Below are 57,671 nucleotides of genomic sequence, written 5' to 3'. Positions count from 1 at the left end.
CCAGTCAAAAGGTGAAGACTTTCAAAATGGGGTAGTGCTCTGTCGAGAGCACCTAGACTTTCAAGAGAATAGGCTGCAATCTCTAGCGCTACTAGGTTTTGATCATTGTTTTCTAAAATATCAATAGCCACCAAAGCAGCTGAGCTGGACTGACCTAACTCGAAATACATACTGGAAAGAAGTTCAGCATACTGTAAGTTATTCGGGTTTCTGGTAATTAGCTCATACAATTTTGACTTGGCAATAACCAGGTCATTGTATCGAAGGGACAGTTGGTAGATTTCAAGATCAGAAGCATTCAATGCATCAAGTGTTCTTTTATCAAGTTTTGGCACATTTGCCAAAGAATCGGCCTCCTGGGCCTTTAGCATGAAAGATGCCCCCATCAGGAGGACAAGGATGAATAGTCTTTTCATAATGAGTTGGAATTTAGGGCTTAGAATCACTTTTTGGGTGTGATACCTTTTTGCTCGGCAATAATAAACATTAATTCTTTAGCCTGCGCGTGATCATTCTCAATTTTGCCTTCAAGGATAGCTTCTTTTAGCTCTTCTTTAATATCTCCGACCATTTTTGAGGGGCTGAGGCCCAAAACTTCCATGATTTCTTCACCACTTACCGGAGGCTGAAAATTCCGAAGCTGATCCCTTTCTTCTACCTCTGCAAGCTTTCTTTCCACCTTATCAAAATTATCGAGGTAGCGTTTGACCTTTCTATTGTTTTTCGAAGTGACATCTGCTCTGCAAAGTTGCATCAGGTCCTCAATGTCATCACCAGCATCCATAAGTAGTCTTCGCAGAGCCGAGTCCGTAACTTCATCCTTCACCAGAGCAATGGGTCGTAGATGAAGCCTCACTAATTTTTGAACGTACTTCATTCGTTCATCAAGCGGCAATTTCAATCGCTTAAAAATACCGGGGGTCATCCTTGCCCCTTTATCTTCGTGTCCGTGGAAGGTCCAACCTACTTTTTTATTAAATCTTTTGGTGGGTGGCTTTGCGATATCGTGCATGATCGCTGCCCAGCGCAACCAGAGGTTATCACTCTTAGCAGAAACATTGTCCAGTACTTTCAGAGTGTGGTAGAAATTATCCTTATGGGATTTGTCATCAACAGATTCCACGCCTTGCAAAGCGACTAATTCAGGAAAAAACTCATGTAAAAGCTTACTGGCAAAAAGCAATTTGAAGCCATAAGAAGGCTGCTCACTTAGAATAATATTATTCAATTCCACAATGATGCGCTCCATGGAAATAATTTTCAAACGGTGAGCATTTTTGGTGATCGCATAAAAGGTGTCAGCATCAATATCAAATTTCAATTGTGCAGCAAAACGAATAGCCCGCATCATGCGAAGTGGATCATCAGAGAAGGTTATCTCAGGATCCATTGGCGTTTTGATCATCTTTTTCGAAATATCTATCAAACCACCAAATGGATCGATGACTTCACCAAAATCTTCCGAATTAAGAGAAATTGCCAGAGCATTTATGGTGAAATCCCTCCGCTCCATATCTTCTAAAAATGTCCCTGTTTCAACCAACGGCTTTCTCGAGTCCGAACGGTAAGACTCCTTTCTGGCACCGACGAATTCAACCTCGCCCTCCTCTAATTTCAACATAGCCGTTCCAAAATTTCTGAACACAGAAAGTGGGACGTGCTTCGGATAGAGGCGTTTGACCTCTTCTGCAAGTTCAATCCCACTTCCCACACACATGAAGTCAATATCTTTACTTCCTCTTTCCATCACCAAATCACGCACATAGCCACCGACCACATAGGCTTTAACTCCAATGTTTTCAGCAGCCTTTGCCACTTTCATAAAGATTTCTTGACTTCTTAGATGATCTGAGAAATTCAATTTTTCAGGATTTTAATTTCACCCTCGGGACCGAGGAAAATTTCTTTAAGATTGGTTGAATACAAAGGAAAAAAAATATCAAGGCTAAAATCTATATCCTTATCTGAATCGAGCTTTGCCAAAACAGGTTGAGAAATTTTAAAAAGTAAAGATTCCCATTCGGGTGCGCGGATCAAAGCGAACTTAATGAGGTCATTTTCAACCGGCCCTTTTTCTGCGAGGAAATTTGGTGCGGTATGATAAATCGTAGGTTTGCTGGCATATTCGACAAGATCGAGCGTGACTTCCGAAAATTGCGTTGCAATAGTCCGAATTTGAAATAGATCGAAAAGCAGGTAAATCCAATCAGTTCCCATCTCTTTTGACCATTTGGAAGGGTTTAAAAGAGTGATTTTCTTTTTATTGGAATCTTTAAGGGTCACTGAACCCTGACTTTTATAAAATTTCAGAATTTTTGATTGGTCCAAAACTGCGGATTTTCAGACAAAAGTAAGGAGTTTTTTTCACCTTAGTTTGATTTAAACAAAAAAGCCCCGAATGAAAATCCGGGGCAAATAACGGTGACTTAAATTTTATTAGTCCTTCTCTGGAACGAGTTTTTTGGCTGCAAAAAAGCTCAATAAGAAACCAATACCTCCGAAAATAAAAATGCATGAAGTATAGGCCACTTCTTCTACCACGCCCATTGCTTCAAACAAATAACCCATTAATACACCGACTCCAATTCCTATGGCGAGTAGTGAAAAACTTAAAATGGTCCTTCCAAAGGTTTGGCTACCTGATTTGAAGATTTTTGCATCTATACCTTTTTCAATTAGAGCCAATCGCTCTCTATTTCTTGTGGTGTAGTAGACATATAAGATTCCAAATAAGGCTGCGAAGAAGAAAAACGGGATTAAAATACCTTCCATAATATTCTGATTTAGTTTGTTTTTCTCATTGGATGCAGAGACCAGGAATTAGGTTACAACTTTTATTAAAAAAATGTAACTTATTTTCACTGTGCTGCATCTAAAGGTTAGCAATGCAATTTGAGGAAGATTCCTTCTACGTAGAGAAAACAAAAAATGGTGATTTGAAGGCTTTTGGGAAGCTAGTCCAGAAGCATCAGGGCTATGCCTTTACCCTAGCGCAAAGAATCCTCAATAACCATCATGAATCCGAGGAGGCAGTTCAGGATGCTTTCGTAAAAGCATTTCAGGCGATCAATAGCTTTGAGGGCAAAGCAAAATTCACAACCTGGCTATATACTATAATATATAATGAGGCCATACAAAGGTTTAGAAAGAGAAAGAACCATTCAGATATTGAAGATTTTCGCGAGGATTGTGAGTTTCATTCAAACCAATTAGATGGTTTTAGTCTCCTTAATTCAAATGAACGTAAGGAGATTTTAAAGGAGGGCTTATCAAAAATGAAACCTGCGGAATCGGCTGTATTGACTCTATTTTACCTAAATCAGTTTAGTATTAAAGAAATAGAAAAAATAACTTACCAGAGTAACTCACAGGTCAAAATCCTACTACACCGAGGAAGGAAGAATTTATATGACATTCTGCAAAGGCAGACCAAAAACGAATTAAGTCAATTGTTATGACAAAAGATAAATTAAATAAAGACCCTCTTTTCGAGTATTTCAGAGAGTTAGGTATGGATGATCCAAAAATCGATTTGGAAGATCGTATCTTCCAAAAGATCAGTGAGAAAAAGGTAATGTCCTATACCCCTGTCATTCCTAAAAAAATTATGAAGTGGCTATTAGGGGGATTTCTTTTGGTGGTATTTGGGGTTATATTCTTTATTCCGAAGACTGGGGGAGAGAGTTTATTTAATAGTTTAACGCCATTACTTGAGACTATGTCCCTCCCTAAAATATCCCTTCCATCCATACCAATGGAATTTACCCAAGCTCTTATCGGTTTTGGATTTTTTGCTCTGGTATGGATACTAACCGAATTCCGAAGGAGCAAGAGCTGGATATAAAAAAAAGCGATCAGTTGATCGCTTTTTTTATATTGGTTTATCCTCGAAGCCAGTTGATAAAGGTTTGGTAGCCTACTCCAATTTCCCTTGCGAAGGCTGCTTTGGTTTTCTTTCCCTTCGCTTCTACCTTCTTCCATTCGGCAATAATTTTCTCTTTTTCTGAATTTGAAAAAGTTCTTCTTTTTCTGGATCCTTTAGAAGATCCTGAAGTAATTAATCCAATCAGTTCATTCAGTTCATTAACAAATTTTCCATCTGCTAAATCCAAACCAGCGTCAGAAAGTTTTTTTAGAACCGATTCTTTTGGGTCTTTTGGGGTAACTGCAATTCCTTTCTTAGCAGCTTCCTGTAAGTCGATAAGTTTTCCGTCTTCGGTTTCATAAACAAAACCTTCGTTTTTTTTAAGTTCTGCGATTGAGGCTTTAATAAGGTCTCTCATAAATTAAGTTATTTTGTTAAATGGGTCACTAATATATAAAATAACTTAAGATGATAAATTCTTTTTAATTATAATTAAGACTTCTCTTCCAGAAAGGAATGAAATTATATGAGTATTTATTTTTTAGTAAATACTTGTAAAACAACTTCTCATACTTTCTATCATGAAAATCACTTACATAATCATATAAGTGGAAATCCTTAGCGACTCTTGAAAGTAAATCTTCAAAGGAATTAAAAAAATCTAATTCTGTAAGTAGTTCTTCCCTATCAAAGTCTCCTTTTTCACCAAGAAAGTAACAATATGAAGTTCCTCCACTTTGATGAGTCGAGAAAATTCTGATTTGATTTTTTTGGCTTGAAAGAGTCATTACTTCTTCAAGGTCCTGATTAAGTTGGATATCTTCCGCTATGGATTGAACCAGTGTCAGGATAAATTCCTTCCAATTCAAAAGCTCCTCATAAGAAAGTCTTCCATCTATAGGAGTATAGTTCTTTCTAAAAAAAGTTATCTCCACTTCAAATTCCTCCTGAACCTTAGCCAAATCAAAACTTTCGGAAGGACTAAACGAAAACTCGGGCCAGTAACAAACCAACTGTTTACCCTTAATCACAACTTCCTCGAATACCTGACCATAGATATCATTTAAAACGTCTAGATTTTCAGAAGCTCTCTGCCATTGACCTTTACAAAAGGATTGGTACGGATCGATAAAAAATAGTCCGTTTGAAGGCAATCCCATACTTACATTTTCTATGCTTGGGAGCCAGTCGATGAGCGAAATTTGGTTATGTAATTTGTTCATATTTAAATAGTTTATTTTCCTTTCTATGGGGTCTTAGATTTCTGAGACCTTACGATACCAAAAGTGAGAAATCAATTTGATTCTGAAAAATAATTGACACAAATTGACAAATTTGGCTTTCATCATGCTTTGAGCTCATTAAAAAATAAAGAAGTTGATGACTGTATGTGCCTGCCAATTCTATCAGGAAAATTTATACCTTTGTATCCCATAAGAATCAATCTAAACAGCAGTCCTTCTCCTTTCTTATGGCCTCATCAACCAAATACATTTTCATCACAGGCGGCGTTACGTCTTCCCTTGGAAAAGGTATCATCGCAGCTTCCTTAGGCAAACTTTTGCAATCCAGAGGATTCAGCGTAACCATCCAAAAATTCGACCCCTATTTAAATATCGATCCGGGAACCCTTAATCCATACGAACATGGAGAGTGTTATGTGACTGATGATGGGGCGGAAACAGATTTGGACTTAGGACACTATGAGCGGTTTCTGAATGTATCCACATCCCAGAGTAATAACATCACAACTGGAAGAATTTACAATAATGTAATCACCAAGGAGCGCCGAGGTGATTTTCTAGGTAAAACGGTTCAGGTTATTCCTCACATCACGGATGAGATTAAGACCAATTTCTATAAACTTGGCGAAGATGGAAAGTATGATGTGGTGATTACAGAAATTGGTGGATGTGTAGGTGATATCGAGTCCCTTCCTTTTATAGAAGCTGTCAGGCAAGCACGTTGGGATTTAGGTCCAAACAACTTTATGGTTATTCACTTAACGCTGATTCCTTATCTGAGCGCGGCAAAAGAATTAAAAACTAAACCTACACAGCACTCTGTAAAACAACTTCTTGAAGCTGGTATCCAACCTGACATTCTTGTCTGTAGAACTGAGCACCACCTGCCAAATGAAGTAAAGAAAAAGCTTGCTCTTTTTTGTAATGTTCAGCTAAATAACGTCATAGAAGCCATGGATGCTGAATCCATTTATGATGTACCTCTTTTAATGAAGAAGGAAAAACTGGATGAAAGAGTATTGACTACTTTAAAACTGAGTTCAAAAAATAATACTGAACTTGAAAACTGGAAAGACTTTCTTGGGAGATTAAAGAATCCTACTGAAGAGGTAACAATAGGTTTAGTGGGAAAATATGTTTCTCTTCCTGATTCATATAAGTCTATAATCGAATCTTTCACCCATGCCGGAGCGGCAATAGAATGTGAAGTAAATCTTAAACTTATCTCCTCTGAGGAGATAAATGGGAAAAATATAAAGTATAAACTCAAAGATCTGGATGGTATCGTCGTGGCGCCAGGATTTGGAGAAAGAGGATTTGAGGGTAAAATTGAAACCGTGAAATACGCTCGTGAAAACGAAATTCCATTCTTTGGAATTTGTCTTGGAATGCAGGTAGCGGTGATTGAGTTTGCGCGAAACGTGCTAAACCTTCCTGGGGCAAATAGTACTGAAATGAATCCCTCAACCGCGGCACCGGTCATCAGTTTAATGGAAGAGCAAAAGCAGATCATTAATATGGGAGGAACCATGAGACTGGGTGCCTACTCATGTGATTTAAAGAGTGGAAGTAAGGCTTACAAAGCCTACGGGAAAAAACAAATCCACGAGAGACATCGTCATAGGTATGAATTTAACAATGAGTACCTGAAGGAGTTTGAATCAAAAGGAATGATCGCCACAGGTAAAAATCCAGATACCGGGCTAGTTGAAATCGTGGAATTAAAGAACCATCCATATTTCGTTGGGGTACAGTTCCATCCGGAGTATAAAAGCACAGTATTAAATCCTCAGCCATTGTTTGTAAACTTTATTCAAGCGGCTTTGGACAATCAAAACAAAAAATCAAAGTAACTTTGCCCTCTTAAAATTGAGAGCAAACCAACAATCATGGATAGAAATCAAGCAACGGGTCTAATCCTTTTTGCGGCTGTCATTCTGATTTATTCGATCTTCTTTGCTGAAAGCCAGCCTGTTACAGAAGAGGTGACGCCAGAGCAAACCGAGGTAATGGAAGCCTCCCCTGAAGCCGAAATCAGGGCTATGCAGGAACCTGAGCTTCCGCAATCGGATAGTTTAGACAGTGACAAAATTGAAAAATATGGGGTTTTGGCAGCTTTTACTCTTGGAGAGGAAAAGCTGAGCACCCTTGAAAATGATAAAATCAAGGTCACCATTTCCTCCAGGGGTGGAGAAATCAAAGAGGTGATTCTTAAGGAGTACACTGGACTCAATGATGAGCCACTTAGCCTCCTGTCTACTGAAAGGTCAGAAATGATCTTCACAGCCCAGACCGCCTCTGGGGAGATCAATTTAAATGACTTGAACCTAAGTCCATCTCTTTCCACATCAGAATCTGAGGATGGCGAGGCACAAATTCTGACCCTGAGTGGAGCAACGGAAAGCGGAGCAATTTCAGTCGTTTATTCTCTGGAGCCAGGCAAATATGAGCTACGCAAAGAATTCTCCATTGATCGATATCAGGGAATTTTCACAGGAAGTACCGTCAAGCTTAGCTGGGCTGATCAAGTTAAAAGGCAGGAAAAAGATCTGGCTGAATCACGAAGAAAGACACAAATCAATTATTACACTTCTTCAGGTGATTATGATAACCTGGGTGTTTCTGATGATACAGAAACAGATGCCCCAGAGGAAAGTTTGAAATGGATCGGATTTAGCCAAAGATTCTTTACCGCCGGTATCATCGCTGACGAATCTTTCCAAAATGCTTCATTTACTCAAAGCACTCCGGTACAAGACAGCAGTACCGTTAGAATGATGCAAGCTGAGTTTGAAATTCCTTTTGAGAATGGAAATTATGGTCTTAAGTATTACTTCGGACCAGATAGCTACAATGGTCTCAAAAAGGTAACAGAGGGCTTTGAGAATAACGTAGACATGGGTTATTTCTTCGTTAGTTGGGTGAATAAGTACATCATTGTAAACTTATTCGCTTTTCTGGAGAAGTACTTTAGCAACTACGGAATCATCATTGTCCTAATCGTATTGATCATTAAGCTTGCTTTGTCACCGCTTACCTATAAGTCCTACATAGGCATGGCCAAAATGCGTGTGATTAAACCTGAAATCGACGAACTCAAGGAGCAATACGGAGATGATCAAACCAAAATGCAGCAAGAGCAAATGAAGCTTTTCTCAAAACTGGGAGTAAGCCCAATCTCCGGATGTTTACCCTTGCTGTTACAGATGCCCTTCCTCTTTGCCATGTTCTTCTTCTTTCCGAATGCCATTGAACTAAGAGGAGAATCCTTCCTTTGGGCGGATGACCTTTCTACCTACGATACTTTTATCAACTTACCTTTCACCATTCCATTTTATGGGTCACATGTGAGTTTGTTCACCTTACTGATGACGGTATCGCAAATAGCTTACACTCACTTTAACAATCAACTTACTACGGCTACTGGCCCGATGAAGAATATTGGATACATCATGCCGGTGATGTTTATGTTTGTTTTGAACAGCTACCCAGCAGGATTAAGCTTTTACTACTTCGTGTCAAACATGGTAACCTTTGGACAGCAGGCGGTGATCAAACTGGCTGTAGATGATGATAAAATCAGAAAGAAGGTAGAGGAAAGCAAAATCAAAAATGCCAACAAGAAAAAATCAAAATTCCAGCAAAGACTGGAAGATGCGATGAAAGCCGCCGACGCAAACAAGAAAAAATAAATTACTGAGCCCCATTTGGGGCTCATTTTTTGCGAGGTCAGATTCTTGCTCATTTTAGCATGACTACAATGAGGGTGCTAAAGTGTCTTAAAAAATCAAGAAAAGAGCATCGGAAAAGTTTCGGATTTGATTAATATTGAATAACTGTTTGGAGTAAAAATTACCATGGGAAAGATTATCGCTATAGCAAATCAAAAAGGGGGAGTGGGAAAAACCACCACTGCTATGAATCTGGCTGCCAGTCTGGCCGTTCTGGAATTCAAAACCCTGGTAATAGACGCTGACCCACAGGCAAATACAACTTCTGGAGTAGGTCATGACCCTAAATCCATAGAAAATAGCATTTATGAATGCATGGTTGAGGAGGCAAATGTTCGTGAAAGCATTATCGCGACAGAAATTCCCAACCTAGACCTGATCCCTTCTCACATTGACCTGGTAGGTGCAGAGGTAGAGATGATCAATCTTGAGAGCCGAGAAGAAAAAATGAAGCAAGTGGCAGATCAGGTGAAAGATGATTACGATTTTATTATTATAGATTGCTCACCATCTCTTGGTTTGATTACTATCAATGCACTGACGGCTGCAGACTCGGTTATTATACCGGTTCAGTGCGAATATTTCGCATTGGAAGGTTTGGGTAAGCTTTTAAATACTATAAAAATAATTCAGACCCGCCTGAATCCAAAGTTGGCAATTGAAGGAATTCTCTTGACTATGTATGATGTCAGATTAAGACTATCCAATCAGGTGGTAGAAGAGGTAAGAGTTCATTTCAAAAACATGGTATTTGAAACGATTATTCCAAGAAATGTTAAATTGAGTGAGGCACCAAGCTACGGATTACCAGCCATTGCTTTTGATGCCACCAGCAAAGGTGCCGTAGCCTACCTTAACTTGGCAAATGAGATAGCTGAGAAAAACGGCATAGCCAAAGTCGCAGAATAAGTATGGCAGATCAAAAACCAAGTCGTAAGAAAAGTGCTCTGGGCAGAGGCCTAGGAGCATTGTTAGAGGACAGCCCTGCCAAGAATCCGAAAAAAGATTCTCTCCTAGATTCGTCTAAGACTGGAATTGCTGAAATTCCTTTAGAAAATATCAGTGTAAACCCATTTCAGCCTAGAACTCATTTTGACAAAGAATCTCTAGAAGAGCTGGCGGAATCCATCAGGATTCAGGGAATTATTCAGCCGATTACCGTGCGGAAACTAGATCATGATGAATATCAATTGATCTCTGGTGAGAGACGATTTCAGGCTTCGAAACTAGCCGGGCTCAAAGGAATACCAGCTTATGTAAGGACGGCAAATGATCAGCAAATGCTGGAGATGGCCCTGATCGAAAACATTCAGCGGGAAAATCTAAATGCACTCGAAATCGCTCATTCTTATCAGCGGCTTTTAAGCGAGTGTAATCTTAAGCAGGAAGAGTTGGGTGATCGGGTTGGGAAAAATCGATCCACGGTGAATAATTACCTAAGACTTCTGAAACTCCCTCCCACTATCCAAGCTGCAATTAAAGATCAAAAACTTAGCATGGGCCATGCTCGGGCACTCATCAATGTAGAAGAGGTCCAGGATCAATTGGCAATCTTCAAAAAAGCTATCGAAGAAGAGCTAAGTGTCCGGAAAGTAGAGGCTCTTGTGAAAGCTTTGAGTGAACCAAGCCCAGCTAAAACCACAGCACCTGGCCTGAGCCCTATGCAGAAATATGAGATCGGCAAACTTCAGGAAAGACTAGCGAGCCATTTTGGGACTAAAGTCAATTTGAAGTCCAATCATAAAAATAAGGGTGAAATAAAAATCCCATTCAATTCCTCCAACGATTTAAATCGGATTTTAGAAATTCTGGACCTGATTTAGGTGTGCTTTCAAAAAACCATAAGGTTAATTAATCCTAAAGCCCCATGCCTTTTCATGGGCCTTTTGTTTTTTTGCTTGTTGCCAAGCTGGGATAGCTTTGCTCAAAGTGAACGTATCGAGGGAGATAGTTTGACGGTTGTGGAAGGAGCTTTACCCAAAAACCCCAAGAAGGCCACAATTTTATCGGCTATTTTACCGGGGGCGGGTCAGGTTTACAATGGAAAGGCGTGGAAGGTTCCCATTCTTTACGGAGGGATTATCTCGGATGCCTATTTTATTGGTTTTAATAATAGACGCTATCAATCCTTCAGGGATGCTTTGGAAGCCTTTGACGAAGGGGAACCAAATGACTTCCCTAATCTGAATAGAGATGGATTGGTAAGAAATGTGAATTTCTGGCGTCGAAATCGTGACATCTGTATCTTACTTATGGGAGCGATTTATGCCCTTAATATTATAGATGCTAATGTGGATGCACACCTCTCAGGCTTTGAAATCTCGGATGATCTGGCCATGAAGGTGGAACCACAGTTTGAAAGATTCTCTGCAAATGCGACCACTTATGGGGTTTCAGTAAAATTGAATTTTAGATGAAAATACTTCTTCTCGGTTATGGCAAAATGGGCAAGCTCATTAGTGAACTGGCGGAAAAGCGAGGACATGAAATCATTGCCAAAATATCCATTGAGAATGTAGAAGACTTGGATAATTTAGATCCGGAGGAGATTGATGTAGCCATTGAATTTAGCCAACCAGAATCTGCCGTTTCGAATATAACTTGGGCCATTGAGAGGCATATTCCCGTGGTAGCAGGAACTACGGGTTGGCTTGATGAATGGAAAAGAGTTACTGAATTTGTAAACCAGAAAAGCGGTACACTTTTTTATGCCTCAAATTTCAGCATAGGAGTAAATATCTTTTTCAAGGCAAATGAATACCTGGCCAAACTCATGAATGATACGGATGGGTATTCGGCTTCAATCAAAGAGATCCATCATACAGCAAAATTAGATGCTCCGTCGGGAACTGCCATCACCACAGCAGAAGGGATAATCAATAATCATAAAGGATACGACAGCTGGACACTAACACAAGGGGAGCCTGTAAAAAGAAACTCGGTACCCGTAGAATCTGAAAGAGTGGATCCGACGCCGGGTACTCATATCGTTAAGTATGATTCACCTTTTGATCTAATCGAACTTTCACATACCGCCCACAGCAGAGAGGGATTTGTAAAAGGGGCGGTGCTGGTGGCTGAGTGGATTCTTGATAAAAAGGGAGTCCTGAATATGAATGATTTTCTATCTTTCGAAATATAATTGAAGATGAGTAAGACTAAACCAAAAAAATCAGCAGCAAGAGAATGGGTGGACGCCCTAGTATTTGCTGTGGTGGCTGCAAGCCTTATAAGATGGCTACTTCTGGAGCCATTTACTATACCTACTGCCTCCATGGAAAAATCTCTTTTGGTAGGAGATTTTCTATTTGTAAGCAAAATGCATTACGGTACCCGTATTCCAAAGACTCCTCTACAGGTGCCATTGACTCATCAGAAAATTTGGGGAACTGAGATAAGCTCCTATTCTGATGCTATTCAACTCCCCTACTATCGACTTCCAGGATTTTCGGATGTTGAAAGAAACGATGTGGTGGTTTTTAACTATCCCGTAGAATTTCAATATCCGCCTGATTTAAAAACGAATTATATCAAACGAGCAGTGGGAGTTCCGGGCGATGAAATTAAAATAGAGGCAGGAGTTCTTTCCGTCAATGGTGAAGTGGCCCCATTACCGGAAGAAATGCAGTTTTCTTACGAGGTAGTGAGCACCAGACCGTTGAACGCTGAATTTTTCAACACTTATGGAATTAATCCGGATAGCTATTATTCCTTTACGAGTAGTTCAGGTTATCTGGTATTTGCCACAGACGCGGTGGCAAAAAGACTTGAAGCGTCTCCCATAGTTTCTTCAGTCAAAAAGAGAATACAGCCTCCTGGAGGTGAATCCGGAATTTTTCCAGATGGAAATTTATTAGGTTGGAATAAGGATAATTATGGGCCTCTAAAGATTCCTGCAAAGGGCTGGACCATACCAATGACTACTCAGAATGTAATTAATTACAGCTTCACTATTCAGCATTATGAGGGACATGAAAATGTAGACGTTCGTGAGGGAGCTGTGTACATTGATGGTCAGAAAGTTGAAGAATACACTTTCAAGCAAGACTATTTCTTCATGATGGGAGACAATCGCCATGACTCTTTAGACTCCAGATACTGGGGATTTGTCCCTGAAGACCACGTAGTGGGTAAAGCCTGGTTCCTATGGCTTTCTTTAGACAAATTCGAATCTCTCTTCGGTAAAATAAGGTGGAATAGATTCTTTAAAGGAATAGAATAATTAAAGCCGGCAAATGCCGGCTTTTTACCATTCTATAGGTTCCTTTCCCTGACTCACCAAATATTCATTCGTTTGGCTGAAGTGCTTACAACCAAAAAATCCTCGATGTGCAGAGAGCGGGCTTGGATGTGGCGCTTTTAAAATTAAGTGTCGATCAGAAGGAATCAATGCAGCCTTTTTTTGGGCGAATGCCCCCCACAGCAAAAACACTATTCCTTTTCTTTGATTAGCGAGTCTGGAAATCACTTCATCTGTGAATTCTTCCCAGCCTTTACCTTGATGAGAACCAGCCTGATGAGCTCTCACAGTTAAGCTCGCATTTAGTAAGAATACTCCTTGTTTGGCCCAGCGAGTTAAATCCCCATTTGGTGGAAGGTCCTTTCCCAAGTCGGATTTAATTTCTTTGAGAATATTTAGCAAACTCGGAGGGAATCGTATGCCCGGTAAAACCGAAAAGCTCAACCCATGAGCCTGTCCATCCCCATGATACGGGTCCTGACCCAAGATTACCACCTTCACATTTTCCACAGGAGTTTTCTCAAAAGCATTAAAGATCAATTTTCCTGGTGGAAAAACCTTTTGAGTACCGTATTCCTCCTTAACAAATGAAACCAGATTTTTAAAATAATCTTGTTCAAAAGTATCCCCAAGCATATCTTTCCAACTTGGCTCTATTCGCACATCCATTATTGATATTAAATATTTAGCTAGTATATTTGTATCCTAATAAATTTTTAGAACTATGGCTACCGCAATCACAGAGGGAATCCATGTAAATGTCCAAGTGACATATCAGGCTGAATTTTCTAATCCTCATCAGCACCATTTTGTCTTTACCTACAAGGTAACAATAGAAAATAAAAGCCAGCACACATACCAACTTTTGACCAGAAGATGGGAAATTTATGATGCTGCTGAAGAGGTAAAAATAGTAAAGGGCGATGGTGTAGTGGGAAAACAACCCATTTTAGAACCTGGAGAGAAACATAGCTATGTCTCAGGTTGCAACCTTGTCTCTGGCCTTGGCAAAATGAGGGGAGCATACACAATGGAAAAACTTTATGACGGGAAGAAAATCGAAGTTCGAGTTCCCGAGTTCCAGTTAATCGCTAATTTCCTTCACAACTAATTTGAAGGATCGGCTATTCGCCTTAATCGCCTACCTGAATTATTGGCTTCAAAAAGAAGACGAGTATTCTTTACAAGGTCCATTTCTTAGTGATCTCTATTCGGAACTCAGGCAGTATCTAAAAATTTCAAACCAAAGCGATTTGGAGATTGAAGGTTTCCGAAATTCCCTCCTAAAAAATCCTGAGAAAATTCAGGTTTTAGACCTTGGGGCTGGTTCTAAGAAAGTAAATACGCAACAGCGAAAAATCTCTGATATTACGGCTTACAGCACATCGGGTAAAAAGTTTTGCAAGCTTTACCAATATTTTTGCAGCCTCACTCCAGCAAAACACATCATCGAGTTGGGAACCTGCATGGGTATAAGCACTCGGTATTTGGCTTCTGCAGCCAAAGGAATGGTGTACACCTTCGAAGGGTCTGAAGAAATCCAGAAAACAGCCAAGCAAAACTCCTCCAACTACCCTATAGAATTTATTGGAGGCGAAATAAAAACCACCCTACCAAAAGTTTTGAGAAAAATTCCTTCTGTAGACTTTGCCCTCATCGACGCCAATCACACTTACGAAGGAACCATAAGAAGCTTTGATCTAATTTTAAATAAAATACATTCTCAGAGCATAATTGCGATTGCTGATATTCACTGGTCCAAAGGAATGACTAAAGCTTGGACAGAAATCAAAAACAGACCAGAGGTTAAACTTTCTCTAGACTTCTATGAAGCGGGAATACTGTTCTTTGAAGTTCCTTTTACAAAGCCCAGACATCTGGTACTTTCTATTTAGGGCGGAGATTGATCCATAACTCGGATCCCATTCTTTCTGGGATAGAATTATAGCATGACGCGAAAACCCCATCGAATTTTTCGCTGAAATAGGATCGGTATTCTTCTTCAGTCCCACCAAAAGGAGGACCTTGAAAATCAAACTTTCGATTAAAAAGAACACCCGCCAGGCGACCTTTAGGATTTATTAACTCATGCATTTTATTGACATAATCCCTCCTCAATTCTGGGTCCAAAGCACAAAAAAATGTTTGTTCTAGCACCAAGTCATAGGTTTCGTTATGGTTGAAAAAATCATCCCTAATCAGCTGTTTTGCAGGAAATAAGGGATTAGCCTTTTTAAATTTTTCTAAAGGTGCTTTGGCAATATCAAGAATAAATAAATTTTGGAAGCCTTTCTGAAATGCATATGACGCTTCGTAGGCATTACCTGCACCTGGCAACAGAATCTTAAGTGATTTATTGTCAAGTTGGTCTAAATATTGTGTAATAGGTGGAGAAGGATAGCCAATGTCCCATCCGGTCCTTCCGGAGGCATATCGGCTAGACCAATAAACTTCATCTAAATTCATCATTACCAAATTTAAATGCCATGAGCGAATACGCACAAGAGCAGGAACCCAAAAAAGATCAGGGCAAAAATATTATCATTATCGTTCTTGCCCTATTGGTGATCATTAGCGGCATAAAGCTATATACGGATTATGTGGATCGCAGCAAAAAATCCGAGGAAATTCTACTTCTCTCCACAGAGAATAGTGAATTGAATAAACGTCTGGATTCTGTCTACTATCAACTAGAATTGAGAATTCAGGAGATCGAAAAACTGGGGGGAGACATAGATAACCTTGAAGAACTTCGTGATCAGCTAATTACGGAAAGAAATGCGAGCAGGCAGCGTAGTGCAAATGAAATAGCAGCTCTGAATCAAAAAATCAATGAGTACAACTCTATCATTACCAATAAGGATCAAGAGATTCTTGAGCTGAGAGCCATGAATCAACAGCTTTTTTCTGAAAATCAAGACCTTAGGACCACCCAGGCTCAAATCGAAGAAGAAGTCGCTGAGCTTAGCTTAGAAAAGGAAAATCTTCAAGCAAAGGTAGACGTGGCCTCAAAGCTTAGAGCTGAAAATATCACCATCTCAGCTATAAACAGACGAGGAAAAGAAAGGGTGGAGACCACGAAAGATTTTAAAAACAGACAGATCGAAAGAATTAAAGTGAGCTTTAATCTTGCCAATAACGAAGTGGCTCTAAATGGACCAAGAAACATTTATGTACAAATACTTGATCCTAATAATCAGCCTATTTTCGATGTAGCGAAAGGCTCCGGGACTTTCATGCTGGAAGGTGCTGAAGAATTTTACACTGTTAAACAGGATATCATTTTTGATAACTCCGGTGAAGAGCTTTCATTCTATTATGAAAAAGGAACAGATTATCTTTCTGGAGATCATCAGGTTCTCATTTTCGTAGATAATTATCAAGTCGGCTCCAAAAGCTTTTCTGTAAAGTGACCTAACCAAGCCTAACTTAAATCCTTCTCTTCCGGGGAAGGATTTTCTTTTGCTCTGAATATTAGTGAATTGACCTTTGGATAAAGTAGAAGTAATTCTTACTTTTGCGATCTGTTTATTTAAATCATTAAACACATTAAAAAATGTTCCAAAGAAATTACGAGACGGTATTCATTTTAACTCCCGTTTTGTCTGATGTTCAGATGAAGGATACTGTCGACAAGTTTGTGAACTTGTTAAAAGAACAGGGGGCAGATCTAATTAATGTGGAAAATTGGGGTCTTAAGAAAATGGCTTATCCCATTGAAAAAAAGACCACAGGCTTCTACGTTTTGGTTGAGTTCAAAGCTGATCCAACACTCATTAGCAAATTCGAAGTAGAGCTTCGAAGAGATGAAAAAGTTATGAGATTCCTTACTACGGTTCTCGATAAGCATGGTATTGCATATGCAGAGAGAAGAAGAAAAGGAGAATTCAACAAAAAATCAGAAACTAAAGAGGAGGCAGCCAAATGACACTAATTAACGAACCAATCAACAGAGGAGAAATCCGAAAGAAGTATTGTCGATTCAAAAGACACGGGATCAAGTATATTGATTATAAAGATCCAAACTTCCTATTGAAATTTGTAAATGAGCAAGGTAAGATCCTTCCAAGAAGACTTACTGGTAACTCCGCGAAGTATCAAAGAAAGGTAGCTCAGGCTATCAAGAAAGCAAGACACCTTGCACTATTGCCTTTCGTAACTGATGGGTTGAAGTAATTCAGGTTTCGTCTAATCTTTAAAGCACATTACAAATGGAAATTATCTTAAAAACAGACATTAAAGGTCTAGGATATAAAAATGACTTGGTGGACGTAAAGCCAGGTTATGGAAGAAACTACCTTATCCCTCAGGGATTTGCAGTTTTGGCAACTAGTTCAAACAAAAAGGTTCTTGCTGAGAATATTAAGCAAGCTGCCCACAAAGCAGAGAAAATCAAGACTGAGGCAGAAAACACTGCTGCAGCGCTTGAAGCTTTGACTTTAGATATTAAAGCAAAGATCGGTGAGTCAGGAAAAATCTTTGGAAAGGTGACTACTCTACAGATTGCAGATGCACTTTCTGCAAAAGGATTTGACATCGATAGAAAGAAAATCTCAATCAATGTGCCAGTGGATGGTGCAGGTGAATTTGCTGCTGAAGTCGATCTACATAGAGAAGTAAAAACTCAGGTTAACTTCGTGGTTTCCGCTGAGTAATCAACCGACTTTATTACATAAAAAAAGCTCGCCATATGGCGAGCTTTTTTCATTTGTCAACTTTTTTAGTTAAGCGCTCCTTCAAGGTCTGCAATCAGCTTCTTAGAAACTGCTCTTGAATTTTTTTCCTTTTCAGCTTTCAAAACTTCAAGTGCTTTTTCAGTTTTTTCGATTACCCCAGCAGGATTATTATCGTTCTTATAACTTACCCAGCACCAAGACAATTCTGCAGCAAGAGAATTACCAGCTTTCAATTTGTCAAGTTTCTTGATTGCTTCAGCAATCGTCTTTTCCATTTTTACAACTTCCATTTTAATCTAGATTTAGTTGGTTTGATTGATTTGCAGCAAAAGTGAAAAATATTTTCAAATATTTACAAAACCGCGCTTAAAATTTAATAGAAAGCTAATTTTCAATCGATTGCGAAGAAAATTTTTTTCTAGGCGAAGGAGAAAGAAGGTGAAATTCACCTTGAAATCAAGAACTTAAAATTGGCATCTCATAAGTCAATTAAAATTTTATAGACAGGTTTGGAAAAGAAATTCTAAGCTTCTACCTTTGTGACACTTTAAAGGAGACCCTCGGCGGAATCCAACAAACTGGTCTATGGTGTAACTGGCAACACGTCTGATTTTGGTTCAGAAGAGTCTAGGTTCGAGCCCTAGTAGACCAACTCAAAGTCCCGAAATTAATTCGGGACTTTTTTGTTGCCTAAGCCTTAATCGGTAGCAATTCATCGCATTGTTTCCTAGTTGCTCAGTGAGCTTATAATTAGCCAAAGCTCCTACTCCTGCTCCCACTAGCGGAACCAGCTGAGCCAGTTTTGCTAAATCTATGTAATCTCGGTAATCAAGCTGAAATGTTTTCCAGTCAAACTCATCAATGTTCTGAGGAAGGTTTGGTTCGAAATCACTCCAGTTTTCCATTAACCCTATCAAATCATTTTTTCTTTGCTGAGAGGAAAACGTAAGTTGAAATATATACAAAAGAAATAACCTTTCTTTTTTCTGCTTGAGGTCGGCACCATATAAAGCAGCGATATCAAAAAGCATCTTCATTTTAATAGTGAGAAAAGCTGGGAAATCTGCAAACCCTAAAAGAATTCCCCCTGCTCCCGTTACGGCTCCCTCAGCACTAGCTGTATTTCTATACCATTTTATTCTTTGTCGGACTTTCATCTCTCTGGCTTTCAAGGAAAGACTATCATCCCACTTAGGTAAAATCCAGGATGACCCAGTCATAACTGCTTTCACCATATTTTCTATAGCCGCAGTGACCACCTGATGAAGTTTTTCCGGAAGGAGGTCATTAATCTTTTTCTGAACACTCCTCGTCATCCTATTCATCAAGCCAGGAGGCCGTTTCATTTGAAACAGCCAAATGTTTAACTCGGCACGCACATAATGCAGATAAGCATCCATAAATGAATAATCAGATTAAACTTAGCCCTTAATTCTAGGTTATACTAAATATACCATCAAAACACCAACCTTATGAAAGCTTTACTATTTTCTCTAATTCTATTCTTGTTTTATTTTGATTTCAGCGAACCAAAACCTTTACCCTTAAACCCTTTTGATGAAATAACAGTATGTCATGATTTCGGGCCAGGGATGGAGCAGTTCTCCGATGACCCTGAATTCATCAAGCTTCACCCTGCCCCTGATAGAATCAATTATTCTGCAATGGGCGAGATGATCAATTTTGATACCCCTGATGGTAAAAAGGCCTCTGGATATTTTATACCAGCATCAAATCCAGACTCTGATAAATGGCTTTTTGTTTACCAAGAATGGTGGGGCTTAAATGATCAAATCAAAGAACAAGCGGACATTTTCTACAATGATTTAAATAGCAAGGTAAATGTTTTGGCCCTTGACATGTATGACGGCAAAGTCACTTCTGATCCCCAAGAAGCCGGTCAATTTATGCGTTCTGCAAATGAGGCCAGACTTCAATCAATCGTTCTAGGTGCTCAGCAGTTCGCAGGAAGTGAAGCCATGATTGCAAATGTAGGATGGTGTTTCGGAGGCGGATGGTCACTAAAGTCCGCTCTCCTTACCGGTAGCCAGAACATTGGTTCGGTTATGTATTACGGAATGCCAGTCCAAGATGTAGAAATGCTTAAAACTCTTAATTCCGACGTCCTTGGACTCTTTGCCACAGAAGAGTATATCTCCAAAGAGATAATCGAAAATTTTGCTCAGAACATGGAAAAGGCCGGGAAGGACCTGGAATATAAAATATTCGATGCTGCTCATGGTTTTGCAAATCCAAGCAATCCAAGGCATGATCCAGAAGCTACAAGCGAGGCCTATGAAATGGCAATTGGTTATTTAAGAGATAAGTTTGGTGAATAGAATTAAAAAGGGCCGCTTCGAAGCGGCCCTTTTTTATTTGTAAAGATGATTAAATAACAACTTATAAGTACCATGGGATTGGGCACGGAAGGTGATTTCGGGTGTGTATGCATAAAACTTACCTTCACCCATTTCAGCTTCGAAAGCTGTCACCCCATTCTTTAAGTAAGACTGTCCAAAAGCCCAACCACTTTTCAGAGGCGGTTCTTCGCCAAACCAAGCCAATGGTTTAACTCCAGAGCTAACCGCATTTGGTGTTAAATGAAATACCGGACTTCTGTTAAAAAGAATATTTGCCTTCTCTGACATTCCATAATTAGAGGGATGATCCTGGTCAATGTACATTTCTAGCACAGATCCCGGAATGTAGTATTTCTCGCCACTCAAAGGTCTTGTTTTACCTTGGGAGTCCATATCGATCAGAGCATCTGAAACTGGTAAATCAAAATGATAAGCTAAGTCCGTTGCTGAACCTACTGTTACAATCCGACCTCCATTTTCAACAAACTCTTGCAAGGCAGGAATAGACTTTTCGCTAGTGATAGAGCCTAGCATATGATGATACTTTTCATCAATTTCAGATGCACTTGGTTGTCGACGTGAATATCTAGAATTAGAAGCCTCAACACCTGGAATACCAGGGCCAATGAATAATAGCACATCATAATTTTCACTAAGATTTCCTTCGTCAATTTCTCGAGGAAAAATCAACTCAAAATCATAATGAAACTGCTCTAAAATCCAACGAACCCACCCTGATGGCATCGAACCTCCATAATAGTCAAATAAACCTATCCTGGCTGATGAAATATTCTTTAGCTCAGATGGAGTATCCTCCACAGGAGTCGGATAAACACCAAAGTTTGAAGCGGCATTTCTTAACTGCTCAGCACCTTCTGACCCAACATAATATGAGCCTGCATCGTGACCATTCCAATCAGCAGTGAGTTGTTTTACTTCAATCCCAGCTTTGAGCAAATCATTTACAGCTATAAATGAATTATTCTCATTTATATCCACAATATATGCCTGTCCCTGATCTAAATCCTTTGGGTCAGGCTCAAGAAGTTGCCCCAAAGGAATAGCTTCAAATGGACCCTCCATGGCAACATATATAGGATCGGCTTCTACTGCCATTTGGTAGGCCAAAGTCCATCCGGCGGCATCATAGGGTCTGATCGGAGGTCCTCCCGGATAAAGAAAATCATTGGGATGGTTTTGAGATTCAAACATATCTAAAATATGCGGTCGGAAAGCCTGAGCTGCCTTTACCACATAAGATCCCGATGGGTAACTTTCCCCTTCCAATACAAAATCTGAACTGGCACGATGAACCTCAATCCCTGATTTGATTAATGCATTTAAGAATTTTAAAGCCGTTGGAAAATCCTTTTGGTCTGGAGAGATCACATAACCTCTAGGATCTCTTCTAGAAGGATTCATATAGACACTGTCATAGAACTCTCTGGGAAGGCCTCTACCGAATCCATTACTTTGATTCGAACCCTCTTTTTTGGCTGCTTCGAATTTAGATTCAATTGCCTCTGCATTCTTGGGATAAAGAGTCCAGCTATCTTGTTCACCCTTTTCGATGGATCTTCTACCCATCAGGTAAATGTTCCTTAAAAGATCATCACCGTTTCGAACAGCGTGATTTAAAATAGCATAGTTAAGTGAAACAGAATAATCTATAGATTGCTTAAAGTGCCACTCTTGAGGAGCAATTGGAAATGGATTATCATTATCAGGTACCAAGCGGTCGGGAACTAATGGGATTTCCATTGGAGTTGGATTCCCCGTCATTTCAGTAAGAATCCCTATAATATTATGATAATAAGGTGTGGTTCTAAGCCCTCCATTCCACCAAGTTGAGTAAGGTGAGCCACCTAATCTTGTATATCCTGGACGATTTTCTTGATTTAACCTATTAATCATCGAGGCACCCACTGCGTCAAGACTGGTAATAATCATAGGGTCTAAAACATGATTAAAGGGGTCTCGATAAGGAGGACCAGCGACAACAGTCCCTGCAGGAGAAGTTTGATGATGGTTATAGATTATTTGAGGAATCCACTCAATATATTGAACTCTCGACATGTTTTCGGCCTCTACCATGTTATTCATGTAGAAGTCCCGGTTATTGTCATGTCCTACATATTTCTGGTAAAGTACAGGAATGTTTTGATCCCTTTCTTCCTCGTTTTCTTTCCTCATGTACCAATCAGACATAATTTCCTGGCCATCAGGATTGGCATGAACCAGAAGAATGATCACCTCATCAAGAATCCTAAGGGTCTCATCATCTGTTCTAGAAGCAAGCTCATAAAGGGTTTGAATTAATTGGTGGGCACTTAGTACTTCATTGGCATGAAGTCCACCATCAATCCAAACTACCGGTTTCCCTTCAGAAATGAGGTTTTCGGCTTCTTCTCTTGACATTTTAGCCCTTCCTAGTGCCTGAGAAATCTCTCTGTATTTATCTTTTTCAGCTAGATTAGCAGGAGAAGAAACGATGAGCATTGGCTGCGTTCTTCCAAAAGCAGTTTCACCTATACTAACGAGTTCTACCCGATCACTTGCATCGGCAACTTTTTGAAAGTAAGCCTCAGTTTCGGAGAAATTTGCGAGTTGGTAATCATCACCTATATCAAATCCAAAATGTGACTTGGGTGTTGGAATGGTTTGACTGGAGAGAGTGAATTGCAGCAGAAAGCTTGCTGCAAGCAAAATCAATTTCTTATTCATTTCGGAAGATATTAATTATTCAATTTGGATAATAGATCAAATATCTAAGTGGTATCACTCAAGTTCTTTATTTTTAAAATTTAAAGTTGTGAATTTCAGAGTTTATGCTCGTTCTATTTTCACAAACTTTTCATAATCAGGATGTTGACGATCTTGCTTGGTTTGGAAACCACCCGCATTAAAAATTCCAGGAAACAGTTCCCATTTTTCTAATTGAAGTTTGAAATCACCCACCTTGAAGGGAGAATCAATCATAATACCCGCTTTCCCGTTTTTACCCTTTACTGTCAAGTCCTTGGTCTTAATAAATCTCTCTTGAAACTTAAGATTATATCCATAATTCTGGGTCTGGCCATTAATGATAAAATTTCCCGACTTTAGATTATCAATTAGAAACTCCCCATTTCCTTCCAAGGTCAAATCTGAACCTAGAACAGAATTTTGAAGGTCTAACTTAGCTCTATTTCTGGCAACCACTCTGCTTGATATAAAAATTTCATCTTTGCCATCCTCTTTTCTCTGAAATCCAAATCTTGCTCCCTTTCCATCAATAAATACTGGGTTCAAAAGGACAGGTACCACGGAGGTGGGATTTACCAGATGGGGAAATTCACTAAGTTCAATCTCAGGTTCAAATCGGTTATCCAGATTACTATACCAACTTATTCTCCCTCCCTTTATCTTCAAACGATATTTATTATCCCCTGTGATTATTTGACGGATTCGTAATCCTTGTGGGCGGTAATCTATCCTTTGAGAGTAACTAGGTTCTCCATTTTCCTCCACAAAAAACGTGTTCTCAAACTTTGCCTCTGAAGGCAATGAGTATAAGGCAACCAGAATTGATTTCTCAGGAAAAGTATGAGTCAAATTAACAGGCTTTACAAGAACATTCCCGGCATTTCCATTAAATGAATCTATCAATTCAACTTCTTGTACCACACCATTCTCTGGGTCTACTAGTTGAAGTTGATGACCCTTTTTCCAAATATCCGAACCTAAACTGCCTACCGGGATTGAGGATACAGAACCACTAAGAGGCTTTGAGGTCTCCGCATATAGGGGCCTTGAGGTACTTCTTATTAAACCATGCGTTTCCACGTTCTCCATCACGAGATTAACGTTGTAGTCTGTGTACATCAAGTGGCCAGCAGAATTATTACCAAGATCCCATAGAGCAGAGCAGCCTTTGCGATATTTACCATCCAAAAGTGGTTCTAGGGTGGAGTGATTTACGGTAAATTCGATCTCCGAAAGGGTTTGAGGTATTCCCTTGTCAAGTGTTACTTCTGTGTATGTAATTCTTCTATCAGTTCGGTTCCAATCAGGTTTTGGAGAGGTGTACTGTTCCGAAAACTGGCTCCAGGTCTTCCATTTTCTCTCCGTTTTCTCAACAGTGTAAGTTTGGCCATTAAAATTGAGTTTATCTCCATTTTGTAGAGCAAATCCCCAAACTTCTATAACCCTTTCAGATGGCTTCCCTATCAAATTATTTTTGGAAATATCCTGAAGGTTTTGGCGAATCGTATCTCCTCTCTTCGGGAGTTTATCAAAAAGATTTATTTCTGAAGCAGTGAACCCTCTGCCAGTTAAGTCATTTTCCCCATAAATGAGCCAAAAGTCACCATTTGTATTTAATCCGATTTTTTTCCCATCAATTATTAAATGGGTCAACTCACTACTGGTACTGGTTCCTCCGGTCCATTCTTGAGAGGCAAGGTGATACCAGGTGAAAAATGAGGAGGAAACTTCAACTCTATTTTGAGAAACCATCCGCATTTCCAGATCATCAAACCGACTGGGTTTAAGAGACTCCATTTCAATGAATTTACCGGGTTTTTCCTTCGAATGACCTATCCATTCCACCCTTAGGCCTCCACTTGTCCTGGCCTTCATGTTATTGGGGTTTTTACTCATCCAGTCTCCCTCAAACCGATAAATACAAAAATCGGTAATTTCCTTCCCATTATGCCTTCCACCTCCGTTACAATAACCTTGATTAGGCATTCCAAAAGAAACACCAGGCCTAACAAATCCTAAGGATTTTTTCATTTCTTCTCTGATCCTGAACTGATCCAAATTGCAGAATCGCTTCAACCCAAACTGGCTAGAATGATTCGACGGATCAGAAAAAATAGTCCCGGTTGGACTGCCATATTGGACAACTTTCTGAGTGTAAGTCGGAGGGATGAATTGCCATTCAAAATTAATATCTACACGACCAGAATTAGGAAGGTGAAATAGTGTGCCATTATCTCCAAAAGTTTCTATGAAGCTACCTGCAGCTTCGAGACCTCTTCCATGCAAATCTCCATTAAATGCATCTGACCACATACAATGGATCGCAGGAGCCTCTCCTTCTTTGGGACCAATAAAATTAATTTTGGAATCTTTTGAAACCTCAATTTTCGGCATTCCGAGAACCCCATAAACCTTTCCAGATTCGGCGAAGAGGGCATCCTTCCTTCGCCCTGATTTAGACCATGATTCCAAAGCAAATTTATTATCAAAAAAGAAGATTCCATCCTCATCACTTATCGCTGAGGGAGCTGAAGAATTCTCGCCATTATAGGCAAAATCAACAATAAGATTTTTCCCGTCTAGTACTTCAAGAACTCTTGAATAAACTACTGCGGTGGCGTTTGGGAAATAATTTCTACCGGAATTTGGGAATTCTGAAGAGCATTTGTGAATTCTCGATGGTTCCAGCCAACATCCCAAATAATCTGAATTGAAAACATTTTCATTCCCTTGATAGGTAACTTTGGTTCTGGAGTTGTCCAGTGGTTGGTAGGTAAGTTGGCCCCAAAATGGTTTATAAAACGCCTTTCCTCCAAAATTTTCCAGAAAATCTACCTCTAGGTTCTTTATGTTTTTTGGTTGGTCTTCTTTAACCTGATCTGAAGAATTCTCAATAATCAATTGAGGATTCCCAGATGGTTCAATTGGCCAAATCTTCGAACCGGGTGGAAGTTCACCATTGAATTCAGTAATCTTGTACGTTTTATCTTTTAGCCTCGCAAATTCGATTCCTTCTTTTTTGATTTGAGCGAACCAATCTTCAGTTTTATCACTACTCATATAAAAAATATTAAAGAAATAAGATACAAATTCTCTTAAAAGTACTGAAACAAAAAGGTTAAAAAGAGATGCAAAATAAAATTTGGAATCAATCTGACTTACTATCTCTTCCACACAAAAATTTGTACTTTTGACTTCGATCTCCAAAAAAACTCCTGTGAATCCAAACAATATGTCAGAAGTAAAAATATTTTCAGGGAACAATAGTGATTACCTTGCAGAGAAAATTGCTAAACAATACGGCAAAAAACTCGGTGACTTAACCCTGTCTAAGTTTAGCGATGGTGAAATGTCTCCAAGCTTCAATGAGTCAATCCGAGGTAGTACTGTCTTCCTTATTCAGAGTACGAATCCACCTTCTGACAACATATTAGAGCTTTGCTTAATGATTGACGCAGCCAAGCGAGCCAGTGCTTATAAGGTTTGTGCTGTTATCCCCTATTTTGGGTATGCGCGTCAAGACAGAAAAGATAGACCCAGAGTTTCTATTGCAGCAAAGCTAATCGCAAATATGTTGACCTCTGCGGGAGCAGATAGAATTATGACCTGTGATCTTCATGCAGGACAAATTCAGGGTTTCTTTGATATTCCATTGGATCATTTAAATGGATCCGCTATCTTTGTGCCCTATTTAGAAAGGCTGAACCTAAAAAACCTGATTTTTGCCTCCCCCGATGTAGGAGGAGTAGCAAGAGCAAGGGCCTATGCAAAGCGTTTCGAAGTAGAGATGGTCGTCTGTGATAAGCACAGAAAAAGGGCTAATGAAATAGCCTCAATGCAAGTTATTGGTGATGTAGAAGGAAAGGACGTTGTTCTTGTTGATGATTTGGTTGATACGGCGGGCACGTTGTGTAAAGCTGCCGAGCTTCTAAAAGAAAAAGGAGCAACATCTGTCAGAGCAATTACTACTCATGGTGTTCTTTCCGGAAAAGCTTACGAAAACATAGAGAACTCAATGTTGGAGGAACTAGTCATCACTGATACCATTCCATTGAAAAGACCTTCAGAAAAAATTAAGGTGCTCTCGGTGGCTGAATTATTTGCCAAAGCAATACATGCTGTAACAGGTAATACTTCCATCAGTTCCTTATTCATTTAAGAACCAATTATAAATTCAAATACTTATGAAAACACTTGAGATTATAGGGTTTAAAAGAGCAAATCTCGACAGTGCATCACTTTCTGAAATCAGAGATAGTGGCAATGTTCCCTGCGTAGTTTATGGTCCTGGGATCAAAGAGCAAATTCATTTCTATGCTCCTGCCATCCTTTTTAAGCCATTAATTTACACTCCAGACGTTCACCTTGTTAAGTTGAACATTGAAGGAGAAGAAATTAAGGCGGTACTTAAGGATACTCAGTTTCATCCAGTGAGCGAAGTTCTACTTCATGCAGACTTCCTGGCTTATACTAATGACAAGCCGATCAAATTTGATATTCCTATCAGAGTGGAAGGTCGTTCTCCAGGTATTGCCAAAGGTGGTAAGCTTGAAATGAAGAATAGAACTATCCAGGTAAAAGGATTGGCAGAGAATCTTCCTGATTTTATTACCATCGACATTTCTAAACTTGATCTGGGTAAATCCTTCAAGGTAGGAAGTGTTCAGCCTGAAGGTTTTGAAATCCTTACCAGCCCACGTGTTTCTCTAGTTACTGTGGCTATTCCAAGAGCTCTTAGAGGAAAAGGCGCTGAAGATGATGAGGAGGAAGAAGCAGAAGCAGAAGCTTCTGAAGAATAAGAATTATTTACTATTCAAAAATCCTGTCAAATCCTGGCAGGATTTTTTTTTACCTTATTCTCTCAAGGACTAGAATATGAAATATCTAATTGTTGGACTGGGCAACATCGGTCCAGAATACGAACTTACCAGACATAATATCGGATTCCTCACATTAGACAGATTAGCCGATGCCCAAAACTGTCAATGGAGCAGCGAAAGGCTTGCTTTCAAAACTGAGTTTAAGTTTCGTGGTAGACAGATTCATCTCATCAAACCCACCACTTACATGAATCTAAGTGGTAAAGCAATGAACTACTGGATGAAAGAGCTCAAAATTCCTAAAGAAAACACCCTAGTGGTAGTGGATGAAGTAGCTCTTCCGTTTGAGTCTTTAAGAATGAGAGCCAAAGGAAGTGCTGCTGGCCATAATGGCTTAAAAAATATTGAATTACTTACTGGTGGTAGTAACTATCCCAGATTGCGAATGGGAATAGGAAATGACTTTCCAAAAGGAAGACAAGTAGATTTCGTTCTTGGAAAATTTACTGAAGATGAATTTGCCGTACTCCCCACCATGATGGACCGTGCGATCGAAATGATTTATTCATTTTGCACAATAGGAATTCAGGACACCATGAGCAAGTACAATAATTAGGAGATTCTTGTTGGATTTATAAAGCTTTAAACATTTCTTTACGTCTATAAGACATTGATTTATAAAGAAGAGGTGAGAGAATAGGCTCTTTGACCCTCTGGCAACCATCCTTATCCTCTGGAAAGGTGCCAAATCCTACCCAAACGGGAGCTATAAACAGTCAGCAAGTAAGCGGATTCTTATATTCTCGAAACGGTCAGGTTCTTTTGAATCATGTCGAAAAGTAAATCGACATTATGAGCAAGAACTTTGAAACCAGCGCCATTCGCATCAACCATTCACAGTCTAATCAGAAGGAGCATTCCTCTGCATTATACCTGACCTCAAGTTTCACCTTTGACAGCGCTGAGGATGCAAGAGCCACCTTTGCGGATGAGATGGAGGGAAACATATATTCCAGATATGCCAATCCAAATTCAACAGATTTAATTCAGAAGCTTTGCGAAGCAGAAGGAACCGAAGACGGGATTGCAACTGCCTCCGGTATGGCTGCTATGTTTGGCTCCATAGCCGCATTACTTGAAAGTGGAGATCATATCATCGCTTCGAGATCACTATTCGGGTCTACTCATCAACTTTTGACCAGAGTATTTCCGAAATGGGGAATTACATCGACTTACGGGGATATCTCAGACTTTGAGAACTGGGGAAAATTGGTTCAGAAAAACACCAAAATGCTCTTTATCGAGACCCCTTCCAATCCTGGACTAGAAATCATAGATTTAGAGAAAGCAGGTCAGTTTGCCAAAGAACACAATCTAATTTTTGTAGTCGATAACTGTTTCGCCACTCCCTATCTACAGCAGCCTGCCAAATGGGGTGCAGATATCGTCACTCACAGTGCCACAAAATATATTGACGGACAGGGGAGAGTTCTCGGAGGTCTCATCCTAGGCAAAAAAGAGTTTATCAAAGATGTACAGTTTTTTGCACGGCATACAGGTCCTGCAATTTCCCCATTCAATGCATGGATCCTATCAAAAAGTATGGAGACACTTGCAATCAGAATGGATAGACACTGTGATACTGCATTGAAAGTAGCTAAGTATTTTGAAAATAATTCCTCAGTAGGAAGAGTCAAATATCCCTTTCTCCCTTCCCATCCTAGCTATAACATAGCCATCAAACAAATGAAATTAGGTGGTGGCATTCTCACCCTGACCCTTGATGGAGGCTTGGAGAGAGCCAAAAAATTTCTAGATCATTTAAATATGATATCTCTAACCGCCAACTTGGGTGATAGCCGAAGTATAATTACTCATCCTGCAAGTACAACACATAGCAAGCTTTCTGAAGAAGAAAGGGAAAAAGTCGGAATAGTAGATGGATTAGTACGTGTCTCGGTTGGACTTGAACATCCGGACGATATCATCTCTGATATCAGTCAAGCTTTAGAAAAATCAAAATGATTACCAGGTCGTCTGCTTTAATTTTGGAAATGCCCTGATCAAATCACTCAAACTAATCTGACCTAGTAGTTGACCATTTTGCACCACTGGAAATCTCCTAATCTTTAGCTCTAAAAACTTACCAGCAGCATCAAAAAGAGATAGCTCTGGTGGTAGAGTAATGACATTTTTGGTCATATGGTCCGCTACCTTGGAAGGAAACTTTGGAGTATTGGTGTATTTCCCCTTAATGATTTCTTTGAGGCAGTCGACTTCAGAAATAATCCCAACTAATGCCCCGGACTCATCGAGTACGGGTGCTCCTGAAATTTTCTTTTTCGCCAAAACCTCGAGAACCTGATCCAAAGTATCATCTGGTTTGAATGTGGTTAATCTTGTGCTCATGTGATCAGCTACAGTCAAATGCTTAACTGGCTGTTTTTTGGGTTCAGCTACTCTTACTCCTTGAAAACTCTTTACCATGTTTGGGTTTTATTAAATGGATTAGAATCTACTGAAAAAAACCAGAATTCCAATCAATTATTCAAAAAATATAGATTTTTAATTCTTTATTCTACTTTTAGTCGATTTGATAGAATTTTATTCTGTAACACTACGAGAGAAAGCCAGTTTTCAGAAGGACCTCGGTATAAATCCCCGAAATCAAAAGTACCTATCAGGATATCTTGATCCCCATCTGCATCAACATCACCTTTTGACAGGATTAAAAAATTTGCATTAACCTTAAAATCCTGGACATAGGGCCTAAAACTTTCATCTCCTTCATTTTCAAAGAAAATTAAATCTTCTCGGGGCTTTTGAGTTTTATCCGGAAAAAATGAAATAGCCACAATATCCAAATCACCATCTAAATCGAAGTCTTCAACCTGTACCCCACTTGCTCCGTGCATGGGATAAAACCAGCTTTCTTTAAAGCTGTTGTCACCCTGATTTTTAAAAATTCTGACTCCGTGGAAATTTTTCAAAATCTGAGATTTATTGGTATTGTCACCGTTAACCAAGATAATATCCAGTTTCCCATCCTTATCCATATCCACCAATTGAAAATCACTTGATCCAAATGCAGGTTGAAATCTAAGAAAGGCCTTTTCTTCAAATTCGCCCTCTCCTTGATTTTCCCATAGAAAAACTCCTTCAAATGCCTGAGTCATCAAACCTATAATGTCTAAATCTCCATCAATATCAAAAGTTCCGTCTTTCGCGATCCGGGCAGTGGTTTTAGGAGAACTTCCGACATCCCTTCCTCTGAGGAGAGATAGTCACTGAGTTTGCCAACATGATTCCCAAATTGGGAGATGACATAATCATCAACACCGTCTCCATTTAAATCACCTTTCGAAAAATAAGTTGGCCTCATGAGACTGTCTGCAACCATAATCGTTTCCCATTGACCGTTTGAACAGCGATACTGCACCAAACTACCTAAAGAATCATTGGACGGATCCATTAGACCCATGGTCAAAAGTTCGAAATCATCGCTATCTAAGTTTATGGAAACGGGGGCAACCGAAGTTGTAACCGAATCAATAAGTATTTCTCTCTTTCCTAAATCCAATCGAAATAACTTCCTAAACCGGTGTCCCAACCAAACTTGAGAAGCTTTATCCACATGAATCATAGTGGTCAAATCAGGAAGAATAAAATCAAACTTCGGGATTGCCACTTCGAATCCGGGAATTCCCATCGAAGGCATAAACTTTTCTTTTTGTGGCAAAGGACTATTTGGAGCATTTTCCAGAAAATAATCTTTTAACTTTTGCCAATCATCTCTCTGGATAAGAGGGATTTCAGAGTAAATTCCGAGTGGGATGTCTTGATCTTTTGGTAGGGTAACCCCAAAATCCTCGGGTAAATATAAACCCATACGCATCCTCATGTCAGGCAGCACATTGTACTCCCATGTTTTTTTATCCAAAATGGAAGGGTCAGGCATTAAATGGCAACTCGCACAATAAAGGTTTGCCAACTTTTCTCCATCTAAATTCAGTTCCTCTTGGGACAGTTCAAGAAGACTTTTTGATTCTAGCTCTCGGTTTGTCGAGGTACCACATCCAAAATGGAATAAGAAAACTATCCCCGCTAACCAACTTCTTTTTATTCTCCCTCCTCCAAAAATTCATTTACCAAACTCATATCAATTGCAAGTCTGTTTTTAAAGTCTTGCTCATCACTTGAGAATCTAACTTCAGGATTAAAAAAATGATTATCTGACTTGACCTTAATTTTACATGAAGCATGGATTTCTTGAAAATTCGAAAAGCTCCTAAGGCGTTTTACATGTTCAGGCCTGGAGCCTCCCCCAGGCATTATTATGATTCTATCATTCCCTAGCTCCAAAAGTCGCTCTATATTTTCAATTCCTTCTGAAACGGTATTTTTTTGACCAGAAGTGAGAATTCGTTGAAAGCCCAAATTGATAATCCTTGTCAGTGACTCCTCAAATTCAGATGAAGCATCAAAGGCTCTATGGAAAGTGCAGGGTAACCCTCCAGCAGATCGAATAAGTACCTCACAACCATTGGAGTTCACTTTGCCTTCCTTGTCCAAAATTCCGAATACGAATCCATCAGCACCATGATCCTTCATAATCTTAATATCCTCACGCATTACCGAAATCTCTTTTTCAGAATAACAAAAATCCCCTCCTCTAGGTCGAATCATCACAAAAACAGGTATATCTATCTCCTTTTTCAAAAAACTAAGCATACCAGGGCTCGGAGTTTCTCCTCCCTCAGGGAAATTAGCGCACAATTCAATTCGGTCCACTCCAAATCTGGCCGCTTCAATAGCCGCAGCTAAATTGAAAACAGGAGCTTCAAGTAAAATCCTTCCCATTTCAATTAAAATAGCTTTTCGAATCAATTAACTCGTTGCTGGACATATCGCCTTGAGCATAATTGAACCCTGGCTGAACTGCAAATGCTCCCATTTCACCATCTTTATTAATTGCCAAAAATCCGGCTTGAATTTCTTTCGAATTTGAACTCTTGGCTACCAGTCTCCTGACAGCCTCCTCGCAAGCCTCCTGTGGGCTCCTTCCTTGTCTCATCAATTCTACGATCAGAAAGCTGCCACAAATCCGAATGATGGTCTCACCCAAGCCTGTTGCAGTTGCCGCTCCCACTTCATCGTCTACGTATAGTCCTGCACCTATAATAGGGCTGTCTCCTACTCTTCCATGCATTTTATAAGCTAGCCCACTTGTAGTACAGCTTCCAGCCATTTTTCCATCCTCACCGATTCCTATCATACCAATTGTATCGTGATTTTCTATGTTTATTATGGGTTTGTACTGGCTGGTCTTCTTCCATTCCTCATAGGCTCTTTTAGCTCCTGGGGAAAGCTCTTCCTTTTCTAAGGGAAAACCTTGTGCAATAGCAAATTGTCTTGCTCCCTCTCCTGCAAGCATAACATGTGGTGTATCTTCCATGACTTTTCTCGCGACAGAAATGGGATGCCTGACTTGCCTCAAAAAGGCTACCGAACCACATTCTCCATTACCTTTCATAATGGACGCATCCAGCGTAACTATTCCCTCACGATCTGGTAATCCTTGTAATCCGACAGAAAGGTTTTCCAGGTCCAATTCTGTAGTCATCACCCCTTTCTCCACGGCATCAAGAATAGACCCTCCGGATTTAAGGGTTTCTAATGCTGTAGCATTGGCCGGTACACCATGATTCCAAGTGCTAAGGATTAGCGGGGCTTTCCTTTGGGTATCTTTCCTGCCAATTAAGGGACTAGAATGTATCACACCAGGAAAAAAAGCGGCACTGCTGAGAAGAGACTGTTTCAGGAATTTTCTTCTATCACTCATTTGGGTTATTTTGAAGATTAGTGGTTTAAATTATCACTAAAATAGCCTTATCATCTAAATTAATTTCTATGCGCCCTTATTTACTGAAAGAATCTAACTGGAAAACTCTAAAAAGTCATCGATTTGAATTAGCCGTTTTGCCTTGGGGCGCTACCGAAGCACATAATTATCATCTTCCCTATGGCACTGATGTCTATGAAGCCGATGAAATCGGGGCCGAATCTGGAAGAAAGGCATGGGAAAAGGGCGCTAATGTAACCATTCTCCCCACTGTTCCATTCGGCGTAAATACAGGACAGTCAGACATTTATCTGGATATCAATATGAATCCAAGTACTCAATTCATGATTATCAAGGATATTTTGGGAGTTTTAAACAAACAGGGGGTTAAAAAATTTCTGATCCTAAACAGCCATGGAGGCAATGACTTTAAAACTGCGCTAAGGGAACTTGGTCTCGAGTTCCCCGAAATGGCCCTTTTTACCTGTAATTGGTTCCAAGCTCTGGATAAGTCGCTGTTTTTTGAAAAAGATGGTGATCATGCTGAAGAAATGGAGACATCCTTAATCCTACACCTTTTCCCCGACTTGGTCCTGCCACTTTCGGAAGCAGGGGATGGAGCGGAAAAAAAATCAAAAATTACAGGAGTTCGAGAAAAATGGGCTTGGGCTGAGCGAAAATGGTCACAAGTAACAGAAGACACAGGAATCGGTGACCCCAGCAAAGCTTCAGCGGTAAAGGGTGCCAAATACTTTGATGCGGTCACGGATAAGATATCAGATCTGATTTGTGAGATCTGTGAAGCAGATCCAAAAAATCTATACCGCTAGTCGGATTACTTTAAAGGTCTAATTCAACTTTCTCACCAGAGTACATGATTTGAGTCGCATTTCTTGCTCCTGTAGGCACCTTAATGCTTCGAGAACTTTGGGATAAAAAGCCTGATCCTAAAGTTGTTTCAACTCTTTTTTTAGCTCCATTTTCCAAAGAAAATTCAATCGCCATCACATCCTGATCAGGTCGAATGAAATTAGAAATATCACTTTCAGTAACATAAACTTTTAATTCCCCTCGGTTTTGGGAGGCTACAAAAAGGTTTGATTGACCAAATTGAAGTTTAACCAAAGCTTTGGCATCACCTGGAACGATAAAACCACTTTCTCTTGCTGAAACAGGCTCAAAATCCCCATTTCCATCTCCAAGTAAAACCCAACCAAGGGAAGCGTCCAATCGTCCAATGAAAATTTCGTTACCATAGTCATTCCCTACAGCAAGTATATCCTCAAAACCATCGCCATTTATATCTTCCAGTACAATCCCATTCATCGGGGCAATTTGAGCAATCTTCGGAAGGGAGTGAACTTCAAATTTTCCATTACCGAGATTCTCGACCCAAATCGACTGATCATAATTACCGGTTAAAACTAATGCGCCTTCTCTCTCCTCTGGGGTCAGAAGATCATTCTCAGAGCTTAAAGCGTAGGTTTTGTACCGTTCGAACTTCTTTCGGAAAAGAGTGCTCTGTCCATATAAATCATCCCAAAAATGACTTGGAAATGACTGGTACTCACCAGCTCTATCGATGTAATAAGCAAAGGTAATTGGGTCAATACTTCCATTTGCATCAAAGTCTTTCCCGTAAACCTTAACCGGACGATCCTGAGTGGGCCGGTGAGAATTATTCCTTCCTAAATTACCAATGACAAAGTCGGTGTCTCCATCTAAATCAATGTCTCCTAAAGCAATGGAATTCCACCATCCCAGGTGATTTTCAAGGCCTGTTTCTTTTAATTCAGTGAAGCGATCACCTCCATTTTGAAGAATGGTTATTTTCATTAATTCCCCTACCAAGATCAAATCTGCATCTCCATCTTGATCAAAGTCAGTCCAAGCTGCATCCACAATCATCCCCAATGAAGATAGGTCAGGAAAAACTTGATTGGTCACATCCTCAAATAATCCATTATTGTTTCTTAGAATAAAGCTTTTATCTGGAAATGGATATTGAGCTACTGGTGTCCTACCTCCTACAAACAAATCAATGAATCCATCTCCATCATAATCCGCTCCTCTGACCACACTTCCATTCGCTTTAACTTCAGGAAGTGATTCGCTTAGGGAGAAGTTACCCTTCCCGTCATTCAGGAAAAGTCTATCTGAATATTGAGCTGAGCCGGGGGCAAATTCATTACTCCCGCTGACTAAATAAATGTCATTATCACCATCATTTTCGACATCAAAAATGAGAATTCCCTGCTCTTCAAAAGCCGCCTGATCTTGGGTGAGAAGATTTTGTTCGGCAAAGCCTTCCTGACTTTGAAGGAATAATTTTGGCTGAAAGCCTGAAGAAGAACCTACGATCAAATCATCCAGATTATCTCCATTTAAATCCCCCGAGGCTAATGCTGGGCCATATTGGGATAACTTATGAGGTAGTGTTCTTTGAATATTGTAATCAATTTTATCCTGCTCCTCGTGCAAATAATTCAAAGAAAGGCTCTCTGCCATATCTTTGAAAATAGAGTTGGAATTTGGGTTTGTTTCGAAATTCCCGTTTTTAGCTTGCGAATAATTGATTTCTAGAACTTGATTTACTTCTACCTCCTTCAGCAACTGTCCCTTTCCGTCAGGCCAAATCACCTTGATTTCTTCGACCAAAACTGAATCTCCGAGACCGAAATGCATAATGTCTTCAATGGAAGACATGTAACCTCTTACCACTTGCTGTTCTTGATAAAGAGTTTCTCCCTTGCTTGTTTGGATCCAAATTTTAGTCCCCAAACCCTGTACGTTTTCTTTGGTCCCATTGAGCTTAATACGGAGGTAATTAGACGAAGGAGATTCGAGTCGATTTTCAAAAATAAAAGCCGGATCATTGATATTATTAACCACATAATCCAGATCCCCATCTAGATCAAGATCCACGGTTGCCGATCCATTAGAAAAGGAGGGTACATCCAGCCCCCATTCACGGCCCACATTATCAAAATTTAAATCTCCAGTATTTTGAAATGCGTAATTTGGGATTTTCACAATGGGTATGGAATCCAATAGTTGTCTTACCGTAGCAATATTACCTACATCGGCTCTGTAATTTGCAAAATCCTTATCTGTGATATCCCGCGGGAACCCATTGGTCACCAATAAATCACGTAACCCATCATGATCCACATCCGCAAAAAGGGGTGCCCAACTCCAATCAGTTTGGTAAATGTTTGCTAGCAAACCAACTTCACTAAAAGGCAAATCATCCCCATTATTCATATGAAGCATGTTTCGCACATACTGATACTCGTAATCAAACTGCTCGTTACTGATGTACGTTTGGTAACTATTCTTCCCTATGGTCGTTTTTTTACGATAATTTTCCTCTCCTAGCATATCAAGCGTTAGGATATCAGGCAAAGCATCATTGTTGAAGTCAGCAATATCAGAACCCATTGAAAATTGACTTTGGTGTCTCAGTCTTTCCTTGGTCTTATTTGAGAAAGTCCCATCCTGATTATTGATGTAAAGAATGTCATTAGTGACGTAATCATTGCTTACATGAATGTCCGGCCAGCCATCATTATTTAAATCCGCGATCAGTAGCCCAAGACCAAAACCTTCTATAGTTATACCTGCCTCAAGGGTTACATTGGTAAATGTTCCATCTCCATTGTTGCGATAAAAAGCATCATTATTGATAGCTGAACCATCTACGATTTTTTCCTTGTAATTACTTGGGATAATTGAGCTTTGCTCATTATTCAACACATAAAGATCTAAATCACCATCCAGATCATAATCCACAAAAGCTGCTCCCATTGCATTTCCAGGATCTGCTATACCATACGCCTCTGCCTCATCTTCAAAAACAGGAATACCATCTTCATTATTCCCGGTATTAATAAGCATGAGATTATTTCGCTCCCCCACGCCTTTTTTCATTGCAGAAGCAACATAGATATCCAAAAGCCCATCGCCGTTTATGTCTACCACAGCGGACCCAGTGTTCCATTTTTCTGGGAAGGAAACTCCAGAAACCTTAGAGACATCTACAAATTTCATTTTCCCCTTGTTCAAATACAGAGCATTTGGAACCTGGTTTCCTGTAAAAAATAAATCAGGTAATCCGTCCTGATTAAAATCACCCACAGAGACTCCACCACCATTGAAAATATATTCATCGGTGAGGATATTAAAAGAGTCTGTTTCGATAATTTCATTCGAGAATAAAACCCCCGTACTCTCTGGAGATTTTAACTCAAACAGAGTTTCATTCTTTTTACAAGAAAAAAGAATAAACGCTGCAAAGGCAATAAATAAGTTGTGATTTAGCTTCATTGGAGTGATTAATTTCTGGGTAGTTGAAATTAGTCAATTGAATAAAAGAGAAAAAATTTAAGTCTAATTAAACAAAAAAAAGAGGGCCTGAGGCCCTCTTTTCTACTAAGTGTTATTGAATTAGAATCCAGGATTCTGAATCAAAATATCTGAACCTACAAGGTCAATTTGGTCTTGTGGAATCGGAACTAGTTTGTATGGATCAGTAAAAGTTGCCCCACCTAATGCACCTGTCAAAATTGTACCATCAAGAGCAAAGTAGAAGTCTAACTCTTCCTTAACAGTATTCCATCTTACCAGATCATAGAATCTATGTCCTTCCATTCCGAGCTCTAACATTCTTTCCATACGAACAGCGGTCCTGGCGGTATTGGCATCAGTCCAAGGAGACTCATATAATCCGATCTGATAGTTCGCTGCCATAGTACCATCTTCTCTCATAAGCTTAGAGTTCATAGCTCTTTCACGAACCATATTGACATACTCACGAGCTTTTTCCAAAGTTCCAGATTCGATTTCCGCTTCAGCAGCCATCAATAGTACATCAGCAAAACGGATTATCATAAAGTTGATACCAGTATATCCTGGAGTCCAGGAAGAGTTATCCTGGAAAGAACCTTGTTCTGCTCTCTGATAAACATACTTCTTAGGAGAGTAAGGTCCACCATTAGGCTGATTTCTAATCCAGGCAGTGCCTGGGTGATCTTGCCAATCAAGGTAAGGAATTCCTCTTCTACCTACGGTGTGGTCAAGTCTAGGATCCAGTGGACCTGCATCAGGAGTAAATGGATCAGCAGATTGAAGTCCTTGATCGTTAGCTACTCTGTTTGCAGGATCATTGTAAGATTTGTCCAAAAGTGGTAAACCATTAGCATCTGTTCTAAAAGCATTCACAAAGGTAAAGGTGGGCTGGAAGAATCCACAACAGTTACCTGGGCCAGCTGGACCGGTGTTGTATGGGAAGTTCAAGTCAAACATTGGATTTGCATTTGCAATAGATCCAGTATTAGCAGCTGACTGATAGGCCCAAACGGATTCCTGATGGTTATCATTTGCTCCTCTGAACATATCATCATAGTAAGGAACAAGTCCATACTTCAAGCCATTACTCGTAACACCATTTGCAATCACATCATCAAACATTGCTTTAGCCTGACCAAATTTACCTTGATATAGATAAACTTTACCCATATAAGCCTTAGCAGCCCAGGAATTCACTCTACCCACTTGAGGCTGAGTTTCTGGCAAATTATCTATAGCATACTGAAAGTCAGCTTCGATAAATGGATACAAATCCTGATTATTTGAAATTTCCTCAAGGCCGCTACCATAGTCCACAGTTTCGTCTACATAAGGAGTATCGTTATAATCCTTTTTCAACTCGAAGTAGAAGTGTGCTCTTAAGAACCTCGCCTGAGCAGTTAATCTAACTAGGTCCGCTTCGGTCACATCTGGTCCTGGTTCTTGAAGTAGTCTCAAGACATTATTTGCTCTGGCAATACCTTCGTAACAAACATTCCACTTATCACCCACATTTCCTGACGCAGAATTAATTTCAAATCGCTGGATAGGGTTAATCGTTGCAAAATCTCCTGGGTCAGTTCCTTTATTGGCCTCTCCCCCTCTAATACTTCCCCATACCCAATTGGATGGAGATCCTAAGCGATTTGTTCTACCATTTACCTGCGAATAGGCCGCGATCAAAGAAGCATCAAGTCCTGCCAAAGAAGACAGCTGAGCTTCTGCAAGCAAACCTGTAGGCGGCACTTCAAGGAAGTCATCGCTACAACTCACTGCTACCATCATCATTGCTGATAGTGATAGGGCTCCGATTTTTAATTTTAATTTATTCATTTTGTTAATCTATTATAATTTCTATAACTCGATTCATAAAAGACTTGTTTGGTCTAGAAGCTGACATTTAAACCCATGGTATAACCTCTTGTAACTGGATAGTTACCGATATCAATACCGAAGTTAGTGTCAGCTGCACCACCTACCGCTGGATCAAGTCCCTCATATCCTGTGATGGTGAAAAGGTTGTTAGCAGCAACAAATACCCTAAATCTCTCAAGTCTCCATCTTTCCAAAAGATTTTGTGGAAGAGTGTATCCCAAAGTCAAGTTCTGAAGTCTCAAATAAGAACCATTCTCGACATAATAGGAGTTAGCCTGCTCAGAGGTAGAGAAGTTTGTAGTTCTTTCCACGATTGGAACAGTTCCTCCTGGATTTTCTGGAGACCAAGCATCGAAGAGCCTTTCAGAAATGGCTGCACCCTCAAACGTCTGGAAGAAATCAGTAAACCATCTCGATTGGTTCCAAACTTCGTTACCAATTGAAGTGTAGAAATATGCAGAAAGATCAAATCCAGCATATCCCACGGTGAAATTCAAACCACCTGTGAAATCAGGTACAGGAGAACCAAGGAAGGTACGGTCATCTGGATTTATCACACCATCACCGTTAATATCCCTAAACTTGAATCGTCCTGGAGCGGCTCCTACCTGATCAGCATGTGAGTTCACATCTTCCTGACTCTGGAATAAACCATCTTGTTGGTATCCAAAGAAAGCAGAAAGAGACTGACCCACTTGGTTTCGGATAGGCTGAATACCTCTAAAAGATGGATTAATATTCGTGATAAAATCCAAACCCGGAGCAAGAGAAACAATCTCATTCTTCAAAGTAGAAGCAGTAACCGTTAACTCATACGTAAATTCTGAAGAAAGATTACCTCTGGTAGTTACCAAAAGATCAAGTCCTCTATTCAGCATCTCTCCAATATTTACTGAAGGTGGAGCCGCGTTGCTACCAGCTGTCAAAGGAATTGGAACCTGAAACAGTAGATCCTCCGTATCTTTTCTCCACCAGTCAAAAATCACATCCAAACGGCCGTTAAAGAAGGTACCGTCAAAACCGACGTTTGTGGTCACGGCAGTTTCCCACTGTGCATTCGGGTTACCAATTCTTGTTCTTCTAAATCCGATCGTTGCAGAAGAGTTAGAACCAGTGATGTCATATGAAGATGCACCTACTGTACCCCCAAATAGAGAGAATTGGTTGTTAGGATCTACGTTATTGGAGTTACCCATTTGTCCCCAACCACCTCGGATTTTCAAATCGTCAATCCAGGTTGCACTAGATAGGAAATCTTCTGAAGAAATTCTCCAAGCAGCAGAGAATGCAGGGAAAGTACCATATCGCGCATTCTCACCAAATCTGGAAGATCCATCACGTCGTACTACCGCACTGAAAAGATACTTGTCATTGAAAGTATAATTCACACGACCGAAGTAAGAAAGGAAATTCACACCATTAAATAGGTTAGAATTAACTTGACGAGTTGAAACAGGCAGATTTGAAATATTAACAAAATCCGGATCAGTAGAGAAAGGATTCTGACCAGAAGCAGAAATATTTCTTCCAGCTCCGGTGTTCAATGCTTCTTGACCTAAAATCACATCAAATGCATGCTTGTCAAATGTACGCTTCCAGGATAAGGTATTTGTGAAGGTCCAACCAAAAACATAACCAGCACCTTCATTGTAACCAAATGCAGAGTTATTTTCAGAGTTCTCATACTGAAGTCTGGAATAACCATAGAAGTAATAGTTATCATATTGACCCCCGATTGAAGTTCTGAATGTCAGATCATCTAGGATGTCGTATTCTGCATATACATTACCAAAGATATTCGCATTAAAGTTTCTGTTATCCACCAAGCCATCACGATTAGCAACTGGATTCCTTGGATTGTTAAATCCTCTAGCGGCAGTACCTCCATATCCACCGAATTCATCATAAACTGGGATGATAGATGGCATTCTGAACGCTTGAAGAATATCGTTTTCGTCATCTGAACTACCTGCTCCACCTGCATCCCCAGTGATACCTAGGGCCCTTCTGTAAGTGGCCTGGAAGTTTTCACCGATTCTGAAACGCTTTGTCACGTCAAATTCAGAATTAGCTCTGAAAGAGATTCTTCGGAAATCGTTATTCAAAAGAATACCTGCCTGATCCTGATAACCAAGTCCAATAAAGAATCTACTGGTCTCAGAACCACCATTCAACCCAATTGAATGTCTGTTCAATGGAGCAGTTCTGGTAATAGCATCATACCAATCAGTTCCCTCTCCAGTGGCAGCTCTTACAAGCTGATGTACCGGACCTTTTGTTGGGTCGATATTATAAAGCGCTCTTTGCTCTTCGATTTGCTCGGGAGTAAATGGACCCGGAACACCTGCTTGACCTCCAACATTAATATAGTAGGGAAGTACAGGAGTAGTCCCAGTTCCAAACTGTGGATGCTCATAATTGGGAGCACGTCCATCCACTCTTGCCTGATTTGTCTCTGCAAGCCAAGTGGTATTAGCAAAATCCTGAGGATTCATCATCGCCAATCCAGTACCTGGATCAGTAAATCCAATCATACCATTATAATCAACTCTTAATTTTTGGTTACCTCTTCTACCACGCTTAGTAGTATAGATAATCACACCGTTAGCAGCTCTGGCACCATAAATTGATGCTGCAGCCGCGTCTTTCAATACGGTAGTTGATTCGATATCATCCGGATTAAGAAAATCAGTTGAGCCAACAGGAACACCATCCACGATATAAAGAGGATTGTTACCACCAAAAGCACCAAAACCTCTAACACGGATGATAGAAGTAGTACCTGGCTGACCATTGGTAATTACCGTAACACCAGAAACACGACCCTGAAGAGTCTGCTCTACGTTACCAGTTGGGATTACCGTCAAATCCTTCGGATCTACTGTGGCAATCGCTCCGGTAGCTTCTCTTCTGGAGTCAATAGTATAACCTGTAACGACAAGCTCAGTAAGAGTTTGCTCGTCAGGATTCAATTGAACATCGATTACACTTCGAGAACCGACTGTTTCTTCGATCGTCGTGTAACCAATAAATGAGAATACTAATACAGCATCATCATTTGGGACATTAAGCGAAAAGTTTCCGTCAATGTCAGTTGCGGTACCAGTAGTGGTTCCTTTCACCAGGATAGATACCCCGGGAAGCCCTACGTCGTACTCGTCAATTACTGTACCAGTGACTGTCCTTTGTGCAAAGGTAGCAGAACTGGTAAAGACCAGGAGCATGATACATGCACCTAGCAGTTTGTAAACGTTTTTCATAGAATAGATAGATTGAGTAACAAGTTAAATTTCAAATACTTGTTGTAATTAATTAATGCAATCGATTGCGATTGTTCTCAAAATAATTGCAATAGATGTGTGCCCTAAAATTAGGACTCTATTGCGCTTATGACCAGGTGAAGAATCACCAACATTCAGGGAAAACCCTTTTAGGTTTGAGGCATCCAATAGATGCTTTTGAGTATTAAAACAACTAAGGGGATTTGATCATAGGCTTGAATTTTGGGTTTTGTTAATGTTCTTAATCATCAATGTTAAATAATCTGAAACAAATATCAAATTCATAAAGCGAGAAAAAATGGATTTTTTTAAGATTAAAACTAGAATAACCTCCTGATAAAATTTAATCCTTCAATCAAATCTTCGGTAAAAAGGGATAAAGACTAATAATTCCATAATAAATGGCTTCCCTTTGTGTAGAAATTTATAAAATCAGCGCCATTACTGGGCAGACATCCTGAAAAGCTCAAAAAACTCAGGAGTGTCCCTAAGCTCCTCAAGAGTGGGGTCGATTAAGGCTTTTTGATAAATTACTTCGTTTGAGCTTATCGCTTTTCTAAGATTTAAAAGGGCGATATCATTTTGATTACTTGCGGCAGCAACCAGTGCCAATCCATAAAAACCATATCCATAATCACGACCTGCCAATACCGATTCCTCAAAAAACTCGGTTGCCTTTACATAATCTTTAGCCATGTAATAGGCTAAGCCTTTATTAAAAAAATCCTTCGGCTCGGAGTATTCATATTCAAATCGAAGCGTGGCAAGCTTATAGTCTCCCCTAATAATATCCAAGGCACCACGAAGACTTTCATTAATCTTTAAAAAATCGCTCCTCCTAGTCATCACAGAGGCATCAGACAGTTTCTTATAGGCTTCCCAGTTTTCTCCATTCAAAATCAATATCTGGCCAATATTATGAAGGATATAGGGACTGGATTCAATTCTTTCTGCCTGCCTAAGCAAAACCATGGCCTTGTGTAAAAGAGAATCTCTTAAACTTTGGTCTAGTGACCTTTGAGCTTCCCTCATCTTTACTACAGCCAGATTATTATATGGTAAGGCCGAGCGAAAAAGCTCCGTCATTTTAATGTAAATCTCTTCCTTATCTCTTAATCTGGGCGCAGTTTCTCCCGCCAAAGCCCAATCTGTGACGGTTAGTTCGGAATTATAGATTTCACCTGACAGGACTCTCTTCAAAATTTCAATTTGCTTTTGATTTAGTCCTTCTACGGGGCTTGCTTTCAATTCAACCTTGACAGCTCTTAGCCTTGGGTATAAATCCCTACTTACATTCCTAAATCCATTGAGTTCACTAAGCTTTTCCCTCTGCGTCTCATAGGGCTCTTCACTAGTAAGAATATCGTAATAGGCATCTCTCTGTCCAGAGGAGAATTTATCATAATCTCTCAGCAGTAGCCTGAAATCAAACCAGTCATTCCATCGACTTTTCAACTCCACTTTTGACGAGTCGAGTAGAAATCTATTAACTAGAAAAAAATCCTGAACAGTCTTGGCCCTTTCGAAGCCAAGCTTACTGTTTCTACCTTCGTCTTGCTCAGGTGATTGTAGTCCGGTGATTTGAAAGGATTCGATTGAGGGATTGGTAATTAAGAACTCCTGAAGTGCGGTGAGTTCTGTTTGATTTCCCTTGTAACCCGATTTAAACTCAGCCTCCCCTGCTTCAAAAAGAAACTCAAAAGTACTTGTGCTTGAATTATCTACATCCAAAAGTCCTGTAGGAATAAACAGACCCACATTTGGGATTGGCTCATTGGCTTGGACTTTACCTACTTTTGCCAGAAGTGGTGTGGTGACTACACCTTTGGCTATAATCTTGGTCTCATATGGTTCAGGACTTTCTTTCTTTCCTTGAAATAACAAGAGTTTTAAAAGTCCCTTTTCCATCCAGGGTTCGTAAGGAATTTCAAAGCTTTCCTTATAGGAGTAATCTGAAACTGTTTTTGTCAATGGGATTTCTCCAAAGTCCACCCTACTATCTCCATAACTGAATTCCAGCCTCAATTTTGGGTTTCTTGGCAAAAGAACTGAAATGATTGGAATCTTTCCAGAAACCTCAAACTTGACCGTATCCCTGTGATATTGTAATTTTGACGGAAGTAATTCGGTAGTTTCCAAATACTCGTATTCAGGCATTAAATTTGTATTTGCACTTAATGCCTGAGGAAAAAAAAGACTGATTAGAAAAAACAAAATCATCTTTTTCATAATTAATCTTTAGTATTATGCTTTAAATTTTTTATTGACAACCAATTATACTTTCAAAATGGAAAAACTTAAACTATTCTTTGAAGAACATGCTTTTGGAGTTTGCTCTCGCTTAGGAGAGAAGTTTAACTTTCCAATTGACAGCATTCGCCTATTTTTCATTTACGCATCTTTCATCACTTTCGGAAGCCCGGTAATCATGTACGTGAGCATGGCGATGATGATGAAGATTCGAAAGTATTTCAGAAAAATGAATAATCCTGTTCTTTTTGATTAAAGTTCCAGGAAGGTTTTTCTTCCTCTTATAAAATAATCCCAGAAAATAACTGTAGCTGGTCCGGTGGATTTTATCGGCGCATTTGTTTTTACGCTTTTAATATTCTTGTCTCGCATTTTAAAAAAATCTGAATACCCCTGCCTTATGGCCTTTGATGATTCTTTTTCCCCTTTAATCAAATAATTCAAGGCAGCTGAAAATTCCAGGGCAGCTTTTGGAAGGAAACGAAGCCAAAAATCACTTTTAAGATTTTTGTGAAGCATCAACAAACTGTTTCTAATGTTCAAATGAAGTTTGCTTGGACTACTTCGTGAAAGTGTGGCTCCTCCAAAATGGTAGACCACAGATCTACTGTGAAAACCGACTTTCCATCCTTCAGCACGTAGTCTCCAGCATAAATCAATCTCCTCCATGTGAGCAAAAAACTGTTCATCAAAGCCTCCTAAGTCATGGAATAGGTTAGCTCGAACGGCCATGCATGCCCCCGACGCCCAATCCACTTCTAAATCCTGATTATACTGACCTGTATCCTTTTCTATAGTTTCCCAAATTCTTCCTCGGCAATATGGATATCCCAAAAAGTCGAGAAATCCCCCAGCAGCACCAGCATAATCAAAAAACACTCTATTCTGAAAGGAAAGTATTTTAGGTTGAACACAGGCATAATTTGGTTGGGAATCCAACCAAGTCAAAAGAAGCTGATCCCATTCTGGAGTGACTTCCACATCTGAATTGAGTAAAATATAATACTCATATAGATCCTTGAGTTTACCTAGTCCCCGGTTGTATCCTCCAGCAAAACCAAGATTTTTTTCGAGTTTAATGAGCTGAATTTGTGGGTAATCAGATTCCAAAAATTCCAGTGAATTGTCTTCACTGGCGTTATCGATCACCCATATGTCATTCTGACTTTCCTTTACTACTGAAGACAAAAACTTTGGTAAAACCTCTGCTCCATTAAAATTCAGAATGACTATCGCACAAGATTTCATCCAAACATATTACCTAAATCCATCCCTGGAATATTTGGTAGCATTCCGTCTGTGGCAGACTTCATTTCTGCCTTGATTTTGACCTCGATGGCTTCCATTGCTTTGTTCGTTGCAGCCACGATCAGATCCCTCAGCATTTCCTTATCATCGGGGTTAATTAAAGAGTCATCCATTTCAATGGTAAGTACTTTCCTGTGACCATTTACCGTCACCTTCACCATTCCCGCCCCTGACTCACCTTCGGCAGTGACATGGACAAGATTAGCTTGTACTACCTTTATTTTCTCCTGGGCCTCTTTAACCTTGCCCATCATTCCCATTAGATCAAACATGAATTTTTTCTTTAAGCCTACGGCAAATATAAATTAATTGATTCAGCAGAAGGATGATGTTTAAAAAACTTTTATTTCTTTTTTTACCTTAAAATCAAATTATTATTCTGTAAAAATATTTTTTATAGGTTGTATATAAATATTTTAGTAACCCTGCGATCAATCATTCGGTTTAAATACTGATCAACCAAATACAAATGAAAACACTTGCCGTGATTGAAAAGGAGCATGTGACGAATCTTTCGTTCTGTAAGGAGGAAGTCCTGAAGACTAAAGAAGAAATCAAACTCCGCAGTGCTGACCTGCATAGGGCCCAAACTCTAGGGAACTTATTACAAACCAAAGTCAGAATTAATTTTGAAACCAGAGACGGCAAAATACATCAGGTCCACACCACCGTATGGGCAGTAGGAACTGAATTTATTTTGCTAAAGGGAAACAAAGCGATTCCCATCCACTGTATCCACTCAGTGGTTTAATTAAGTCTATCAATGGCCTCGGCCAAAGTCAAAGATGATTGCTCTCCGGAATCCAAATTCTTGAGAGCAATGGTCTTCGATACGATTTCGTTATCCCCACAGATTGCCACAAACGGGATCTGTTTTTTTGTGGCATAATCAAACTGCTTTTTGATCTTTACTGAATCTGGATAAATCTCAGCCCGAATGCCGTTTTCTCTGAATTTGGTGATAAGCCCTAGACCATATTCATAACCTTTTTTATCAAAGTGTACCAACAGAACTTTAGTACCTTCCAATGCAGCTTCAGGGAATAAATCTAACTCTTCTAATACATCATAGAGTCGATCCACACCAAAGCTAAAACCTACTCCTGGAATATCATCCATACCAAATACTCCGGTAAGATTATCATATCTCCCTCCCCCACTGACCGAGCCAATGGATACATTATTCACTTTTACTTCAAATATAGCTCCAGTGTAATAAGAAAGCCCTCTAGCCAAGACAACATCAAACTCTACAAAATCTAAATTCTCACCCATCTGTTTGAGTGTATCAATTACACCCTCAAGCTCATTTAATCCTTTTAAGCCAATCTCACTTTGCTTCAGAAATTCCTTCAGGAATTCTATCTTTTCCGGAATGTTACCCTTTAGGTCAATAATGGGTTGTAGCTTTTGGATACCTCCATCGTCGAAGCCTCTTTGAAGAAGCTCCTCCTGAACTTTAGACCAGCCAATTTTATCCAATTTATCAATAGCCACACAGAGTGGCCCCTCCATTCCTTCTGCCCCCATGACCTCCGCAATTCCAGTCAGGATTTTGCGGTTGTTTAGCTTTATGCTGTAATCCAGAAGCCCTAATCTTTTAAAGACTCTTCGAATCATCAGAATTATTTCTGCTTCACAGGAAAGGCTTTCTGTCCCCACCACATCGGCATCACACTGATAAAATTCTCGATATCTACCCTTTTGAGGTCGATCTGCTCTCCACACCGGCTGAATCTGATACCTTTTAAATGGAAATTGCAGGTCATTTCTATTCATCACCACAAATCTGGCAAAAGGAACCGTGAGATCGTACCGAAGTCCCTTTTCGGCAATTTTTGAAAGCATTGCTTTGGCCCCTGCTGCGAAATCATCCGCTGTAGTTTTCTTTAGAAAATCACCACTATTGAGGATTTTAAAGAGCAATTGATCTCCTTCTTCACCATATTTCCCTGTAAGGGTACTCAGGTTTTCCATAGAAGGAGTTTCTATCTGCTGATAGCCAAAGAGCTCAAAGGTCTCTTTGATGACACCAAAAATGTAATTCCGCCTGGCCATTTGAACAGGACTAAAATCTCTCGTGCCTTTTGGCAATGAAGGTTTTTGCATGAAAGGATGATTGATAAAAGCTCAAATTTATTGATTAATTGACAAATCTAGCAGGATGAGTACTTATTAATGGCATTTTTTAAATAAATCAATAGGGTATTCTATTTCCATTCACTACATTTGCACCTCAATTCGAAGCAAGTACACAAAATTATACGACCATGGCAGTAACTACTTTAAAAAGAAAACTTAGAAGAAAGAGACAAGGTCAGAACGCTCGTGTTCTTAAAATTAAGCAGCTTTCAGCAAAGCCGGTCATTAAGAATGTGGACGTAGAAGAGCTTAAAAAGTCCTTTAAGAAATAATTTTAAGGAAAAGACATTTTAAGGCGGCCTTTGGCCGCCTTTTTTATTTCCCTCTTTTACCGAGTTCCACCACACGGAGATTTTTCACCTCACCTGAATCCAGCTCAAAGAGTAGCATGGTTCTAATTTGATGAAATCCTTGCCGGCCTATGGCACCTGGATTCATGTAGAGACAATTCAATGCAGGATCGAACTCCACTTTACAAATGTGTGAATGGCCGCAAATGAATAGGTTTGGGCGTAGCTCCTTCAGTTTGGCTTTGATTCCCTTGGAATATCTTGGTGGCTTACCACCGATATGAGTCATCGCAACCTTCACCTGCTCTAGCTCGAAAGCTTCCCATTCTGGATACTTCTGGGCAGTTTTCTGATCATCTATGTTCCCAAAAACCGCTCGGACCTTCTTTCCTTTAGGCATCCTTTTCATCACTTCTTCATCTCCGATGTCCCCAGCATGCCAAATCTCATCCACCTCCATTAGATTTTTCAAAATAGCATCATCAATGTAGCCGTGGCTATCGGATATTAGTGCAATTTTTGTGGACATTGATCAGAAAACGTTAAATTCTCAGGAATAATAAATAATCGAAATTATGAATAATTCCACGTTTAAAAAGTGGCTTTCACTTTCCTTGGTAATGTTTCTTTTTACATTAAGTTTAACCACAACCCTAGCTCAGGACCAAAAAATAAAAACGGTCTCAGTTGACGAATTGGAAAAAATTCAAGAAACAGGCTCCCAGAATGTGATCCTGGATGTTCGGACCCCTCCCGAAATTGCCGAAGGCTACATAGAAGGCTCAATATTTTCTGACTTTCTTGGAGATAGCTTTCTGGATGAAATAAAAAAGCTAGATAAAAGTAAAACATATTTCGTGGTCTGTAAAGCCGGAGTAAGAGCCTCAAAGGCCACCCTGCAAATGCAAGACCTTGGCTTTCCGAACGTCTTTGTTTTAGAAGGTGGAATGGATTCCTGGCTCAAAAATGGAAAACCTATTATCAAATGAGTGAACAACTTTCAATAAACCCCTTCACGGGCGAAACCCTTAAATCCTTTCAATCACATTCAAAAGAGGAAGTCAAAGCGATCCTTTCCGCCTCTCAAGAAACGTTCATATCCTGGAGAGAAACTAGCTTTCAAAATAAATCCGAACTCATGTGCAAGCTAGCCTCACTTCTTAGGAATGAATCTGAACAGCTTGCCAAATTAATTTCTTTGGAAATGGGAAAAATTTTCTCAGAGTCAAAGGCAGAAATAGAAAAATGTGCTTGGGTGTGCGAATTTTACGCCGATAATGCAGAGGAGTTTTTGCAAGCAGATAAAATTGATCTCCCTGATGGCAAGAAAGCCAAAGTCATTCATCAACCATTAGGTTGTATTCTTGCGATTATGCCTTGGAACTTCCCGTTCTGGCAGGTTTTCCGTTTTGCTGCTCCCACACTGATGGCAGGAAATACAGGTCTTCTAAAACACGCCTCGAATGTGCCTCAATGCGCCATGGCAATTGAGGATTTATTTAAGAAAGCTGGATTTCCTGAAGGAGTTTTCAGGACTCTGATTATTTCCGGAAAAGATGCCAGCCAAATGATTAAAGACAAAAGAATTAAGGCGGTATCCCTCACTGGAAGTGAAAAAGCAGGTTCATCTGTAGCCTCCATTGCCGGTTCAGAAATCAAAAAGTCTCTTTTGGAACTAGGCGGAAGTGATGCATTTATTGTGTTAAAAGACGCGGATCTTGAATTGGCTGTGAGCAATGCCATAAAATCTCGGATGATTAATTTTGGGCAGAGTTGTATTGCGGCTAAGCGGTTTATTATCGAGGATTCCATTTTCGAGGAATTTAAGGAAAGGCTCATCGCTGGAATAAATGAACTTAAGCAAGGCGATCCATTTGAAGAGGGAGTAGATTTCGGCTGTATGGCTCGTCCCGACTTAGCTCAGGAACTCGGTGAACAAGTAGAGGAAAGCATTAAGCTCGGGGCAAAAGTTGTGCTTGGCGGAAAAAAACCAGAAGAGGGTTCCGCTAAATTTGAACCCACGATACTGACTGACATTCCTCCATATGCACCGGCTGCAAAAGATGAGCTTTTTGGTCCAGTCTTTTCTCTTTTTAAAGTGAAGGATAAAGATGAAGCCATTGAAATAGCAAATCAAAGTGATTTCGGGTTAGGAGGATCAGTTTGGTCCACGGATCATGACCTTGCTTTGGAAGTAGCAGAAAAAGTTGAGACAGGCGCCATGTTTATCAATTCATTAGTGGCATCAAATCCACAAATTCCTTTCGGAGGGGTCAAGAAATCAGGCTATGGAAGAGAACTGGGAAAAAACGGGATCTTGGAGTTTGTAAATGCCAAGAGTGTTTACTTAGGATAATTCCACCAGAAAGCATATCCCTACTTTGCTTTTGGGCAATTCCTTTCTATTTTTACCACCCTAATTTTTAAATAATCTGATGAGAGAATTACAGTTTCGAGAAGCCCTCAGAGAGGCCATGAGCGAAGAAATGAGACGTGACAAAAACGTCTTCTTGATGGGTGAAGAAGTGGCTGAGTACAACGGAGCCTACAAAGTATCCCAAGGCATGCTGGATGAGTTTGGTCCCGAGCGTGTGTATGACACACCTATTTCGGAGCTTGGCTTTGCCGGACTTGGGGTTGGTGCTGCTATGAACGGCCTCAGACCGATCATTGAATTCATGACCTTTAACTTCTCTCTTGTTGCTATAGATCAGCTTATCAATTCTGCGGCCAAAATGTACGCGATGTCAGGTGGAGCTTATAGTGTTCCCGCGGTTTTCAGAGGACCAACAGGTAATGCTGGTCAGCTTGGTGCTACCCACTCTTCCAATTTCGAAAACTGGTTTGCAAATACGCCTGGGCTGAAAGTAATTGTGCCTTCAAATCCACAGGATGCAAAGGGTCTTTTAAAAGCTGCAATACGCGACCCAGATCCAATAATTTTCATGGAATCTGAATTGATGTATTCTGACAAAGGTCCGGTGCCTGAGGGCGAATATCTTTTGCCTATTGGTGTTGCTGATGTAGTACGAAAAGGCGATGACGTAACTCTCATCTCCTTCGGAAAAATGATGAAGGTAGCAAATGAGGCTGCTGAAGAGCTTGCCAAAGAAGGAATTGAAGCAGAAGTTATTGATCTCAGAACAGTGCGCCCTATAGATTATGCCGCATGTGTTGAATCTTTGAAAAAAACGAATCGCGCTGTAGTGGTAGAAGAAGCAAACCCTATCGCAGCGCTTTCATCTGAGATAGCATACCATCTTCAAAGACATGCTTTTGATTACCTTGATGCCCCAGTAGTAAGGGTAAATAGTATGGATGTGCCTTTGAGCTATTCACCTACTTACATTGAGGCTACTATCCCAAATGTGAAGAGAACAATTGATGCAGTAAAGAGTGTCACTTATAAAAAATAATCTACTTGAATACAAAAAAAAGCCTTGACTTATAAAGCCAAGGTTTTTTGTTACTCAATCTATCTATCTATTATGTTATAAGTGAAAATGGGCTCCGAAAGTTTCGGAGCCCTTCTTTTTTAATTATTGCCTTGACCCATTCCCTGGTCATTTGATTCTCCACCTTTTAAATCATCATTATTTACAGACTTTCTTCTTCTTCTCGGACGGTCATCCATTGAAAGCTTTCCGATTCTGTAGCTGAAGTTGATTTTAAAATTCATGTTCTGTAAGGCAGAAGTACTATTCTGCATAATCGTTGGTGTGGCAAGCTCATTACGAATTACGAATTCTTTAGAAAGAAAATTCTCTGCTCCAAACCCAATGCTTCCTCGTTTCTCTTGGAACTGCTTGTTGATACTCAAACCATATACTGCAAATCCTCCTGAAAGTCCCTGAAGCTGAACTCTTCTACCTCTCGCGAAAGTGAAGAGCTGTACTTGCCAATCTTTAGGAAGCGTATAATTACCAAACATTCTACCAGAGACTACAAAGCCTTCGTTTTGAGCCGCTAAATCCGGATCACTAAGGCCATTATCTAGCATGGCGTAATAGACGTCAAATCCACCATTGAAGGACAACTTACTTCCCACAGTGATATTGGTAAAGAAACTAGTACCTATCGCTTGCTCTTGACCGATATTCTCGTACGTGGTGAAAATTACATCGTCATCGCGAATAGTCCTCACTGCCTGAATAGACCCAGTTGTATTTCTATAGAAAGATGAGAAGTTAAGGATAGCACCCTTGAAGAAGGTACTATAGCTCAATTCGTAGTTGTCAGTAAGCTCTGGGTCAAGGAGTGGATTACCTTGAGAAATTTGATTTGGGTTTGAAGCATCAATGTTTGGATTAATAAACCTCAAAGATGGTCTCGAAATTCGTCTGTTATAAGCAGCCTTAATCAGATTGCCGTTACTCATTCTTCGGCTGGCATTGATGCTCGGTACCAAAGTTCCATATGAGGGAATATCAGCTTCAAGTTCGGTCTGGAAATCTGCATTAATCATAGTGTACTCATATCGCAATCCAGTCTTCAGCGTGTAATCCTTCAAAAATTTAAATGTATACGATGCATAACCTGCTGTTACATTCTGATCGTAAGTGAGTTCGTTGTTCAGGTTAGGATTTTCATTTTCAATGAATTCTCCATCTTCACCTTCGGCTTCAAAATATGCGAAGTCAGAAAACGCTCTTCTCAAAATATTCTTTGCACCATATTCCAAAATAGCCTCACCATCTTTTCCCATTGGGTCGACAAAATCCAATTGTGCAGTAAATTCCTGATTTCTGCTTGGGTTGTCATTTCTAATTCTAGAATTGATAGTTTCAAAATCGTCCTCAAAAAGGAGGTTAGTGAATGAATTTTCTCTAGTGTTCTGAGAATACAAAGTCAGGATACTGAATTCCTTACCCTTCTCCTCATATGTTCTGGTGTAGTTAACACTTACGTCCACAGTATTGGACTTATCCGCTACATCCGTTTCTCTCAACTGCTCACGGATAAGTTGCTCGCCTGAGAAATTTTGAGTTAGGAAGTTCTCCTGGAAGTTATTTGAATTTCTAATTCCGAAATTCACTGCTCCAGTCAAGAAATTGTATTTATCAATATCATAGTCAACACCAAAGTTATATCTACCGAATAGACGGTTAGACTTGGTGTCTGCAGACTGCAAAATTCGAGAAGTGGTGTTGTCAGGGTTAGTGATCAACTGCTCATTTTCGAATCGGCCAAGTATATTATATCCTGCTCTACCGAAACCACCCACGGAGAAGCCCAATTTCTTGGTTCTGGCAGATCCATTTAAACTTAAGTTTGACCCACGTAAACCCGCTCCACTTCTTACGTTTAATGACATACCGGTCAGGTTATTTTTCTTAGTGACTATGTTAATCACACCGCTAGTACCCTCTGCATCAAATCGTGCCGATGGCGAAGTAATCACTTCAACAGCTTTAATTTCTTCTGCAGGAATTTGGCTCAATGCATCGGCTATACTACTCGCTGCAATGGCAGAAGGTCGGTTATCAATCAGTACCTGGATATTACTGCTTCCGCGCATAGAAACATTTCCATCTAGATCAACAGAAAGCATGGGCACTCTCCTAAGAACGTCTGTCGCATCCCCACCAGCTGTAGTTTTATCATTCTCCGCTTTATAGATGGTGCGATCTACACGCTCTTCGATAAGCTCTCTTTGCCCCTGAACGGTGACTTCATCCAATGCAACACCTTCGTCTTCCATTCGGATATTACCGAGGTTAATTTCACCCTTAAGAGAAGTAACCTCAATTCCTTTTACTGATCGTGCTTCAAATCCAATGAAAGAGAGAAGTAAATTGTAAGTACCAACTTTATCAATACCGGCAATAAAAAATTTTCCATCTCCATCCGCTACAGCTCCAGCTATTGTGGTTCCATCTTCAGGGTTTACCAAGGCAGCAGTGGCATAAGGTACTGGCTCTTCAGCATCTCCAGTCACAGCTACACCCACTATTCGGATCGGAAGATCCTCCACATTCACTTCTTGCGCAAAAACTTCAGACCAAGTGGTGATAGTCAAAAGTATGATAATACTAAATAATTTTTTCATGGTTTAATCTATTTCCTGGGACAAATATCTAACACTAAGACCATCTAAGAGATGTCTTAGTTTAGGTATTGGCGGGATAATAGACCACAGCCCGATATTACTCGACCAAACCCCTGTTTTAAAGGATAAAAGGTAAATTGGTTCTTATCAACCTTTCCATCGATTCAGAATTGCCCTTTGTAGAGGGAATTGGAGGTTTTGACGATTTACTGTATGTAAAAGATCACAAATACCCTACTTTCGAGTTGGAAAGACAACCAATGGAACAAATCAATTCACAAAAAAGGGTTTCCGTACTTGTTCATATCCTAGGGTGGGCAACATTAAGTACCGTACTTCTTTTATTATTGCCACTATCTTACCGGGTGGATTTACCAATGGCGTTTTGGTACAAACAGTTATTCCTAGCCTTTTTGCTGTCCCTGATTTTCTATGCCAACATGCTCTTTATGGTCCCCAGGATTCTTCTCCAAAAAAAACTGGGGATTTACCTAATTACCGTTTTGATCGGAGGAGTGCTTTTCCTCGGTCTGCTGATCACCTTTGAAAACTTGGTCCACTTGCCCGAGCTTATGTTTAAGGCATTTAATCCAAGTGAAGAATATCAGCCCAGAGGTAGATGGATTTTTGGGGATATATTTTATATCCTTCTGTATTTACTATCTATAGGAGTGAGCACCTCAGTGGCATCAGTTCAGAAATGGCAAAAAGATGAAGCACTTCGTATAGAATTGGATCGTCAGAGAATCAAAACCGAACTCTCTTATTTAAAGGCGCAGATCAATCCTCATTTCTTTTTCAACACTCTGAATAATATTTATTCACTCACCAACTTGGATGTGTCCAAGGCTCAGGAAGCCTTATTGAAGCTGTCTAGAATGATGAGGTATGTCCTTTATGAAAATCAAAAAGACCTTACTTCCATCCAGAAAGAAATAGGCTTTATCAATGATTATGTGGAATTGATGAAAATGAGGCTTTCGCCAAAAGTAAAGCTGAAAGTCGAAATGGAAGAACCGAGAGAAGATTTACTCATCGCACCTATGCTTCTTCTTCCATTCTTGGAGAATTGCTTCAAACATGGAGTCAGTGGTCAAAAGGAAAGCGAAATTTTGATCAAGCTTGAGATGATGGGAAAAACATTATTCTTCGAGACCAGAAATCAAATTTTCCCATTGAATCCAGAAAGTCCAGAAGCTCAAGAAAATGGCATCGGGCTCGTAAATACACGAAGGAGGCTGGATTTGCTTTACCCAAAAAAACATAAAATAAAATTTGGAGAAGACGAGGCCAATAATGAGTATTGGGTGAACCTCACTATTTCATTGGAATGAGACTCAGCTGTGTAGCCATCGATGATGAACCGCTTGCTCTTGACTTGGTAGTTAAATTTGTAGAGCAGACTTCTTTTCTAAATCTGGTTGGAAAATTTACAAGTGCAGTAGAGGCACTTTCATTTATCAATGCAAATGATGTGCAGCTCGTAATCATGGACATTCAGATGCCTGATCTTTCAGGTATGGAGCTAGCTAGAGTTTTGGATGGAAAAAAGGACTCTTCTAATACTCGAATTATTTTTGCGACAGCTTACAATCAATTCGCAATCGAAGGCTACAAGGTGGAAGCACTGGATTATCTTCTGAAGCCGTATAGCTATGAGGACTTTTTGAATGCTGTAACTAAAGCCTTAAACTATTTTGAGAAAACTTCTGAGGTATCCACAAAGCAGCCCAACCAGGCTAAAGACCCGGACTATATTTTTCTTAAGGTAGAATATCAGCTGGTGAAGGTAATGCTCGCTGATATTACGCATGTAGAAGCTTATAAGGACTACGTGAAGGTTCATTTAGAGTCTAAAGCCAGTCCACTTTTGTCACTGATGAGCTTAAAAAGTATGGAAGAATTACTCCCTTCAAATAAATTCATGAGGGTGCACCGCTCCTATATTATCTCACTGGACCATATCGACTCCGTTTCAAAAAATGTGGTCAACATCGGAAAAAACTCCATTACTGTGGGAGAAAACTACAAGGAAGGTTTTCTGGATTTTATGAGTCGCTGGATGAACTAAAAAGCCCGATCATTTCTGACCGGGCCTTACCTTTTCTAATTCTTAATTACTATTTCTTATTTCTAAATAGGGTTTATCTCCTTCCCATTCCAGGCAGCATTTTACCCATAGCTGCTTTTGCTCCGCCCATTTTATTCATTTGCTTCATCATCTTGCGCATGTCTGCAAATTGCTTCATCAGGTTATTTACCTCAGTAATTGTCCTACCTGATCCGGCAGCAAGTCTTTTTCTACGGCTCCCATCAATCAAATTAGGATTCGCTCTTTCGGCGGGGGTCATACTTCGGATAATCGCTTCGATAGGCTTAAAGGAATCGTCATCGATATCCAAACCTTTCATAGCCTTACCCATTCCAGGGATCATACCCATAAGGTCCTTAAGATTACCCATCTTTTTCACCTGTTCAAGCTGAGAAAGAAAATCGTCGAAGTTGAAATTATTCTGACGAATCTTGGCATTGATTCGTTTGGCTTCATCCTCATCGAAGGATTGCTGAGCCCTCTCTACAAGAGAGATCACATCCCCCATTCCAAG

The 57,671-nt window shown here is 39.9% G+C and carries 56 protein-coding genes, 1 tRNA gene and 1 riboswitch (2 of these 58 cut by a window edge); of the genes, 30 read left to right on the top strand and 27 right to left on the bottom strand.

Features of this window, described 5'->3' with window-relative positions; genetic code table 11:
* The 4 genes from QVH07_RS16530 to QVH07_RS16515 form a co-directional block, all read right to left on the bottom strand.
* Positions 1-416, bottom strand: partial view of a tetratricopeptide repeat protein gene (locus QVH07_RS16530; protein WP_290002635.1) — the 5' portion only. The gene continues 301 nt to the left of window position 1, outside the view; 416 of the gene's 717 nt are visible here — the first part of the coding sequence; the start codon lies at positions 414-416; its stop codon lies beyond the left edge, outside the window.
* A 26-nt stretch (positions 417-442) separates the two neighbouring features.
* Entirely contained in the window at positions 443-1,861 is a 1,419-nt protein-coding gene (locus QVH07_RS16525; protein ID WP_435367066.1) for a CCA tRNA nucleotidyltransferase, read from the bottom strand.
* Positions 1,858-2,328, bottom strand: coding sequence for a hypothetical protein (locus QVH07_RS16520; protein ID WP_290002630.1), 471 nt, complete (start codon positions 2,326-2,328; stop codon positions 1,858-1,860). Before QVH07_RS16520 ends, QVH07_RS16525 begins: the two co-directional genes overlap by 4 nt.
* Before the next feature lie 108 nt (positions 2,329-2,436).
* Positions 2,437-2,772 carry a DUF6249 domain-containing protein gene (locus QVH07_RS16515; RefSeq protein WP_290002627.1) on the bottom strand — a complete coding sequence of 112 codons (336 nt, stop codon included), beginning with the start codon at positions 2,770-2,772 and terminating at the stop codon, positions 2,437-2,439.
* A 113-nt stretch (positions 2,773-2,885) separates the two neighbouring features.
* On the opposite strand from QVH07_RS16515, the gene QVH07_RS16510 reads away from it, so the two are divergent.
* Both QVH07_RS16510 and QVH07_RS16505 read left to right on the top strand, forming a co-directional pair.
* Positions 2,886-3,458 (top strand): RNA polymerase sigma factor, encoded by a 573-nt coding sequence (locus QVH07_RS16510; protein ID WP_290002622.1) that lies wholly within the window; start codon positions 2,886-2,888, stop codon positions 3,456-3,458.
* A complete protein-coding gene (locus tag QVH07_RS16505) occupies positions 3,455-3,844 on the top strand; it encodes a hypothetical protein (protein WP_290002618.1) in 390 nt (129 codons plus the stop codon). The genes QVH07_RS16510 and QVH07_RS16505 overlap by 4 nt, the downstream gene beginning before the upstream one ends.
* A gap of 37 nt (positions 3,845-3,881) precedes the next feature.
* Here QVH07_RS16505 and QVH07_RS16500 read toward each other — a convergent pair whose 3' ends face one another.
* Both QVH07_RS16500 and QVH07_RS16495 read right to left on the bottom strand, forming a co-directional pair.
* Positions 3,882-4,283, bottom strand: a complete 402-nt coding sequence (locus tag QVH07_RS16500) for a hypothetical protein (RefSeq protein ID WP_290002616.1) — start codon at positions 4,281-4,283, stop codon at positions 3,882-3,884.
* A gap of 64 nt (positions 4,284-4,347) precedes the next feature.
* Positions 4,348-5,088, bottom strand: a complete 741-nt coding sequence (locus QVH07_RS16495; RefSeq protein WP_290002613.1) for a hypothetical protein — start codon at positions 5,086-5,088, stop codon at positions 4,348-4,350.
* A 248-nt stretch (positions 5,089-5,336) separates the two neighbouring features.
* Here QVH07_RS16495 and pyrG point away from each other — a divergent pair, with 248 nt between their 5' ends.
* The 7 genes from pyrG to lepB all read left to right on the top strand — a co-directional run bounded on the left by pyrG (position 5,337) and on the right by lepB (position 13,062).
* Positions 5,337-6,962 (top strand): CTP synthase, encoded by a 1,626-nt coding sequence (pyrG, locus tag QVH07_RS16490; RefSeq protein WP_290002610.1) that lies wholly within the window; start codon positions 5,337-5,339, stop codon positions 6,960-6,962.
* Between the two features lie 36 nt (positions 6,963-6,998).
* The gene (gene yidC / locus QVH07_RS16485; RefSeq protein ID WP_290002608.1) at positions 6,999-8,801 is read left to right on the top strand and encodes a membrane protein insertase YidC; all 1,803 of its coding nucleotides are present in this window, start codon (positions 6,999-7,001) and stop codon (positions 8,799-8,801) included.
* Positions 8,802-8,966: 165 nt separating this feature from the next.
* Positions 8,967-9,749 carry a ParA family protein gene (locus QVH07_RS16480; protein WP_290002606.1) on the top strand — a complete coding sequence of 261 codons (783 nt, stop codon included), beginning with the start codon at positions 8,967-8,969 and terminating at the stop codon, positions 9,747-9,749.
* Between the two features lie 2 nt (positions 9,750-9,751).
* On the top strand, positions 9,752-10,663 hold the full coding sequence (locus QVH07_RS16475) for a ParB/RepB/Spo0J family partition protein (protein WP_290002605.1): 912 nt from the start codon (positions 9,752-9,754) through the stop codon (positions 10,661-10,663).
* Between the two features lie 54 nt (positions 10,664-10,717).
* On the top strand, positions 10,718-11,257 hold the full coding sequence (locus QVH07_RS16470; RefSeq protein WP_290002603.1) for a DUF5683 domain-containing protein: 540 nt from the start codon (positions 10,718-10,720) through the stop codon (positions 11,255-11,257).
* Positions 11,254-11,982, top strand: coding sequence for a 4-hydroxy-tetrahydrodipicolinate reductase (gene dapB, locus QVH07_RS16465; RefSeq protein WP_290002601.1), 729 nt, complete (start codon positions 11,254-11,256; stop codon positions 11,980-11,982). Before QVH07_RS16470 ends, dapB begins: the two co-directional genes overlap by 4 nt.
* A 6-nt stretch (positions 11,983-11,988) precedes the next feature.
* A complete protein-coding gene (gene lepB, locus QVH07_RS16460) occupies positions 11,989-13,062 on the top strand; it encodes a signal peptidase I (RefSeq protein ID WP_290002600.1) in 1,074 nt (357 codons plus the stop codon).
* A gap of 24 nt (positions 13,063-13,086) precedes the next feature.
* Here lepB and ung read toward each other — a convergent pair whose 3' ends face one another.
* Complete coding sequence (ung, locus tag QVH07_RS16455) at positions 13,087-13,749, bottom strand: uracil-DNA glycosylase (protein WP_290002598.1); 663 nt, start codon at positions 13,747-13,749, stop codon at positions 13,087-13,089.
* Positions 13,750-13,804: 55 nt separating this feature from the next.
* Here ung and apaG point away from each other — a divergent pair, with 55 nt between their 5' ends.
* Both apaG and QVH07_RS16445 read left to right on the top strand, forming a co-directional pair.
* Positions 13,805-14,191 (top strand): Co2+/Mg2+ efflux protein ApaG, encoded by a 387-nt coding sequence (apaG, locus tag QVH07_RS16450; RefSeq protein WP_290002594.1) that lies wholly within the window; start codon positions 13,805-13,807, stop codon positions 14,189-14,191.
* Position 14,192: 1 nt separating this feature from the next.
* Positions 14,193-14,975: an O-methyltransferase gene (locus QVH07_RS16445; protein WP_290002591.1), complete on the top strand. Its 783-nt coding sequence runs from the start codon at positions 14,193-14,195 to the stop codon at positions 14,973-14,975.
* Here the strand turns inward: QVH07_RS16445 and QVH07_RS16440 are convergent.
* Positions 14,968-15,549, bottom strand: coding sequence for a class I SAM-dependent methyltransferase (locus QVH07_RS16440; RefSeq protein ID WP_290002589.1), 582 nt, complete (start codon positions 15,547-15,549; stop codon positions 14,968-14,970). The genes QVH07_RS16445 and QVH07_RS16440 overlap by 8 nt on opposite strands.
* A 17-nt stretch (positions 15,550-15,566) precedes the next feature.
* Here QVH07_RS16440 and QVH07_RS16435 point away from each other — a divergent pair, with 17 nt between their 5' ends.
* The 4 genes from QVH07_RS16435 to rplI all read left to right on the top strand — a co-directional run bounded on the left by QVH07_RS16435 (position 15,567) and on the right by rplI (position 17,735).
* Positions 15,567-16,493 carry a DUF8428 domain-containing protein gene (locus tag QVH07_RS16435; protein ID WP_290002586.1) on the top strand — a complete coding sequence of 309 codons (927 nt, stop codon included), beginning with the start codon at positions 15,567-15,569 and terminating at the stop codon, positions 16,491-16,493.
* A gap of 143 nt (positions 16,494-16,636) precedes the next feature.
* Complete coding sequence (gene rpsF / locus QVH07_RS16430) at positions 16,637-17,008, top strand: 30S ribosomal protein S6 (RefSeq protein WP_290002584.1); 372 nt, start codon at positions 16,637-16,639, stop codon at positions 17,006-17,008.
* A complete protein-coding gene (gene rpsR / locus QVH07_RS16425; RefSeq protein WP_290002581.1) occupies positions 17,005-17,256 on the top strand; it encodes a 30S ribosomal protein S18 in 252 nt (83 codons plus the stop codon). Before rpsF ends, rpsR begins: the two co-directional genes overlap by 4 nt.
* 35 nt (positions 17,257-17,291) lie before the next feature.
* Positions 17,292-17,735, top strand: a complete 444-nt coding sequence (gene rplI / locus QVH07_RS16420; protein WP_290002580.1) for a 50S ribosomal protein L9 — start codon at positions 17,292-17,294, stop codon at positions 17,733-17,735.
* Positions 17,736-17,800: 65 nt separating this feature from the next.
* Here rplI and QVH07_RS16415 read toward each other — a convergent pair whose 3' ends face one another.
* Positions 17,801-18,046 (bottom strand): hypothetical protein, encoded by a 246-nt coding sequence (locus QVH07_RS16415; protein WP_290002578.1) that lies wholly within the window; start codon positions 18,044-18,046, stop codon positions 17,801-17,803.
* 289 nt (positions 18,047-18,335) lie between these two features.
* On the opposite strand from QVH07_RS16415, the gene QVH07_RS16410 reads away from it, so the two are divergent.
* Positions 18,336-18,408 (top strand) — tRNA-Gln (locus QVH07_RS16410).
* A gap of 1 nt (position 18,409) precedes the next feature.
* Here the strand turns inward: QVH07_RS16410 and QVH07_RS16405 are convergent.
* Complete coding sequence (locus QVH07_RS16405) at positions 18,410-19,156, bottom strand: EcsC family protein (RefSeq protein ID WP_290002576.1); 747 nt, start codon at positions 19,154-19,156, stop codon at positions 18,410-18,412.
* A 72-nt stretch (positions 19,157-19,228) separates the two neighbouring features.
* Between QVH07_RS16405 and QVH07_RS16400 the strand changes: the two genes are divergently transcribed.
* Positions 19,229-20,095, top strand: a complete 867-nt coding sequence (locus tag QVH07_RS16400; RefSeq protein ID WP_290002573.1) for a dienelactone hydrolase family protein — start codon at positions 19,229-19,231, stop codon at positions 20,093-20,095.
* 33 nt (positions 20,096-20,128) lie between these two features.
* Here the strand turns inward: QVH07_RS16400 and QVH07_RS16395 are convergent, their stop codons facing one another.
* Positions 20,129-22,840, bottom strand: a complete 2,712-nt coding sequence (locus tag QVH07_RS16395; protein WP_290002572.1) for a M14 family metallopeptidase — start codon at positions 22,838-22,840, stop codon at positions 20,129-20,131.
* A 102-nt stretch (positions 22,841-22,942) separates the two neighbouring features.
* Positions 22,943-25,921, bottom strand: a complete 2,979-nt coding sequence (locus tag QVH07_RS16390; RefSeq protein WP_290002570.1) for a hypothetical protein — start codon at positions 25,919-25,921, stop codon at positions 22,943-22,945.
* A gap of 172 nt (positions 25,922-26,093) precedes the next feature.
* Here QVH07_RS16390 and QVH07_RS16385 point away from each other — a divergent pair, with 172 nt between their 5' ends.
* From QVH07_RS16385 to QVH07_RS16370, 4 genes are all read left to right on the top strand, one after another.
* A complete protein-coding gene (locus tag QVH07_RS16385) occupies positions 26,094-27,020 on the top strand; it encodes a ribose-phosphate pyrophosphokinase (RefSeq protein WP_290002569.1) in 927 nt (308 codons plus the stop codon).
* A gap of 25 nt (positions 27,021-27,045) precedes the next feature.
* Positions 27,046-27,660: a 50S ribosomal protein L25/general stress protein Ctc gene (locus tag QVH07_RS16380; protein WP_290002567.1), complete on the top strand. Its 615-nt coding sequence runs from the start codon at positions 27,046-27,048 to the stop codon at positions 27,658-27,660.
* Positions 27,661-27,736: 76 nt separating this feature from the next.
* Entirely contained in the window at positions 27,737-28,297 is a 561-nt protein-coding gene (gene pth / locus QVH07_RS16375; protein WP_290002565.1) for an aminoacyl-tRNA hydrolase, read from the top strand.
* A 56-nt stretch (positions 28,298-28,353) separates the two neighbouring features.
* Positions 28,354-28,456, top strand: a riboswitch (SAM riboswitch).
* Positions 28,457-28,533: 77 nt separating this feature from the next.
* Positions 28,534-29,706, top strand: a complete 1,173-nt coding sequence (locus tag QVH07_RS16370) for a trans-sulfuration enzyme family protein (RefSeq protein ID WP_290002564.1) — start codon at positions 28,534-28,536, stop codon at positions 29,704-29,706.
* Here the strand turns inward: QVH07_RS16370 and QVH07_RS16365 are convergent, their stop codons facing one another.
* The 5 genes from QVH07_RS16365 to QVH07_RS16345 all read right to left on the bottom strand — a co-directional run bounded on the left by QVH07_RS16365 (position 29,707) and on the right by QVH07_RS16345 (position 33,523).
* Positions 29,707-30,168, bottom strand: a complete 462-nt coding sequence (locus QVH07_RS16365; protein WP_290002562.1) for a CBS domain-containing protein — start codon at positions 30,166-30,168, stop codon at positions 29,707-29,709.
* A gap of 86 nt (positions 30,169-30,254) precedes the next feature.
* Positions 30,255-30,857: an FG-GAP repeat domain-containing protein gene (locus QVH07_RS16360; protein WP_290002558.1), complete on the bottom strand. Its 603-nt coding sequence runs from the start codon at positions 30,855-30,857 to the stop codon at positions 30,255-30,257.
* 14 nt (positions 30,858-30,871) lie between these two features.
* Complete coding sequence (locus QVH07_RS16355) at positions 30,872-31,639, bottom strand: hypothetical protein (RefSeq protein ID WP_290002555.1); 768 nt, start codon at positions 31,637-31,639, stop codon at positions 30,872-30,874.
* Positions 31,640-31,800: 161 nt separating this feature from the next.
* Positions 31,801-32,541, bottom strand: coding sequence for a copper homeostasis protein CutC (locus tag QVH07_RS16350; RefSeq protein WP_290002553.1), 741 nt, complete (start codon positions 32,539-32,541; stop codon positions 31,801-31,803).
* A gap of 1 nt (position 32,542) precedes the next feature.
* Entirely contained in the window at positions 32,543-33,523 is a 981-nt protein-coding gene (locus QVH07_RS16345) for a glycosylasparaginase (RefSeq protein ID WP_290002551.1), read from the bottom strand.
* A 68-nt stretch (positions 33,524-33,591) separates the two neighbouring features.
* On the opposite strand from QVH07_RS16345, the gene QVH07_RS16340 reads away from it, so the two are divergent.
* Entirely contained in the window at positions 33,592-34,353 is a 762-nt protein-coding gene (locus QVH07_RS16340) for a creatininase family protein (RefSeq protein ID WP_290002550.1), read from the top strand.
* 10 nt (positions 34,354-34,363) lie between these two features.
* Here the strand turns inward: QVH07_RS16340 and QVH07_RS16335 are convergent, their stop codons facing one another.
* From QVH07_RS16335 to QVH07_RS16320, 4 genes are all read right to left on the bottom strand, one after another.
* Positions 34,364-37,849: a VCBS repeat-containing protein gene (locus QVH07_RS16335; protein ID WP_290002549.1), complete on the bottom strand. Its 3,486-nt coding sequence runs from the start codon at positions 37,847-37,849 to the stop codon at positions 34,364-34,366.
* Positions 37,850-37,969: 120 nt separating this feature from the next.
* Positions 37,970-39,703: a RagB/SusD family nutrient uptake outer membrane protein gene (locus QVH07_RS16330; protein WP_290002546.1), complete on the bottom strand. Its 1,734-nt coding sequence runs from the start codon at positions 39,701-39,703 to the stop codon at positions 37,970-37,972.
* 53 nt (positions 39,704-39,756) lie between these two features.
* Positions 39,757-43,005: a SusC/RagA family TonB-linked outer membrane protein gene (locus tag QVH07_RS16325; RefSeq protein ID WP_290002544.1), complete on the bottom strand. Its 3,249-nt coding sequence runs from the start codon at positions 43,003-43,005 to the stop codon at positions 39,757-39,759.
* Between the two features lie 462 nt (positions 43,006-43,467).
* Positions 43,468-45,183, bottom strand: coding sequence for a TPR end-of-group domain-containing protein (locus QVH07_RS16320; RefSeq protein ID WP_290002541.1), 1,716 nt, complete (start codon positions 45,181-45,183; stop codon positions 43,468-43,470).
* 130 nt (positions 45,184-45,313) lie between these two features.
* On the opposite strand from QVH07_RS16320, the gene QVH07_RS16315 reads away from it, so the two are divergent.
* Entirely contained in the window at positions 45,314-45,532 is a 219-nt protein-coding gene (locus tag QVH07_RS16315; RefSeq protein WP_290002538.1) for a PspC domain-containing protein, read from the top strand.
* Here the strand turns inward: QVH07_RS16315 and QVH07_RS16310 are convergent.
* Positions 45,529-46,524: a glycosyltransferase family 2 protein gene (locus QVH07_RS16310; RefSeq protein ID WP_290002536.1), complete on the bottom strand. Its 996-nt coding sequence runs from the start codon at positions 46,522-46,524 to the stop codon at positions 45,529-45,531. The genes QVH07_RS16315 and QVH07_RS16310 overlap by 4 nt on opposite strands.
* Complete coding sequence (locus QVH07_RS16305; RefSeq protein WP_290002534.1) at positions 46,521-46,856, bottom strand: YbaB/EbfC family nucleoid-associated protein; 336 nt, start codon at positions 46,854-46,856, stop codon at positions 46,521-46,523. The genes QVH07_RS16310 and QVH07_RS16305 overlap by 4 nt, the downstream gene beginning before the upstream one ends.
* A 197-nt stretch (positions 46,857-47,053) precedes the next feature.
* Between QVH07_RS16305 and QVH07_RS16300 the strand changes: the two genes are divergently transcribed.
* Positions 47,054-47,335 (top strand): hypothetical protein, encoded by a 282-nt coding sequence (locus tag QVH07_RS16300; RefSeq protein ID WP_290002531.1) that lies wholly within the window; start codon positions 47,054-47,056, stop codon positions 47,333-47,335.
* Here the strand turns inward: QVH07_RS16300 and hisS are convergent.
* Positions 47,332-48,693 (bottom strand): histidine--tRNA ligase, encoded by a 1,362-nt coding sequence (gene hisS, locus QVH07_RS16295; RefSeq protein ID WP_290002528.1) that lies wholly within the window; start codon positions 48,691-48,693, stop codon positions 47,332-47,334. The genes QVH07_RS16300 and hisS overlap by 4 nt on opposite strands.
* A gap of 161 nt (positions 48,694-48,854) precedes the next feature.
* Between hisS and QVH07_RS16290 the strand changes: the two genes are divergently transcribed.
* Entirely contained in the window at positions 48,855-48,998 is a 144-nt protein-coding gene (locus tag QVH07_RS16290; RefSeq protein WP_290002526.1) for a hypothetical protein, read from the top strand.
* A 43-nt stretch (positions 48,999-49,041) separates the two neighbouring features.
* Here the strand turns inward: QVH07_RS16290 and QVH07_RS16285 are convergent, their stop codons facing one another.
* Complete coding sequence (locus QVH07_RS16285) at positions 49,042-49,545, bottom strand: metallophosphoesterase family protein (protein ID WP_290002524.1); 504 nt, start codon at positions 49,543-49,545, stop codon at positions 49,042-49,044.
* 46 nt (positions 49,546-49,591) lie between these two features.
* Between QVH07_RS16285 and QVH07_RS16280 the strand changes: the two genes are divergently transcribed.
* From QVH07_RS16280 to QVH07_RS16270, 3 genes are all read left to right on the top strand, one after another.
* The gene (locus QVH07_RS16280; RefSeq protein ID WP_290002522.1) at positions 49,592-50,005 is read left to right on the top strand and encodes a rhodanese-like domain-containing protein; all 414 of its coding nucleotides are present in this window, start codon (positions 49,592-49,594) and stop codon (positions 50,003-50,005) included.
* Positions 50,002-51,372, top strand: coding sequence for an NAD-dependent succinate-semialdehyde dehydrogenase (locus QVH07_RS16275; protein WP_290002519.1), 1,371 nt, complete (start codon positions 50,002-50,004; stop codon positions 51,370-51,372). Before QVH07_RS16280 ends, QVH07_RS16275 begins: the two co-directional genes overlap by 4 nt.
* A gap of 79 nt (positions 51,373-51,451) precedes the next feature.
* The gene (locus QVH07_RS16270; RefSeq protein ID WP_290002517.1) at positions 51,452-52,432 is read left to right on the top strand and encodes a pyruvate dehydrogenase complex E1 component subunit beta; all 981 of its coding nucleotides are present in this window, start codon (positions 51,452-51,454) and stop codon (positions 52,430-52,432) included.
* A gap of 119 nt (positions 52,433-52,551) precedes the next feature.
* Here QVH07_RS16270 and QVH07_RS16265 read toward each other — a convergent pair whose 3' ends face one another.
* Positions 52,552-55,065: a TonB-dependent receptor domain-containing protein gene (locus QVH07_RS16265; protein ID WP_290002515.1), complete on the bottom strand. Its 2,514-nt coding sequence runs from the start codon at positions 55,063-55,065 to the stop codon at positions 52,552-52,554.
* Positions 55,066-55,202: 137 nt separating this feature from the next.
* On the opposite strand from QVH07_RS16265, the gene QVH07_RS16260 reads away from it, so the two are divergent.
* Together QVH07_RS16260 and QVH07_RS16255 are read left to right on the top strand one after the other, a co-directional pair.
* On the top strand, positions 55,203-56,399 hold the full coding sequence (locus QVH07_RS16260; protein ID WP_290002514.1) for a sensor histidine kinase: 1,197 nt from the start codon (positions 55,203-55,205) through the stop codon (positions 56,397-56,399).
* Positions 56,396-57,136: a LytR/AlgR family response regulator transcription factor gene (locus tag QVH07_RS16255; RefSeq protein WP_290002512.1), complete on the top strand. Its 741-nt coding sequence runs from the start codon at positions 56,396-56,398 to the stop codon at positions 57,134-57,136. The genes QVH07_RS16260 and QVH07_RS16255 overlap by 4 nt, the downstream gene beginning before the upstream one ends.
* 73 nt (positions 57,137-57,209) lie before the next feature.
* Here the strand turns inward: QVH07_RS16255 and ffh are convergent, their stop codons facing one another.
* Positions 57,210-57,671, bottom strand: partial view of a signal recognition particle protein gene (gene ffh, locus QVH07_RS16250; protein ID WP_290002510.1) — the 3' portion only. It continues 876 nt past the right edge of the window; 462 of the gene's 1,338 nt are visible here — the last part of the coding sequence; its start codon lies beyond the right edge, outside the window; the stop codon is at positions 57,210-57,212.

It is taken from the genome of Algoriphagus sediminis (assembly GCF_030403435.1).
Lineage (GTDB): Bacteria > Bacteroidota > Bacteroidia > Cytophagales > Cyclobacteriaceae > Algoriphagus > Algoriphagus sediminis.
This window is presented reverse-complemented; position numbering and strand designations above follow the sequence as displayed.

Excerpts from the sequence above, each read along its gene's own strand:
- QVH07_RS16515 (WP_290002627.1), bottom strand. The coding sequence starts at position 2,772 with ATGGAAGGTATTTTAATCCCGTTTTTCTTCTTCGCAGCCTTATTTGGA.
- QVH07_RS16510 (WP_290002622.1), top strand. The coding sequence starts at position 2,886 with ATGCAATTTGAGGAAGATTCCTTCTACGTAGAGAAAACAAAAAATGGT.
- QVH07_RS16505 (WP_290002618.1), top strand. The coding sequence starts at position 3,455 with ATGACAAAAGATAAATTAAATAAAGACCCTCTTTTCGAGTATTTCAGA.
- QVH07_RS16500 (WP_290002616.1), bottom strand. The coding sequence starts at position 4,283 with ATGAGAGACCTTATTAAAGCCTCAATCGCAGAACTTAAAAAAAACGAA.
- QVH07_RS16495 (WP_290002613.1), bottom strand. The coding sequence starts at position 5,088 with ATGAACAAATTACATAACCAAATTTCGCTCATCGACTGGCTCCCAAGC.
- pyrG (WP_290002610.1), top strand. The coding sequence starts at position 5,337 with ATGGCCTCATCAACCAAATACATTTTCATCACAGGCGGCGTTACGTCT.
- yidC (WP_290002608.1), top strand. The coding sequence starts at position 6,999 with ATGGATAGAAATCAAGCAACGGGTCTAATCCTTTTTGCGGCTGTCATT.
- QVH07_RS16480 (WP_290002606.1), top strand. The coding sequence starts at position 8,967 with ATGGGAAAGATTATCGCTATAGCAAATCAAAAAGGGGGAGTGGGAAAA.
- QVH07_RS16475 (WP_290002605.1), top strand. The coding sequence starts at position 9,752 with ATGGCAGATCAAAAACCAAGTCGTAAGAAAAGTGCTCTGGGCAGAGGC.
- QVH07_RS16470 (WP_290002603.1), top strand. The coding sequence starts at position 10,718 with ATGGGCCTTTTGTTTTTTTGCTTGTTGCCAAGCTGGGATAGCTTTGCT.
- dapB (WP_290002601.1), top strand. The coding sequence starts at position 11,254 with ATGAAAATACTTCTTCTCGGTTATGGCAAAATGGGCAAGCTCATTAGT.
- lepB (WP_290002600.1), top strand. The coding sequence starts at position 11,989 with ATGAGTAAGACTAAACCAAAAAAATCAGCAGCAAGAGAATGGGTGGAC.
- ung (WP_290002598.1), bottom strand. The coding sequence starts at position 13,749 with ATGGATGTGCGAATAGAGCCAAGTTGGAAAGATATGCTTGGGGATACT.
- apaG (WP_290002594.1), top strand. The coding sequence starts at position 13,805 with ATGGCTACCGCAATCACAGAGGGAATCCATGTAAATGTCCAAGTGACA.
- QVH07_RS16440 (WP_290002589.1), bottom strand. The coding sequence starts at position 15,549 with ATGATGAATTTAGATGAAGTTTATTGGTCTAGCCGATATGCCTCCGGA.
- QVH07_RS16435 (WP_290002586.1), top strand. The coding sequence starts at position 15,567 with ATGAGCGAATACGCACAAGAGCAGGAACCCAAAAAAGATCAGGGCAAA.
- rpsF (WP_290002584.1), top strand. The coding sequence starts at position 16,637 with ATGTTCCAAAGAAATTACGAGACGGTATTCATTTTAACTCCCGTTTTG.
- rpsR (WP_290002581.1), top strand. The coding sequence starts at position 17,005 with ATGACACTAATTAACGAACCAATCAACAGAGGAGAAATCCGAAAGAAG.
- rplI (WP_290002580.1), top strand. The coding sequence starts at position 17,292 with ATGGAAATTATCTTAAAAACAGACATTAAAGGTCTAGGATATAAAAAT.
- QVH07_RS16415 (WP_290002578.1), bottom strand. The coding sequence starts at position 18,046 with ATGGAAGTTGTAAAAATGGAAAAGACGATTGCTGAAGCAATCAAGAAA.
- QVH07_RS16405 (WP_290002576.1), bottom strand. The coding sequence starts at position 19,156 with ATGGATGCTTATCTGCATTATGTGCGTGCCGAGTTAAACATTTGGCTG.
- QVH07_RS16400 (WP_290002573.1), top strand. The coding sequence starts at position 19,229 with ATGAAAGCTTTACTATTTTCTCTAATTCTATTCTTGTTTTATTTTGAT.
- QVH07_RS16395 (WP_290002572.1), bottom strand. The coding sequence starts at position 22,840 with ATGAATAAGAAATTGATTTTGCTTGCAGCAAGCTTTCTGCTGCAATTC.
- QVH07_RS16390 (WP_290002570.1), bottom strand. The coding sequence starts at position 25,921 with ATGAGTAGTGATAAAACTGAAGATTGGTTCGCTCAAATCAAAAAAGAA.
- QVH07_RS16385 (WP_290002569.1), top strand. The coding sequence starts at position 26,094 with ATGTCAGAAGTAAAAATATTTTCAGGGAACAATAGTGATTACCTTGCA.
- QVH07_RS16380 (WP_290002567.1), top strand. The coding sequence starts at position 27,046 with ATGAAAACACTTGAGATTATAGGGTTTAAAAGAGCAAATCTCGACAGT.
- pth (WP_290002565.1), top strand. The coding sequence starts at position 27,737 with ATGAAATATCTAATTGTTGGACTGGGCAACATCGGTCCAGAATACGAA.
- QVH07_RS16370 (WP_290002564.1), top strand. The coding sequence starts at position 28,534 with ATGAGCAAGAACTTTGAAACCAGCGCCATTCGCATCAACCATTCACAG.
- QVH07_RS16365 (WP_290002562.1), bottom strand. The coding sequence starts at position 30,168 with ATGGTAAAGAGTTTTCAAGGAGTAAGAGTAGCTGAACCCAAAAAACAG.
- QVH07_RS16360 (WP_290002558.1), bottom strand. The coding sequence starts at position 30,857 with ATGACTCAGGCATTTGAAGGAGTTTTTCTATGGGAAAATCAAGGAGAG.
- QVH07_RS16355 (WP_290002555.1), bottom strand. The coding sequence starts at position 31,639 with ATGCCTGACCCTTCCATTTTGGATAAAAAAACATGGGAGTACAATGTG.
- QVH07_RS16350 (WP_290002553.1), bottom strand. The coding sequence starts at position 32,541 with ATGGGAAGGATTTTACTTGAAGCTCCTGTTTTCAATTTAGCTGCGGCT.
- QVH07_RS16345 (WP_290002551.1), bottom strand. The coding sequence starts at position 33,523 with ATGAGTGATAGAAGAAAATTCCTGAAACAGTCTCTTCTCAGCAGTGCC.
- QVH07_RS16340 (WP_290002550.1), top strand. The coding sequence starts at position 33,592 with ATGCGCCCTTATTTACTGAAAGAATCTAACTGGAAAACTCTAAAAAGT.
- QVH07_RS16335 (WP_290002549.1), bottom strand. The coding sequence starts at position 37,849 with ATGAAGCTAAATCACAACTTATTTATTGCCTTTGCAGCGTTTATTCTT.
- QVH07_RS16330 (WP_290002546.1), bottom strand. The coding sequence starts at position 39,703 with ATGAATAAATTAAAATTAAAAATCGGAGCCCTATCACTATCAGCAATG.
- QVH07_RS16325 (WP_290002544.1), bottom strand. The coding sequence starts at position 43,005 with ATGAAAAACGTTTACAAACTGCTAGGTGCATGTATCATGCTCCTGGTC.
- QVH07_RS16320 (WP_290002541.1), bottom strand. The coding sequence starts at position 45,183 with ATGCCTGAATACGAGTATTTGGAAACTACCGAATTACTTCCGTCAAAA.
- QVH07_RS16315 (WP_290002538.1), top strand. The coding sequence starts at position 45,314 with ATGGAAAAACTTAAACTATTCTTTGAAGAACATGCTTTTGGAGTTTGC.
- QVH07_RS16310 (WP_290002536.1), bottom strand. The coding sequence starts at position 46,524 with ATGAAATCTTGTGCGATAGTCATTCTGAATTTTAATGGAGCAGAGGTT.
- QVH07_RS16305 (WP_290002534.1), bottom strand. The coding sequence starts at position 46,856 with ATGTTTGATCTAATGGGAATGATGGGCAAGGTTAAAGAGGCCCAGGAG.
- QVH07_RS16300 (WP_290002531.1), top strand. The coding sequence starts at position 47,054 with ATGAAAACACTTGCCGTGATTGAAAAGGAGCATGTGACGAATCTTTCG.
- hisS (WP_290002528.1), bottom strand. The coding sequence starts at position 48,693 with ATGCAAAAACCTTCATTGCCAAAAGGCACGAGAGATTTTAGTCCTGTT.
- QVH07_RS16290 (WP_290002526.1), top strand. The coding sequence starts at position 48,855 with ATGGCAGTAACTACTTTAAAAAGAAAACTTAGAAGAAAGAGACAAGGT.
- QVH07_RS16285 (WP_290002524.1), bottom strand. The coding sequence starts at position 49,545 with ATGTCCACAAAAATTGCACTAATATCCGATAGCCACGGCTACATTGAT.
- QVH07_RS16280 (WP_290002522.1), top strand. The coding sequence starts at position 49,592 with ATGAATAATTCCACGTTTAAAAAGTGGCTTTCACTTTCCTTGGTAATG.
- QVH07_RS16275 (WP_290002519.1), top strand. The coding sequence starts at position 50,002 with ATGAGTGAACAACTTTCAATAAACCCCTTCACGGGCGAAACCCTTAAA.
- QVH07_RS16270 (WP_290002517.1), top strand. The coding sequence starts at position 51,452 with ATGAGAGAATTACAGTTTCGAGAAGCCCTCAGAGAGGCCATGAGCGAA.
- QVH07_RS16265 (WP_290002515.1), bottom strand. The coding sequence starts at position 55,065 with ATGAAAAAATTATTTAGTATTATCATACTTTTGACTATCACCACTTGG.
- QVH07_RS16255 (WP_290002512.1), top strand. The coding sequence starts at position 56,396 with ATGAGACTCAGCTGTGTAGCCATCGATGATGAACCGCTTGCTCTTGAC.